Annotated in this window: 54 protein-coding genes (1 of these 54 only partly in view); 30 read left to right on the plus strand and 24 right to left on the minus strand. The window is 71.0% G+C overall.

The features are described 5' to 3' along the window. Nucleotides 1-296: 296 nt before the first annotated feature. The gene (locus tag ACTWPP_RS39750) at nucleotides 297-866 is read left to right on the plus strand and encodes a class I SAM-dependent methyltransferase (RefSeq protein WP_443109633.1); all 570 of its coding nucleotides are present in this window, start codon (nucleotides 297-299) and stop codon (nucleotides 864-866) included. 245 nt (nucleotides 867-1,111) lie between these two features. Here the strand turns inward: ACTWPP_RS39750 and ACTWPP_RS39755 are convergent, their stop codons facing one another. Further along, nucleotides 1,112-1,501 carry a RidA family protein gene (locus ACTWPP_RS39755; protein WP_443109634.1) on the minus strand — a complete coding sequence of 130 codons (390 nt, stop codon included), beginning with the start codon at nucleotides 1,499-1,501 and terminating at the stop codon, nucleotides 1,112-1,114. A gap of 726 nt (nucleotides 1,502-2,227) precedes the next feature. Between ACTWPP_RS39755 and ACTWPP_RS39760 the strand changes: the two genes are divergently transcribed. Genes ACTWPP_RS39760 through ACTWPP_RS39780 form a run of 5 tightly spaced genes read left to right on the plus strand, consistent with a single transcriptional unit; the run spans nucleotide 2,228 to nucleotide 5,802 of the window. Further along, nucleotides 2,228-3,802 carry an ATP-binding protein gene (locus ACTWPP_RS39760; protein WP_443109635.1) on the plus strand — a complete coding sequence of 525 codons (1,575 nt, stop codon included), beginning with the start codon at nucleotides 2,228-2,230 and terminating at the stop codon, nucleotides 3,800-3,802. A gap of 30 nt (nucleotides 3,803-3,832) precedes the next feature. Continuing rightward, nucleotides 3,833-4,267, plus strand: coding sequence for a roadblock/LC7 domain-containing protein (locus ACTWPP_RS39765; protein ID WP_443109636.1), 435 nt, complete (start codon nucleotides 3,833-3,835; stop codon nucleotides 4,265-4,267). Next, entirely contained in the window at nucleotides 4,264-4,629 is a 366-nt protein-coding gene (locus ACTWPP_RS39770) for a DUF742 domain-containing protein (RefSeq protein WP_443109637.1), read from the plus strand. Before ACTWPP_RS39765 ends, ACTWPP_RS39770 begins: the two co-directional genes overlap by 4 nt. Beyond that, nucleotides 4,610-5,191, plus strand: coding sequence for a GTP-binding protein (locus ACTWPP_RS39775; RefSeq protein WP_443109638.1), 582 nt, complete (start codon nucleotides 4,610-4,612; stop codon nucleotides 5,189-5,191). Before ACTWPP_RS39770 ends, ACTWPP_RS39775 begins: the two co-directional genes overlap by 20 nt. 29 nt (nucleotides 5,192-5,220) lie before the next feature. Beyond that, nucleotides 5,221-5,802 carry a GAF domain-containing protein gene (locus ACTWPP_RS39780; RefSeq protein WP_443109639.1) on the plus strand — a complete coding sequence of 194 codons (582 nt, stop codon included), beginning with the start codon at nucleotides 5,221-5,223 and terminating at the stop codon, nucleotides 5,800-5,802. Nucleotides 5,803-5,809: 7 nt separating this feature from the next. Here the strand turns inward: ACTWPP_RS39780 and ACTWPP_RS39785 are convergent, their stop codons facing one another. The 5 genes from ACTWPP_RS39785 to ACTWPP_RS39805 all read right to left on the minus strand — a co-directional run bounded on the left by ACTWPP_RS39785 (nucleotide 5,810) and on the right by ACTWPP_RS39805 (nucleotide 10,923). Then, the gene (locus tag ACTWPP_RS39785) at nucleotides 5,810-7,312 is read right to left on the minus strand and encodes an acyl-CoA dehydrogenase family protein (RefSeq protein WP_443109640.1); all 1,503 of its coding nucleotides are present in this window, start codon (nucleotides 7,310-7,312) and stop codon (nucleotides 5,810-5,812) included. 374 nt (nucleotides 7,313-7,686) lie between these two features. Next, nucleotides 7,687-8,220, minus strand: coding sequence for an isoprenylcysteine carboxyl methyltransferase family protein (locus tag ACTWPP_RS39790; RefSeq protein ID WP_443109641.1), 534 nt, complete (start codon nucleotides 8,218-8,220; stop codon nucleotides 7,687-7,689). 4 nt (nucleotides 8,221-8,224) lie between these two features. Then, nucleotides 8,225-9,286 (minus strand): type III polyketide synthase, encoded by a 1,062-nt coding sequence (locus tag ACTWPP_RS39795; RefSeq protein WP_443109642.1) that lies wholly within the window; start codon nucleotides 9,284-9,286, stop codon nucleotides 8,225-8,227. A 141-nt stretch (nucleotides 9,287-9,427) separates the two neighbouring features. Continuing rightward, nucleotides 9,428-10,012, minus strand: coding sequence for a sigma-70 family RNA polymerase sigma factor (locus ACTWPP_RS39800; protein ID WP_443109643.1), 585 nt, complete (start codon nucleotides 10,010-10,012; stop codon nucleotides 9,428-9,430). 350 nt (nucleotides 10,013-10,362) lie between these two features. Then, nucleotides 10,363-10,923, minus strand: a complete 561-nt coding sequence (locus tag ACTWPP_RS39805; protein ID WP_443109644.1) for a hemerythrin domain-containing protein — start codon at nucleotides 10,921-10,923, stop codon at nucleotides 10,363-10,365. Between the two features lie 792 nt (nucleotides 10,924-11,715). Between ACTWPP_RS39805 and ACTWPP_RS39810 the strand changes: the two genes are divergently transcribed. Next, nucleotides 11,716-12,156: a DUF6098 family protein gene (locus tag ACTWPP_RS39810; RefSeq protein WP_443109645.1), complete on the plus strand. Its 441-nt coding sequence runs from the start codon at nucleotides 11,716-11,718 to the stop codon at nucleotides 12,154-12,156. A gap of 102 nt (nucleotides 12,157-12,258) precedes the next feature. Here ACTWPP_RS39810 and ACTWPP_RS39815 read toward each other — a convergent pair whose 3' ends face one another. After that, complete coding sequence (locus tag ACTWPP_RS39815; RefSeq protein WP_443109646.1) at nucleotides 12,259-13,461, minus strand: M20 metallopeptidase family protein; 1,203 nt, start codon at nucleotides 13,459-13,461, stop codon at nucleotides 12,259-12,261. A gap of 70 nt (nucleotides 13,462-13,531) precedes the next feature. Between ACTWPP_RS39815 and ACTWPP_RS39820 the strand changes: the two genes are divergently transcribed. Continuing rightward, entirely contained in the window at nucleotides 13,532-14,653 is a 1,122-nt protein-coding gene (locus tag ACTWPP_RS39820; protein WP_443109647.1) for an Lrp/AsnC family transcriptional regulator, read from the plus strand. A 91-nt stretch (nucleotides 14,654-14,744) separates the two neighbouring features. On the opposite strand, the gene ACTWPP_RS39825 is transcribed toward ACTWPP_RS39820, so the two are convergent. Continuing rightward, entirely contained in the window at nucleotides 14,745-15,383 is a 639-nt protein-coding gene (locus tag ACTWPP_RS39825) for a DUF305 domain-containing protein (protein WP_443109648.1), read from the minus strand. 167 nt (nucleotides 15,384-15,550) lie between these two features. Here ACTWPP_RS39825 and ACTWPP_RS39830 point away from each other — a divergent pair, with 167 nt between their 5' ends. Then, complete coding sequence (locus ACTWPP_RS39830; RefSeq protein WP_443109649.1) at nucleotides 15,551-16,999, plus strand: LVIVD repeat-containing protein; 1,449 nt, start codon at nucleotides 15,551-15,553, stop codon at nucleotides 16,997-16,999. 204 nt (nucleotides 17,000-17,203) lie between these two features. Here ACTWPP_RS39830 and ACTWPP_RS39835 read toward each other — a convergent pair whose 3' ends face one another. Next, a complete protein-coding gene (locus ACTWPP_RS39835) occupies nucleotides 17,204-18,259 on the minus strand; it encodes a S1 family peptidase (protein WP_443109650.1) in 1,056 nt (351 codons plus the stop codon). Nucleotides 18,260-18,451: 192 nt separating this feature from the next. Here ACTWPP_RS39835 and ACTWPP_RS39840 point away from each other — a divergent pair, with 192 nt between their 5' ends. Beyond that, nucleotides 18,452-19,303 carry a DUF72 domain-containing protein gene (locus tag ACTWPP_RS39840; protein ID WP_443109651.1) on the plus strand — a complete coding sequence of 284 codons (852 nt, stop codon included), beginning with the start codon at nucleotides 18,452-18,454 and terminating at the stop codon, nucleotides 19,301-19,303. Between the two features lie 152 nt (nucleotides 19,304-19,455). Further along, a complete protein-coding gene (locus ACTWPP_RS39845; protein WP_443109652.1) occupies nucleotides 19,456-20,052 on the plus strand; it encodes a CBS domain-containing protein in 597 nt (198 codons plus the stop codon). Between the two features lie 101 nt (nucleotides 20,053-20,153). Here ACTWPP_RS39845 and ACTWPP_RS39850 read toward each other — a convergent pair whose 3' ends face one another. From ACTWPP_RS39850 to ACTWPP_RS39860, 3 genes are all read right to left on the minus strand, one after another. Beyond that, entirely contained in the window at nucleotides 20,154-20,717 is a 564-nt protein-coding gene (locus tag ACTWPP_RS39850; protein ID WP_443109653.1) for an HU family DNA-binding protein, read from the minus strand. Between the two features lie 82 nt (nucleotides 20,718-20,799). Beyond that, complete coding sequence (locus ACTWPP_RS39855; RefSeq protein ID WP_443109654.1) at nucleotides 20,800-21,600, minus strand: SAM-dependent methyltransferase; 801 nt, start codon at nucleotides 21,598-21,600, stop codon at nucleotides 20,800-20,802. Nucleotides 21,601-21,945: 345 nt separating this feature from the next. Next, nucleotides 21,946-22,986: a helix-turn-helix domain-containing protein gene (locus ACTWPP_RS39860; RefSeq protein WP_443109655.1), complete on the minus strand. Its 1,041-nt coding sequence runs from the start codon at nucleotides 22,984-22,986 to the stop codon at nucleotides 21,946-21,948. A 122-nt stretch (nucleotides 22,987-23,108) separates the two neighbouring features. On the opposite strand from ACTWPP_RS39860, the gene ACTWPP_RS39865 reads away from it, so the two are divergent. Next, nucleotides 23,109-24,053: an alpha/beta hydrolase gene (locus ACTWPP_RS39865; protein WP_443109656.1), complete on the plus strand. Its 945-nt coding sequence runs from the start codon at nucleotides 23,109-23,111 to the stop codon at nucleotides 24,051-24,053. Nucleotides 24,054-24,070: 17 nt separating this feature from the next. Here the strand turns inward: ACTWPP_RS39865 and ACTWPP_RS39870 are convergent, their stop codons facing one another. Further along, on the minus strand, nucleotides 24,071-25,006 hold the full coding sequence (locus tag ACTWPP_RS39870; RefSeq protein ID WP_443109657.1) for a PDR/VanB family oxidoreductase: 936 nt from the start codon (nucleotides 25,004-25,006) through the stop codon (nucleotides 24,071-24,073). A gap of 360 nt (nucleotides 25,007-25,366) precedes the next feature. Between ACTWPP_RS39870 and ACTWPP_RS39875 the strand changes: the two genes are divergently transcribed. Beyond that, on the plus strand, nucleotides 25,367-26,833 hold the full coding sequence (locus ACTWPP_RS39875) for a carboxylesterase/lipase family protein (RefSeq protein WP_443109658.1): 1,467 nt from the start codon (nucleotides 25,367-25,369) through the stop codon (nucleotides 26,831-26,833). A 234-nt stretch (nucleotides 26,834-27,067) separates the two neighbouring features. Continuing rightward, on the plus strand, nucleotides 27,068-27,424 hold the full coding sequence (locus tag ACTWPP_RS39880) for an MmcQ/YjbR family DNA-binding protein (protein WP_443109659.1): 357 nt from the start codon (nucleotides 27,068-27,070) through the stop codon (nucleotides 27,422-27,424). Nucleotides 27,425-27,793: 369 nt separating this feature from the next. Here ACTWPP_RS39880 and ACTWPP_RS39885 read toward each other — a convergent pair whose 3' ends face one another. The 4 genes from ACTWPP_RS39885 to ACTWPP_RS39900 all read right to left on the minus strand — a co-directional run bounded on the left by ACTWPP_RS39885 (nucleotide 27,794) and on the right by ACTWPP_RS39900 (nucleotide 30,833). Continuing rightward, nucleotides 27,794-28,762: a LysR family transcriptional regulator gene (locus ACTWPP_RS39885; RefSeq protein ID WP_443109660.1), complete on the minus strand. Its 969-nt coding sequence runs from the start codon at nucleotides 28,760-28,762 to the stop codon at nucleotides 27,794-27,796. A 119-nt stretch (nucleotides 28,763-28,881) separates the two neighbouring features. Then, a complete protein-coding gene (locus ACTWPP_RS39890) occupies nucleotides 28,882-29,841 on the minus strand; it encodes a hypothetical protein (RefSeq protein ID WP_443109661.1) in 960 nt (319 codons plus the stop codon). Between the two features lie 77 nt (nucleotides 29,842-29,918). Next, complete coding sequence (locus ACTWPP_RS39895; protein ID WP_443109662.1) at nucleotides 29,919-30,047, minus strand: hypothetical protein; 129 nt, start codon at nucleotides 30,045-30,047, stop codon at nucleotides 29,919-29,921. A 30-nt stretch (nucleotides 30,048-30,077) separates the two neighbouring features. Further along, nucleotides 30,078-30,833, minus strand: coding sequence for an alpha/beta hydrolase (locus ACTWPP_RS39900; protein ID WP_443109663.1), 756 nt, complete (start codon nucleotides 30,831-30,833; stop codon nucleotides 30,078-30,080). A 332-nt stretch (nucleotides 30,834-31,165) separates the two neighbouring features. Between ACTWPP_RS39900 and ACTWPP_RS39905 the strand changes: the two genes are divergently transcribed. The 5 genes from ACTWPP_RS39905 to ACTWPP_RS39925 all read left to right on the plus strand — a co-directional run bounded on the left by ACTWPP_RS39905 (nucleotide 31,166) and on the right by ACTWPP_RS39925 (nucleotide 34,410). After that, nucleotides 31,166-31,555 carry a VOC family protein gene (locus ACTWPP_RS39905; RefSeq protein ID WP_443109664.1) on the plus strand — a complete coding sequence of 130 codons (390 nt, stop codon included), beginning with the start codon at nucleotides 31,166-31,168 and terminating at the stop codon, nucleotides 31,553-31,555. Further along, the gene (locus ACTWPP_RS39910) at nucleotides 31,492-32,181 is read left to right on the plus strand and encodes a VOC family protein (RefSeq protein ID WP_443109665.1); all 690 of its coding nucleotides are present in this window, start codon (nucleotides 31,492-31,494) and stop codon (nucleotides 32,179-32,181) included. The genes ACTWPP_RS39905 and ACTWPP_RS39910 overlap by 64 nt, the downstream gene beginning before the upstream one ends. A 79-nt stretch (nucleotides 32,182-32,260) precedes the next feature. Then, on the plus strand, nucleotides 32,261-32,593 hold the full coding sequence (locus ACTWPP_RS39915; RefSeq protein ID WP_443109666.1) for a hypothetical protein: 333 nt from the start codon (nucleotides 32,261-32,263) through the stop codon (nucleotides 32,591-32,593). 55 nt (nucleotides 32,594-32,648) lie between these two features. Continuing rightward, nucleotides 32,649-33,302: a hypothetical protein gene (locus tag ACTWPP_RS39920; RefSeq protein ID WP_443109667.1), complete on the plus strand. Its 654-nt coding sequence runs from the start codon at nucleotides 32,649-32,651 to the stop codon at nucleotides 33,300-33,302. Between the two features lie 196 nt (nucleotides 33,303-33,498). Further along, nucleotides 33,499-34,410 (plus strand): LLM class F420-dependent oxidoreductase, encoded by a 912-nt coding sequence (locus ACTWPP_RS39925; protein WP_443109668.1) that lies wholly within the window; start codon nucleotides 33,499-33,501, stop codon nucleotides 34,408-34,410. Here the strand turns inward: ACTWPP_RS39925 and ACTWPP_RS39930 are convergent. After that, a complete protein-coding gene (locus ACTWPP_RS39930; protein WP_443109669.1) occupies nucleotides 34,397-34,774 on the minus strand; it encodes a VOC family protein in 378 nt (125 codons plus the stop codon). The genes ACTWPP_RS39925 and ACTWPP_RS39930 overlap by 14 nt on opposite strands. Further along, a complete protein-coding gene (locus ACTWPP_RS39935) occupies nucleotides 34,771-35,415 on the minus strand; it encodes a TetR/AcrR family transcriptional regulator (protein ID WP_443109670.1) in 645 nt (214 codons plus the stop codon). Before ACTWPP_RS39935 ends, ACTWPP_RS39930 begins: the two co-directional genes overlap by 4 nt. A gap of 270 nt (nucleotides 35,416-35,685) precedes the next feature. On the opposite strand from ACTWPP_RS39935, the gene ACTWPP_RS39940 reads away from it, so the two are divergent. The 4 genes from ACTWPP_RS39940 (at nucleotide 35,686) to ACTWPP_RS39955 (ending at nucleotide 39,629) form a co-directional block, all read left to right on the plus strand. After that, complete coding sequence (locus ACTWPP_RS39940; protein WP_443109671.1) at nucleotides 35,686-36,606, plus strand: ABC transporter substrate-binding protein; 921 nt, start codon at nucleotides 35,686-35,688, stop codon at nucleotides 36,604-36,606. Between the two features lie 484 nt (nucleotides 36,607-37,090). After that, the gene (locus tag ACTWPP_RS39945; RefSeq protein ID WP_443109672.1) at nucleotides 37,091-38,149 is read left to right on the plus strand and encodes a FecCD family ABC transporter permease; all 1,059 of its coding nucleotides are present in this window, start codon (nucleotides 37,091-37,093) and stop codon (nucleotides 38,147-38,149) included. Beyond that, nucleotides 38,146-38,916 carry an ABC transporter ATP-binding protein gene (locus ACTWPP_RS39950; protein ID WP_443109673.1) on the plus strand — a complete coding sequence of 257 codons (771 nt, stop codon included), beginning with the start codon at nucleotides 38,146-38,148 and terminating at the stop codon, nucleotides 38,914-38,916. The genes ACTWPP_RS39945 and ACTWPP_RS39950 overlap by 4 nt, the downstream gene beginning before the upstream one ends. After that, a complete protein-coding gene (locus ACTWPP_RS39955) occupies nucleotides 38,913-39,629 on the plus strand; it encodes an adenosylcobinamide amidohydrolase (RefSeq protein WP_443109674.1) in 717 nt (238 codons plus the stop codon). The genes ACTWPP_RS39950 and ACTWPP_RS39955 overlap by 4 nt, the downstream gene beginning before the upstream one ends. A 168-nt stretch (nucleotides 39,630-39,797) precedes the next feature. Here the strand turns inward: ACTWPP_RS39955 and ACTWPP_RS39960 are convergent, their stop codons facing one another. Together ACTWPP_RS39960 and ACTWPP_RS39965 are read right to left on the minus strand one after the other, a co-directional pair. Next, nucleotides 39,798-41,258 carry a chromosome segregation ATPase gene (locus ACTWPP_RS39960; RefSeq protein WP_443109675.1) on the minus strand — a complete coding sequence of 487 codons (1,461 nt, stop codon included), beginning with the start codon at nucleotides 41,256-41,258 and terminating at the stop codon, nucleotides 39,798-39,800. An 88-nt stretch (nucleotides 41,259-41,346) separates the two neighbouring features. After that, nucleotides 41,347-42,894 (minus strand): AMP-binding protein, encoded by a 1,548-nt coding sequence (locus tag ACTWPP_RS39965; protein WP_443109676.1) that lies wholly within the window; start codon nucleotides 42,892-42,894, stop codon nucleotides 41,347-41,349. Nucleotides 42,895-43,120: 226 nt separating this feature from the next. Between ACTWPP_RS39965 and ACTWPP_RS39970 the strand changes: the two genes are divergently transcribed. Next, on the plus strand, nucleotides 43,121-45,196 hold the full coding sequence (locus ACTWPP_RS39970; protein ID WP_443109677.1) for a hypothetical protein: 2,076 nt from the start codon (nucleotides 43,121-43,123) through the stop codon (nucleotides 45,194-45,196). An 11-nt stretch (nucleotides 45,197-45,207) separates the two neighbouring features. Continuing rightward, the gene (locus ACTWPP_RS39975; RefSeq protein ID WP_443109678.1) at nucleotides 45,208-46,593 is read left to right on the plus strand and encodes an extracellular solute-binding protein; all 1,386 of its coding nucleotides are present in this window, start codon (nucleotides 45,208-45,210) and stop codon (nucleotides 46,591-46,593) included. On the opposite strand, the gene ACTWPP_RS39980 is transcribed toward ACTWPP_RS39975, so the two are convergent. After that, nucleotides 46,590-47,216 (minus strand): TetR/AcrR family transcriptional regulator, encoded by a 627-nt coding sequence (locus ACTWPP_RS39980; RefSeq protein WP_443109679.1) that lies wholly within the window; start codon nucleotides 47,214-47,216, stop codon nucleotides 46,590-46,592. The two genes, ACTWPP_RS39975 and ACTWPP_RS39980, sit on opposite strands and share 4 nt — an antisense overlap. Before the next feature lie 78 nt (nucleotides 47,217-47,294). Here ACTWPP_RS39980 and ACTWPP_RS39985 point away from each other — a divergent pair, with 78 nt between their 5' ends. The 4 genes from ACTWPP_RS39985 to ACTWPP_RS40000 all read left to right on the plus strand — a co-directional run bounded on the left by ACTWPP_RS39985 (nucleotide 47,295) and on the right by ACTWPP_RS40000 (nucleotide 53,052). After that, a complete protein-coding gene (locus tag ACTWPP_RS39985) occupies nucleotides 47,295-48,908 on the plus strand; it encodes a carboxyl transferase domain-containing protein (RefSeq protein WP_443109680.1) in 1,614 nt (537 codons plus the stop codon). 8 nt (nucleotides 48,909-48,916) lie between these two features. Continuing rightward, complete coding sequence (locus tag ACTWPP_RS39990; RefSeq protein WP_443109681.1) at nucleotides 48,917-50,851, plus strand: acetyl/propionyl/methylcrotonyl-CoA carboxylase subunit alpha; 1,935 nt, start codon at nucleotides 48,917-48,919, stop codon at nucleotides 50,849-50,851. Nucleotides 50,852-50,853: 2 nt separating this feature from the next. Next, nucleotides 50,854-51,798 carry a hydroxymethylglutaryl-CoA lyase gene (locus ACTWPP_RS39995; protein ID WP_443109682.1) on the plus strand — a complete coding sequence of 315 codons (945 nt, stop codon included), beginning with the start codon at nucleotides 50,854-50,856 and terminating at the stop codon, nucleotides 51,796-51,798. Nucleotides 51,799-51,903: 105 nt separating this feature from the next. Next, nucleotides 51,904-53,052, plus strand: coding sequence for an acyl-CoA dehydrogenase family protein (locus tag ACTWPP_RS40000; protein WP_443109683.1), 1,149 nt, complete (start codon nucleotides 51,904-51,906; stop codon nucleotides 53,050-53,052). 63 nt (nucleotides 53,053-53,115) lie between these two features. Here ACTWPP_RS40000 and ACTWPP_RS40005 read toward each other — a convergent pair whose 3' ends face one another. Then, entirely contained in the window at nucleotides 53,116-54,351 is a 1,236-nt protein-coding gene (locus tag ACTWPP_RS40005) for a hypothetical protein (protein WP_443109684.1), read from the minus strand. Continuing rightward, nucleotides 54,341-54,859 (minus strand): SigE family RNA polymerase sigma factor, encoded by a 519-nt coding sequence (locus ACTWPP_RS40010; RefSeq protein WP_443109685.1) that lies wholly within the window; start codon nucleotides 54,857-54,859, stop codon nucleotides 54,341-54,343. The genes ACTWPP_RS40005 and ACTWPP_RS40010 overlap by 11 nt, the downstream gene beginning before the upstream one ends. A gap of 112 nt (nucleotides 54,860-54,971) precedes the next feature. Here ACTWPP_RS40010 and ACTWPP_RS40015 point away from each other — a divergent pair, with 112 nt between their 5' ends. After that, nucleotides 54,972-55,602, plus strand: partial view of an FkbM family methyltransferase gene (locus tag ACTWPP_RS40015; protein WP_443109686.1) — the 5' portion only. The gene runs 131 nt beyond the window's last position; 631 of the gene's 762 nt are visible here — the first part of the coding sequence; the start codon lies at nucleotides 54,972-54,974; the stop codon falls past the right edge of the window.

A 55,602-nucleotide genomic window follows, 5' to 3' on the forward strand; every position in this document is an offset into this window, starting at 1 on the left:
GTCACCGAAACCGTCCGGGAAGCCGTCGAACGCCGGCTACGCGCCGTGGGCCGCCGCGGACGCCTGGCCTACTGGCACGGCGAATACGGCGACCCCGACCCCGAGCGCACATCCGAACCCTGAAAGGCATGGTCCGGCCGAACTCAGGCTCGGCCACACGATCCGGTTGACGGGGCGCTACCGGGTGGAACAGTAGAAGCATGCGGCAGCCGGGCCCCTCAACGCCACGCGCCGGCCCCTCGCTCCCTGGGCCAAATCGATTCGATCGATGGGCCGACAGCTACAACAGCAGCCAGTTGCAGAACCTGCTGTACGAGCCGGTCCACCAGGCGGTCATTCGATACATACACCACCATGTGCGGCCGCCCTCCTACATTCTGGACGCAGGTTGCGGCACCGGACGTCTGCTATTCAGACTCGCCGACCAGTACCGACCAGCGCACCTGGTGGGGGTCGACCCCTCAATCCGGATGCTCGACCATGCCACCGGGACCCTGACCGCCCACCCCAACACCAGCCTGGTCGCTGCACCTGCCGAGCGGCTTCCATTCGCCGACGGCGCCTTCGACCTCGCGCTGATCACATTGTCCCTGCGCCACTGGCAGAACCGCCAGGCCGGCCTCACCGAGATCAGCCGAGTCATGGCGGCCGGAGCCAGCCTCATCATCGCCGACGCCTTCCCCGACCAGTCAGGCCACAAGCGCACGATGAAGCTCCGCCGGTCTGCCCCCTCCCTCCCAGACCAAATGCGGCGCTCACTGACCGCCGGCGGCGTGCGCATCGACCGCATCACGGCGCTCCGCCTCACCGTTCCCATCGCGGACATCACACTCGTCCAGGCCACCAAGCCATCGGAAGGCCAGTAGACAGCCGGCCTCTCCTCTTCCGGCGGCCGTATCGCGTCCCGAACCGAGCGGTCGCCTCATCGTCGGTGGGTGGCGTGGTGGCGGGTGGCGCCGACCACGGCGCGGGGAATCATGTTGGGCCTACCACGATCCTCCTCTGCGACCCAGTCGGTTGGTGGCGAACGCGAGGGTCGTCAAGCTCGGCGGCTATCGCGGCGTTTGTGGGCGGCGTGACGGCCGCTGATCTGGCCTGATCACGTGGGCTGTTACGGGGTGGCCCGCCGTGCGTCCACCTCGATCTCGATCTTCATGCGGGGGTCGGCGAGTCCGCACACCAGCATCGTGGCGGCCGGCCGTACCTCGCCGAAGGCGCGGCGCAGCACCGGCCAGCAGGGCTCGAAATCCGCGCGGTCGGGCAGCAGATACCGCACCCGCACGACGTCGACGAAGGTGCACTTCGCCTCGGCCAACGCGGCCTCGATGTTGCGCAGGCACTGCGCGGCCTGCTCCACCACATCGTCGGAGATGGTCATGGTGGCGTAATCGAACCCGGTCGTGCCGGAGACATGCACCCAGTCGCCGTCGACCACGGCGCGGGCATAGCCGATCTGCTCCTCATAGGTCGAGCCGCTGAGGATCGCGCGTCGTTCTGTCATGCGCCGAACACTAAATGACCAGCGTCGATCCCGCAGCCGCGCCCCTCGTCGTGCCCGACGGGGGTCCCTCCGGCCGCACGGCGGGCATCGCGCAGCTTCGCTGAGGCCGACCGATCCGTCGCCTGGTGGACAAGGCCGCGAGCCGGCCCGTGTCACTCTCGTCCCGGCAGGACGGGGGTTGCCGCGCAGGGCGGCGAGTCCTCACGGACGGCCTGGCCGCGGATCGGCCTATCGGCGGGCAGGCCGGCCGCCTGCGGATCGGCCTCGGTCGCCTTGACCGGGCTGCTGCCGTCCCCGGATCGTCCAATGCTTTATCGGCTGCCCGTTTTACCCCTTTGCAGTTGTCCGCCGTGCCGAGACCGCACCTCCGCACCAGTGGACGGATGACGCCAACCAAATTCTACAAATATCGGAATAATTAGACATTCTAGGACGGATAGCCCGATAGCGTCCCCGGGTCGCCGGAATCTCGGCTTTCCGTGCTTCCCCGACGAGGCGTTGTGACAGGCTGGGGACGGGCTGTACCCATACGAGTACGTATTACTCAGTATCGTGATCTCTGCTGTCGACGCACTGAGGACGCCGATGCCTGACTTTTTCGAACCCTCTGCCGGCGCTGAGCACCAGGATGCCCGACGAACCGGCAGGTCACTGATCGGTGGTATACGTCGGCAGGACGGTATACGTGCCTTTCACCTGTCCATTTCCGTGCTGCCCGCTGCCATTGTGGGAATCCTCGGATTCGCCGCCGTGGCGGTCCTGTACAGCGGCGACGCCGTGACCCAGGAGGCGCGCCTGGTGCTGACCGCGGCGGCCATGGGCGTCGCGATCACCCTGGGAGCCGCCGCGGTGGGGGCGGACGCGGCGACCCGCCGGGTGCACCGGCAGCGCGCCCAGTCGGCCGTCCGCGACCACGAGAACATGCAGCGGCGGCTCGGCGAGCTCGGGTTCTTGGCCGCCCGCAGCCGGCGGGACCTGCAGAGGCTGGCCGAGAGGCTGAGCGTCGGCGAGACGGCCGCACCGTGCAGCGAGGACTACCCCGCCCCCGACACCGGCGACCCCGTCATGCAACTCGCGCATGAGCTTCGGACGTCGCACAGCACGGCCTGGAACGCCGTGCTCGGTGCCGCGAGCCGCGAACCCGCCAACCAGCGGGTGGGCGTCTTCGTCAACCTCGCCCGGCGGATGCAGTCCCTGTCCCATCGGGCCATCCAGGGACTCGACGAGCTGGAGAACCAGGTCGAGGACCCGGACCTCCTCAAAGGGCTGTTCAAGGTAGACCACCTCACCACCCGCACGCGCCGCCAGGCCGAGAGCCTGGCCGTGATCGGCGGTGCCACCTCGCGCCGCCGGTGGAGCAGGCCGGTGACCATGTACGAGGTGCTGCGCTCGGCCATCGCCGAGGTGGAGCACTACAACCGGGTCAAGGTCGTGCCGCCCGTCGACGGGAGCCTGCACGGCGGCGCGGTCGCGGACGTCGTCCACCTGCTGGCCGAGCTCATCGAGAACGCCACCAAGTTCTCCCCGCCGCGCACGCAGGTGCTCATTCGCGTCGAGAGCGTCAGCGCGGGCCTGGCCATCGAGGTCGAAGACCGGGGCCTCGGCATCCCGCGGCGAGACCAGCGGCGGCTGAACGAGCTGCTCGCCGACCACGAGCGGACCGACACCGAGGAACTGCTGAAGGACGGACGCATCGGGCTCCTCGTGGTCTCCGCGCTCGCGCGCCGTCACAAGATCCAGGTCCAGCTCCAGGCCAATGTCTACGGCGGCACGCAGGCCATCGTCGTCGTGCCCGAGGAACTGGACGGCAGGGAAGCGGAGGCCGCCGAGGTACAGCCCAAGGAGAAGCCGGCGCACTCCCAGGCCGCCCGGCTTCCGGCCGCGAGCGCGGCGGCGGTCTCGGCTCCGCCGTCGGCGCCTTTCCCCGGCTCCGAGCCGGGCATCGAGGCCCTACCGAATCCGGCGCCGAACGACCGTGGTGCCCCCGGCACCCACCTGACCGCGGAGCCGCCCTCTGCGGCCGAGGGCGGCTCCCATCGCCGGTCCGCGCGGCCGTCCGGTCCGCCGACGGACATGCCGGACCTCGGACCGGCCGTTGCGGAGGACGCCGGTGAGCGGCCGCCGTTGCCGCAACGCCAGGCCCAATCCCACCTGGCGCCCGAACTGGTCAATGACCCCGCTCCCCAGCAGGACGATCAGGATGTCGAGCACAATCCCGGATTGATGGCGGCATTCAAGAAGGGCATACGCAGCGGCCAGGAGAACGACGGACCGGTGGATGGTCCCGAAAACGTGAACTGACGAGGCCTTACGAATGATAAGGAGCGTGCGTTGAGTAGTGTCTCCCCGAACCAGGCTGAAGATCTTGCTTGGCTGTTGCGGGGGCTGAGTGAGGAGGTTCCGGTCATACGCGGCAGCGTGCTGCTGTCCTCCGACGGCATGCTGAAAGCCGCCCATAGCTTCGACCGCGCCAGTGCGGAACAGCTCGCCGCACTCGCGTCGGGACTCTTCTCCATAGCGCGGAGTGCCGGAACGAAGTTCGACAACAGCAACGAGGTGCGGCAGGTGGTGGCGGAGCTCAAATCCAGCCAGCTGTTCATCTCCTGGGCCGGCTACAATTCCGTGCTCGCGGTACTGGCGAACGCGGAGGCCGACCCCGCCGTCGTCGGTTTCGAGATGGCGCGGTTGATCAAGGCCGTCCGGCCCTTCCTCCACACCGCGGCACGATCGACGGCCACGACGAGCGACCGGCATCAATCGCCATGACAGCCGGTGACGATGATGTCTGGCTCGACGAGGACGCCGGCCTGCTGGTACGCCCGTACGCGGTGACCGCCGGCCGCACCCGTCCGACCGTCGACCTGGACCTGCTGTCCTTGGTGATGGCGGCCGACCGGCCTTCCCCGGCCATGGACCCCGAGCATGCCAAGGCGCTCGAACTGTGCCGCACGCCGACCTCGGTCGCCGAGGTCGCGGCGCATCTGCGGCTTCCCGTGGTGGTCACCAAGGTCGTCCTCTCCGATCTGGTGGACCGCCGGGCGATGACCAAACAAGCGGCGCGAACCGCGGCCGACCCCACAGACCGAGCCCTTTTGGAGAAGCTGCTCGATGGCCTACAACAAGCCTGAGGTGCTCCCGACCCAAGTCAAGATCCTCATAGCGGGCGGTTTCGGCGTCGGGAAGACGACCCTCGTCGGCGCGGTGAGCGAGATAGAACCGCTCAGCACCGAGGAACTCATCACCTGGGCGAGCGTCGGCATCGACGACCTCGGCGGGGTGGAGGAGAAGTCCACCACCACCGTGGCGTTCGACTTCGGCAGGATCACGATCGAGCAGCACGGGATCGTGCTCTACCTTTTCGGAACGCCCGGGCAGCGGCGTTTCTGGTTTCTGTGGAACGAGCTGTCCGCCGGGGCGCTGGGCGCCATCGTGCTCGCCGACACCCGCCGCCTGGAGGATTGCTTCGAGGCCGTCGACTTCTTCGAGAACCGGGGAACCCGGTTCCTCGTCGCGGTGAACGAGTTCGACGGCGCGTTCCGCTACGAACCCGACGAGGTTCGAGCCGCCCTCGGACTCGACGCGCGCGTGCCGATCCTGCCGTGCGACGCACGGGACCGCTCCTCCGCCCTCTCGGTGCTGAAGGCCCTGATCCGGCATCTTCTCGTCGCCGCCCCCTCTGCCTCTGCCTGACCGCAGAACCGCCACACATGGAGAACTCCGTGATTCACGATCCGCTCTATGAACCTCCCGGCCACCTCCTGACGCCCGTCGACCCCGAAGTGCCCCAGCGAATGGCGCGGCTGCGAGAGCTCGGTCTCGGGCAGCAACCTGACGGCGAGCTGGACGCGCTCGCCCGCAACCTCGCCGAAACCGCCCGGCATCTCGTCGGCGCCGACCAGCCCCCGTTCGCGATGGTGAACTTCGTCACGGACCAGCAGTACCTCGGCGGCCTGTACGCTCCGCAGGCTCCCGGGGCCGATCCGGCCGACGCCGTGGAGCTCGGCCGGGAAGTTCCGCTCGACCACGGGTACTGCCCGCACGTCGTCGTACGGCGCAGGGCGCTCGTCCTGGACGACGTGTGCGACTACCCGCGCTTCGCCGGCAACCCGGTCGTCGACAAGCTCGGTATCCGCACCTACGCCGGGGCGCCCCTCATCGACCACACGGGCACGGTCCTCGGCACGATCTGCATCATCGACCGTGAGCCGCGGCCCTGGGGCCACCCCGGGCTCAACCTCATCAAGGAGCGGGCGGCGGACCTGATACAGCTGATCCGCCGCCGGGAGGGACTACCGGGCTAGCTCCAGATCACACCTCTGCGGCGACGGGGATGGAGCGGGACGGCAGCACGCCCGTCTTGGACGGGGCAGGCTCGTCCCCGACGCCGAGCACACCCGTGGAGAGCAGGCCGAACTCCGTGGCGACGCCGGCGATGTCGGCCTTGAGGAACTCGATCGCCGTCCAGGCCGTGCCGGCATCGGTGCCGGTCTCGGCGGCCCACCGCATGACCTGGCCGATCGCGAACACGTAGGCGATCGCGCGTCCGGCCAGGACCAGGTGCTCCTGCCGGAGGTCCTGGTCGAGGAACCCGAGGTCCAGACGGTGCGTGATGACCGCTGACGCCGTGAGCGGCCACTCCGCCAGGAACCGGCTGAGGGCCCGGCCGTCCGTCCTGGCCAGGCAGTATTCGGTGAGCTGCTGGCTGAGCAGATCGTTGGTGCCGTCGAAGATGGTGTAGACGCGGGCGTCGAGGAACGCCTGGGCGGAGATGTTGGTGGGGGATCCGCAGCGGTACCCCTCGCCGCCGGTGAGTTGCTGGTAGTGGTGCGCCGCACTGAGCATCCGCTCCGTGGCGACCGTCTTGATGGCCTGCACGGCGGGGAACGCGCCGATCATGTCGTCCCGCATGTCCAGCACGGTCCGCAGGTAGTGGTTGAGCGCCGCGCAGACGGTGTGGGAGGCGTCGATGGCCGCCAGCCGGTAGCGGACGAAGCGGATCCCCGACATCGGCCCCGGACCGATCTTGCGACGGTCGGCGTACGCATGCGCCTCACGCCTGATGCGGCGCAGGAATCCGCAGCCCATCGCGGCCATCATCGCCCGCGACGCCATGAGCATCTCCGCCATCGGCCGCAGGGTCCTTCCCTCGGCCGCGATCCGCCTGTGCCGGGGGACGACCGCGTCGATCTCGTTGAGGCCGTAGTCGATGACCTTCAGGCCGAGCGGCTCGTAGGGCTGCAGGGTGCGGAACCCCTCGCTGCGCTTGACGATGAAGTAGCCGTACTCGCGGCGGCCGTGCTCGTCATTCTTCGCGCTGACCAGCCACCAGTGGGCGCTGAGGCTGAACGCCTGCCAGTGCTTGCGGCCACGGATCCGGTAGCCGCCCTCGACGTCCTCGAAGGTGGTGCTCATGCCGGACATGGCCGAGCCACAGCCGGGCTCGGTCGAGGCGAACCCGCAGATCATGGGATCGTCGCCGGCGTACAGCGGCAGCACCTCCCGCTTGGCCTCCTCGCCGGCCCACAGCACGATGGGCCGCAACGCCACCGCACTGATGACCGTGACGTACATGCCGAGCGGCAGGTTCCATTCGGACAGCGTCTCGACGACCTGGCACATCTCGCTGTGACTGTCGCGGCCGCCGTACTCCTTGGGCAGCGTCGGCAGCAGCACACCGGCCCTCGTCAGCGACGTCCAGTCGTCGGCGGGGAGGTTCTGCTGCGGGTAGATCGCGGAATCGAATCGACGGGCGACCGCCTCGAGGCCGACGATGAACTCGTTCGTTGACAGAGACAGTAGATCATTTGCCACGGTGTCCGCTCCTACGGGTCGGTCCCTGTCGGTGCGAGGGGAAGCCGTCAGTTCCGGCGATCAAGAGCACGCTGATGTCCGATTCAGTATCAACACCAGGCCATGAACCACCTCCCGAATCTTCCGGATCTGTGGGCTTACGCAATGGTCAATCGGCCGATCACCATGCGCAAGGGACATCTGGCTTACCGTAGCGGGCGCAGAGCCCGCTCCACCTCAGGTGACCTGCACACCCTCACGGATCAGTAAGGCTTTCCTCCGCACCCGCAAGCTGCCTGTTCAGAGCATGATCGCGGCGAAGGCCAGGATGCACTGCACACCATGTTCCCAGAGCCCGGCTCAGGAATCTGAGGCTCGCTCAAGTCGCCGGCCCATCAATGCTTGGCAGCGGCGATCGTGGTGAGGGCGTGTCGGAGCGCGGCGTTCTCGGTCTTGATGCGGGTTCTCAGCAGACCCAGGTTCACGATGGTGAAGAGCGATGCGGTGAGCCAGCAGGTGTGCACCAGCGGCAGCGCGATTCCCTCGGCCATGACCGCGAGGTAGTTGGGATGGCGCAGCCGGCGGTAGGGGCCCCTGTCCACCAGCGGCAGGGCCGGAACGATGATCACCCGTGTGTTCCACTGCTTGCCGAGCGCGCCGATGCACCACCAGCGCAGCCCCTGGGCCAGGACGGCGAGACCCAGCATCGACCAGCCGAGGACCGGTACGAAGGGCCGGTCGAGCAGCCACGCCTCCAGCAGGGCACCGCCCAGCAGGCCGACCTGGGCGGCGACCATCCACGGGTAGTGGCCGCGCCCGTACTCGATGCCGCCCCTTCGCCCCGCCCAGGCCAGATGGCGGCGGGACACGACCAGTTCGGCGATCCGTTCGGCTCCGACGAGGGCGATGAGCAGCGTGTACGCGATCACTTGTTCACCAGCGCAGCAGCACGAGTTCGGCGGAGAACCCGGGTCCCAGCGCCATCAGCAACCCGGGTTCGCCCTCCGGCGGGCGGCGCTTCTCGATCGTCTCCTGCAGCACGTTGAGCACCGAGACCGAGGACAGATTGCCGACGTTCTGCAGGGAGTCCCACGTCAGATCAAGTTCACCCTGCCTCAAGGCGAACGCCTCGGCGACCTTCTCGATCACCTTCGGTCCCCCGGGATGGCAGACCCACGAGGACACTTCACCGGGAGACAGTCCGTGCTCGCTCAGGAAGGCGGCGATGTCATCGGCCAGCGTCGCCTCAACGTGATCGACAAGGTCGGCGGCCAGGACGATACGGAAGCCGTGCTCACCGACGTCCCACCCCATCAGCCTCTCGGTACCGGGATAGAGCCTGCTGCGGGTCGCCACGATCCGAGGTCCCCGGCGGCTCGTCCCCCGTACGTCGGTCTCCCGCTCGCCGCCGACCGCCACGGCGGCGGCGGCACCGTCCCCGAACAGTCCGCTGGCCACCAGGTTGGCCATCGAGCGGTCTTCGCGCTGCGCCGTGAGCGAGCACAGTTCGACGCAGATCAGCACCGCCACCTGGTCGGGCCAGGCACGCAGGTAGTCGTACAAGCGCGACAGTCCCGCGGCACCGGCCGCACATCCCAGACCGAAGATCGGTACCCGCTTGATGTTCTCCCGCAGCCCCAGGCGCTGGGCCAGGGCAGCGTCCAACGAGGGGGTGGCGACGCCGGTCGAGGAGCAGAAGACCAGCTGATCGACCTGCGACGCGTCGATTCCGGACGCGTCCAGTGCGCCCTGGGCGGCCTGTTCCCCGAGGGTGAGGGCGGCGTCGACGTAGGCGTCGTTCGCGGAGGTGAAATCACCCAGGTCCTTGTACTTCTCGATCGGGAAGGCCAGGTGCCGACCTTTCACCCGGGTGGCGGCGTGGAAGCGCTCCAGCAGCCGCCGGTCGGCCCCGGTCCCCTCAGCGACGGCCTCGGTGATCTGGTGCTGGTCGTAATGATGTTCCGGCAGGACGGTCTGCACGGCGGCTACACGCACGGCTCCCCCTCACGGCGCCTCCGCCTCCCCTGCCCGCCAGGACGGATCCGATGCGGCTCCGGGGCGGCGCCCTGCCGAAGTGCGGTGTTCTTGAGAGCAGCCGCCGGACGTGGCGATCGGGGACTGTGGCTCGTCCCCGATCTAAGCGGAGGTGGCGAATCCGTGCTGGCGGGCGTAGTCCACCAGTTGCGCGCGCAGCCGGCGGCGGCCGCGGTGGAGCCGGGACATGACCGTCCCGATCGGGACCTCGATGATGTCCGCGATCTCCTTGTAGGAGAACCCCTCCACGTCCGCGAAGTAGATGGGCAGCCGGAACTCCTCCGGGAGGTCGCCCAGGGCCCGTTTCACCTCCGAGTCGGGGAGGTGTTCGAGCGCGGTGGTCTCGGCGGACTTGAGGCCGCCGGGCGTGTGCGAGGCCGCCTCCGCCAGCTGCCAGTCCTCGATCGTCTCTCCCGTCGCCTGGACGGGCCGGCGCTGCTTCTTGCGGTACTCGTTGATGAAGTTGTTGGTCAGGATGCGGTAGAGCCAGGCCCTCAAGTTGGTGCCCTCCTTGAACTGGTGGAACGAGGAGAAGGCCCTGGCGTAGGTGTCCTGGACGAGGTCCTCGGCATCGGCGGGGTTGCGGGTCATGCGCAGCGCGGCGGCGTACAGCTGGTCGAGATAGGGCACCGCGTCCCGTTCGAACCGCCTTCTCTCCTGGTCCGCGCCCGCATCGGTCATGAGCATCCGGGGCTCCGTTCCCGCTCTCCGCCGCCGGCTTGCCGAACGGCGCGTCGGACATCTGACCGGGGACTGTGAGCTGCCGTGTTCATATCGCCCCTCACTTGGAGTCCGAAATGAACCGTATGCCCGACATTTGGCGCCCCTAACGATCACACCTGGGCTCGTCCCGTCCGTTCGAGAGACCGGTTATCGAACTCGACGGCGCGGCGGCATGAGACTCTGCGAATTCAACGCGCAACGTGCCCGGTCGACTCCTGTCGGTCATCCATTCCCCCGCCCGGGACGGCAGGAGCACACTCGGGATCTCATGCCGGGCGATCTCTGCCCCACCACCCGCCGCCACAAGGCGCAGTTCAGTCGCTACCGCGGCCGGTCAGGCGGTCACGGACCCGGTCCACCAGGCCGGCGCCGGGAGCCAGCAGCTTGTTCAACGGCGGCGTGCTCGGCGCCGACGGGTGCGGCCGGGTGGGAGCGATTCGCTTGGCGGACTGGACCTTGTCGCCCAGCTCCAGCAACTGGTCGGCGTTGGCGTGCTCGGCGAGCCGAGGGAACAGGTCGCCTTCTTCTTCCCGGACGTGAGCGGAGACGTCGTCGATGAGCCGGTTCACCAGTGTCATGAAGCCTTCGTGGTCGGCGTCGGCCTGTTCGAGTTCTTTGAGGATGCGTTCCACCTCGGCATGGTCGGCGATCTCCTTGTCCGCTAGTTCGTCGCCGCCCGGCACGAGATCGCGGACGGCGGGATACAGGTGGATCTCCTCGGCGATCGAGTGCCGAACCAGTTCGATGGTGACGTCGTCGGTGATCCGGCGCCGCTCCTCCGGGTCGGTCGCAGCCGTCAGCTCATCGAACATCTCCTCGACTTCACGGTGATCGTGAGAAAGGACCTGGATCACATCGCGCTTTTCGTCTCCCATGGGAACTCCTCCGGTCGTCTGCGGCCCAGCACGGATGACGCCGGGTCAGGCACCGCCCAAGACAAATGGCACTGACATGCGCTGATCACCCGACACGGCCGCGTATACCCTCACGGGCGGACAGCACACGTTGACTGTCCGTGCCTCTGCGGCAGAAGCTCGGTTCATTACCGAAGACGTCACGAACTTCTCCTTCTGAAATCTGGACGGACCGCATTCTTCGTTCGGTTTCGCGATGCCCTGCGATATCGATATTCGTTATAGAACTTTCGAGCTCGTGCAAGGAATGGAGCACGTGGCACTTAGGCCGGCCCAGGTGCGGTCGAACAGATGACCGGGAGCGCGCGATCATCGTTCAGGCTTACGAGTCAGACGGCGGCGCCCGAAGATCAGGATGATGTCCTGCCGTGACGATGCGGGTCGTCGCCACGGGCGGGCCCGCCGGGGCGGTGCGACGCCCGCTGGAAGCTCTCGGCATCGACACCACCCGGGCCCGGTTGACCACGGACGGGTTCGCTCTCTATGGGAGCGGTGGCTTGATCGCTGTCGGTCTGCCCATTGAATGAGGTGTACGGCATGGTTCCCCTCCATGTCCGGCGCACGTCACGCTCCACCAGAGCCCTCACGCCGCAGTCGGCGGTTCGTTGGCCACTGCCCGGCAGTCCGCGGACCAATCACGATCTGATCGCACGTGTCGAGACGGATCAGCGGGCAGGCACACCACCCAGCGACGGGCAGCGTCCGCGGCGGTCGTCCGTGAATCGACCGGACGCGACGGGGAACAGGCTGCTCATGGCGCTAGAGGTGATCACGGAACTGGGACGGCTCGCGGAGCTGCTGGACGCCCGCTCGCCGCTGTTCGTCCGCTGGTCGGCGGACCCCGAGGCCGACATGGCGAGCCCGCACAGCACGGACGGGCTGACCGGCGCCGAACTGCCGGGCCTGTCCGCCAACCCACTCGCCGTCGAGCCGTGGTGGGGAGATCGTTCGACCGTCCTGTGGGTGGCGCGGCGCCTGCACGACTACTCGCACCTGGAAAGGGCCCGGGCGCACGGCGCACGTCCCTGGGTGCTGGAGGGGGATGAGGTCAACCGCGGCCCCGACAACGAGCCCATCGTGGCCAGCCCCAAGCCCGTCGCACTCATCGACAGGCAAGTCCTTGAACAGGCCGAGGACGTTCTGAAACACGACACGAACGGTGACTGGGGACCGCTCGACCGCGAAGGAGGGTGACTCCTTCGCAGCGGCGGCCGTACGGAGCCACCACGTGGCCCAGAGTCAGGCTCGCCGGGGCAGAGCGATCGTAGATAGAAATGGCGCCACGGCGGACTATGGTCAGGCGTCCTTCACCACGTGGCCGGGACGTCGCGCGGCCAGCGTGGCCAGCAGGAGGGCGGCGTCCGGCAGGACGGAGTCGTCGAAGACGGCCTGCGCGGAGTGGTTGGCCGGGGCGGCTGCGGGGTCTGGGACGGGCGGGCAGGCGCTGAGGAAGAGCATCGCGCCGGGAACCTGCTGCAGGACGTAGGAGAAGTCCTCCGAGCCGGGAAGCGGCTGAGGCGACTCGAACACGCGCCCCTCGAACAGCTCCTCGGCGGTCTCCAGGGCGAACCTCGCCTCGTCGGGGGCGTTCACCGTGACCGGGTACTGGTCCTGGTAGTCCACTTCGGCCTTGACGCGGTACGCCGCGGCGATGCCCTCGACGGTCTCCAGCACGACGTCACGGACGTTCTTCCGGGCCTGTTCGGAGAAGGTGCGGACGGTCGCCTCCAGGTTCCCGTCCTCGGGGATCACGTTGCGGATCGTGCCCGCCCACAGCTTCCCGACGGTGACCACGGCCGGGTCCAGGGGGTCGATGGACCGGGCGATGCGCGTCTGCAGCGTCGTCACGATGTCGCACAGCGGCGGGATCGGGTCGCGGGCGAGGTGCGGAGCCGAGCCGTGCCCGCCCTTGCCGACGACCCGGACGTCGAAGGTGTCGCTGGAGGGCATGAACGCGCCGGGCCTGGTCATGACGAATCCGGCCGGGAGCCCGGTGGAGAAGACGTGCAGGGCGTAGGCGGCGGCGGGCTCGCGTCCGGCGGCGTCCAGCAGCCCCTCGTCGATCATGACCTTGGCACCGGCGTAGCCCTCCTCGCCGGGCTGGAACATGAACACCACGTCCCCGGCGAGTTCCCCGCGGTGCGCGGCCAGCAGCCGTGCCGCCCCGACCAGTCCCGCGATGTGCAGGTCGTGGCCGCAGGCGTGCATCGCCCCGGGGACCTGCGAGGCGTAGTCGACGCCGGTCTCCTCTCGGAGGGGCAGCGCGTCCATGTCGGCGCGCAGCAGGACGGCCGGGCCGGGGCGGCCGCCGCGCAGCACCGCCGTCACCGAGCTGAGGTCCTTCCCGGTGGAGATCTCCAGAGGCAGCCCGTCGAGGGCGCGCAGGACGCGCTCCTGGGTGCGCGGCAGGTCCAGTCCGATCTCCGGTTCGCGGTGCAGGTCCCTGCGCAGCGCGGTCAGCTCTTCACCGAGAGTGGCGGCGTCGTCATATGAGAACATTGCGGCAGTGTGCAGCAGTAACCACTCAAGCCCTTTGGAATGCCGGGAACGGATACTTTTGGCCGATCGTTTGCATGGATCCACCGATCTGGACGAACTCGACTACCTCATCGTCAGCGCGCTGCAACACGAGCCGAGGGCGGAGTGGCGGGCGATCGGCGCCCGTCTCGGCATATCCCCGTCCACCGCGGCCCGCCGCTGGAACCGGCTCAGCGAGGCGGGCCTCGCGTGGCTGATGTGCTACCCGACGGCGATGCCCGCCGGCCACCTGCTGGCCCTCATCGAGCTCGACTGCGCGCCCGGACGCATCCACGAGACGGCCATGGCGGTGGCCGACGACCCGCACCTGTTCGATCTCGGACATGTCACCGGCGGACGCGACCTGCTGCTCATCGCCGTGTTCACGGGCCAGGCGCAGCTTGCGAGCTACATCGGCTTCCGGCTCGGCGCCCTGCCGGGTGTCACCGCCATCCGGGCGCATCCGACGACCGCTCTGCACACCGACGGCAGCCGCTGGCGGCTGGACCGGCTCCTCGGCCCCGTCCCGGACCCGGCGCCCGCCCATAACCCCGGTGGGAGCCCCCTGCGCGAGGGCGACGAGGCGTTCATTCGCCTCCTCGGCGCAGACGTCCGGCAGAGCGTGACGGCCCTGGCCGGGCGCACCGGCCTCAGCCCCACCACGGTTCGCCGCCGGCTGGCCCGGCTGGAACGCGACGGCACGATCGCCTACCGCTGTGAGGTCGCCCGGTCCCGTTCCGGCTGGCCCGTCGGCGTCACCTTCTGGGGCTCGGCACCGGCGCGTACCGTCGGCCGCGTCGCCGGCCGGCTCGCGGGCCTGCGCGAGACCCGCCTGTGCGCCTCCTTGTCGGGTGCGCACAACGTCCTGCTCTGCGTCTGGCTCCGTTCGCTCGACGACATCCCGGCGTTCGAGAGCTCCCTGGCCGCGCACGCCCCCGAGCTGACGGTCGCCGACCGCTCCCTGACCTTGTGGAGCCTGAAGTTCGCCGGCCAGATCCTCGACCCCGGGGGCCGCCGGCTGCGGTCGGTACCGCTCGGCGCCTGGACGCCGGGCCTCGCCGGCGAGGCGGAGGACTCCTTCATCGCCGCACTCGCGCTCCCCCGCGACCCCGCATCCGGAGAGGCTCCACGGCCGGTCGGGCCGCCACCGCAGGACGACACCGCGAGGAAGTGACCGTCCGAGCAGTCCCCACGGCGCGCGGATCTCGGTGAGTTCGGCGCCCGGATGGCGGTCCCACCGGAGGTCGTTGCGACCGCGGACGCGGTCAGCTCGCCAGCAGGCCCCGCATGCGGCCGATCTCGGCCATCTGGCTGGACTGGACGTCGCGTGCCAACTCCTGGACGGTGACGTTGGTGCCCTTGTACAAGACGTCCTTGACCATGGTGAGCGCGCCCTGGTGATGGGTGATCATCAGCGTCAGGTACAGCTTGTCGAACGCGGCGCCACGTGCCTCCCTCAGCTGCTGGAGCTGCTCCGGCGTGGCCATCCCCGCCATGCGGGCGTGGTTCGCGCCGTGGTCGCTGCCGTGCGCCTTCAAGACGGCCTTGGGGTTCCGCTTCAGCCACGACCGCATGGCCGCGATCTCGACCTTCTGGGCCGCGTCGATGCGGGAGGCCAGCGACCGGACCCGCTCGTCGGACGCCCGGTCCGGGGCCAGGGCGGACATCTCCAGCGCCTGCACGTGGTGCGGGATCATCATCTGCACGAACCCGACCTCGGCCGCGTTGGGGGGCGCCGCCTCGCGCGGGCCTGCGATCCCGGTCTTGTTGGGTTCACCCGGGCGGCCCGGGACCAGCACGGACCTCGACGGGGCCGCCTCCGGTTCGTCATCGCCGCCGCAGCCCGTCAGGACGGCGGCGGCCATCACGACCCCCGCGCCCGCCACCGCGATCCGATGCCGCATCCAACCTCCCAGTTCCGGCCGGTCACCCACCCGGGACCGTATCCCCAGAGCGAAGCGTCAGAAAAGGGCCTTTTGGTATCAAGATGCGCACAGACATGTTCAGACCTATGCATCAACCCCGAAACGCTTCATACTCCGTGGTGATCAGAACCCGTTTACCGGGGGCCATGGAGACAAAGGAGTCAGGAGTGGCGCCAGCGCCCAAACGAAGAACCAGACGCAGAACCCTCTTGGGTGTCCTCTCGGGCATCCTGCTGGTGGTCTCGGCCGTAGCCGTTCCGGCGTCGGCCGACCGCGTCCCGGACAACGATGAGATCACCAAGTCCCCGAACCTGCACCATGTGGCGAACATCCCCAAGCAGGGGCCGCTCGCCGGGCCCGACGCGTTCGGCTCGGACTGGGCCTTCAAGGGCCGGTACGCCTTCGGCGGCAACTATGAGGGCTTCACGGTCTACGACATCAGCCGGCCCACGCGGCCGAAGGTCGTCACGGTGGTGCACTGCCCGGGCTCCCAGAACGATGTGTCGATCGCCGGGAACCTGCTGTTCCTGTCGACCGACAGCTCGCGGAGCGACGACTCGTGCCAGTCCGTACCCAAGCCCGCGACCGACAAGTCGGCGTGGGAGGGCATCAAGATCTTCGACATCCGCGACGTGCGCAACCCGCGCTACGTCAAGGCCGTCGAGACCAAGTGCGGCTCCCACACCAACACCCTCGTCCCGGGTAAGCGCGGGACGGCCTACATCTACGTGTCCTCGTACAACCCGAGCGACACCTACCCCGACTGCCGGACCCCGCACGACCTCATCTCGATCGTGAAGGTTCCGCTGTGGAACCCGAGCGCGGCGCACGTGGCGGCCGAGCCGGTGCTGTTCCCGGACGGCGGCAACCCCGGCGATCCGCCGGACACGCCGTGGCCCGGCCAGACCAGGGCGACCTCGGGCTGCCATGACCTGACCGCCTACCCCGACAAGGACCTGATGGCCGGAGCCTGCATGGGCGACGGTGTGCTGTTCGACATCTCCGACCCGCTGAAGCCGCGCACCATCACCAGCGTGCGCGACGACGAGAACTTCGCGTTCTGGCATTCGGCGACGTTCAACAACCGCGCCAACAAGATCGTCTTCACCGACGAGCTGGGCGGCGGCGGTGCGGCCACCTGCAACGCGGAGGTCGGGCCGGAGAAGGGCGCCAACGCCATCTACGACATCGTCGGCAAGGGCAAGCACCGCAAGCTGAAGTTCCGCAGCTACTACAAGATCCCGCGGCACAACACCGACGCCGAGAACTGCGTGGCGCACAACGGCTCGCTGATCCCGGTGAAGGGCAAGGACATCATGGTGCAGTCCTGGTACCAGGGCGGCATCTCGGTCATGGACTTCACCAACTCCCGGAAGCCGAAGGAGATCGCCTGGTTCGACCGCGGCCCGTGGTCGGACGAACTGCAGATCGCCGGCACGTGGTCCACGTACTACTACAACGGCTACATCTACTCCAACGACATCCAGATGGGCCTGGACGTCATCGACATCCGGGACCGTCGAACCGACAGGGCCAAGCGCGTCAGGCTCGACATGCTCAACGCCCAGTCCCAGCCGAACTACTACGACGACTGACAGTGACGATGTAGGCGAGCGCCTCCTGGCGGGGTCCGACCCAGCGGCTGACCGACCGATGGTCGTCAACCGGGTTGATCGGCCCTGGCCGGGAGGCGCTCGCGTGCATCCACGCGGGGCCGGACCCTGGCGCCCGAGAGAGAATGGGCAGGGCGAAGGGGCCGCGGAGAGCACTCCGGGCCCCTTGCGGGTGCGCGGCGTGGCCTAGGAGACCTCGGCGCCGAAGGCCTGCAGGGGTTCGGTGACCGGCTGGAAGAAGGTGACGCCGCCGATCTGGCAGTCGCCCGAGCCGCCCGAGGTGAGGCCGAGGGCGGTGTTCCCGCTGAAGAGCGGGCCTCCGCTGTCGCCCGGCTCCGCGCAGACGGTGGTCTGGATCATGCCGGTGACCGTGCCCTCGGGGAAGTTCACCGTGGCGTTGGTGGCGATGACGCGGCCGGTGGCCAGGCCGGTGGTGCTGCCGCTGCGCGCGACCCGCTGCCCGACGACGGCCTCGCCGGCCTGCGTGATGTCCTGGGCCTGGCCGTTGTAGAGGTTGACCGCGCCCTCCCCCGGCTGCGCGGACCGCACGAGCGCGAAGTCGTCGCCGGGGAAGCTGCTCCGCACCGTGGTCCCGAGGAGCTCGCCGCCCTGCTGGTCGGCGGTCCAGTTCCGGACGGCGTTGCCGCAGTGCCCCGCGGTGAGGAAGAAGTCCTGCTGCCCCACCGTGACATTGAAGCCGAGGGAGCAGCGCGAGCCCTGCCCGAAGATCGCGTCGCCGCCGAGCGCGAAGGTGCGCAGGCGCCCGTCGATGTGGACCATCCGCACCGCCGGCCCCATCCGCCGGGCCATCCGGCGGACGGTCGCCATCTGTGCCCCGCCGACCGAGTCGTCGGTCCAGACCGTGACCCGGGAGGTGGCGGGATCGACGGCCCAGCCGGTGCCGGGCACGCTCGTGAACGACTGGCGGAGGGTCGCGGTGATCCGGTTCAGCGCCGCCGGGCTCCGCTGCGTCATCTTGGGCACGGCGCCGGCCTCGCGGACCATGGCGGCGTCGTCGGCGTTGGTGACGGTGACGACGGGCCGGCCGGCGGAGTCGAGGTAGGCGCCGGTCGTCCGGGCGCCGAGACGGTCGGTCAGCCGCGCGGCCAGGGTCCCGGCCGAACCGCGCGGGGTGTTCGATGCCTGTTCGCCGGTCAGCGTGGCCTGCTGGCCGCCGGACCGGTCCGGCATCCGCACCACGTACAGCGAGCCGGCCACGAGACCGGCGGATCCGGCGGCCACCGCGGTCCACGTGACCGCTGTGCGCAGACGACTCTTTCTCGCCCTCATGGGGGTCCTCCAAGGTCCGACATCCCGATCTACGGGTGGAGATACGGGCCCAGAGCGGGCGGAGTTCAAGTCCCCGAGGAGCGGCAGGTGGAGGGGGTCTCGACACGGGGCGCCGGAGGGCCGGGGTTCGGTAGCGTCGGGTTCATGCGGCTTCATGTGGGGTGCGCGATGTGGACGCATCCGTCGTGGCAGGGGCGTTACGTCCCTCATCCCCTTCCGCCCGGTGCGCGGCTGAGGGCCTATGCGGGCTGGTGCAACGCCGTGGAGGGCAACACGACCTTCTACGCGACGCCGTCGAGGAGCACGGTGGAGTCGTGGGCGGAGCAGACCGCGTCCGACTTCCGGTTCGTCCTCAAACTGCCGAAGTCGATCACGCATGAGCGGCGGCTCGCCGGGTTCGACGAGGAACTCGGGGCGTTCCTGGCGGCGATCGAGCCGCTCGAGTCGCGGACCCATGCGCTGTGGGTGCAGCTGCCGGGGTCGTTCGGTCCCGCGGATCTCGGGACGCTGGCGGGCTTTCTGCGCCGCCTGCCGAAGGCGCACAGGTATGCCGTCGAGGTGCGTCACCGCGCGTTCTTCGAGGAGCCGGGGTGCGAACGCGACCTCGAACGGGTTCTCGCCGGGGTGGGGGCCGAATGGGTCCCCTTCGACACCACCGTGTTCTTCCGGAGCCGCCCGGCCAGCGACGCCGAACGGGACGCCTGGACGAAGAAGCCGCGCGTACCGCGCAGGTCGGCGGCGCTGACGGACCGCCCGATCATCCGCTACCTCGGACGGGACGACACGGCGACGACGATCGAGGGATGGCGGCACTGGGCCGGGAAGGCCGCCGAATGGCTGCGCGAGGGGCGATCGCCGACCGTCTTCGTCCACACGCCGGACAATGCGGAGGCGCTGACGCTCGCCCGCCGGTTCCACGACGAGGTGAGGGGCCGGGTGCCCGAGCTCGATCCGCTGCCCGAGCCGGAGCCGGCGGAACCGCCGACCCTCTTCTGACGGCTCATCCGCCGGGGCGGCCGATCTCAGCCGCCGAGGTGGTGGACGAACGGCCCTGGGCTTGCGGCGGCCCCCGGGCGATCCTGGACGAATGGGTCAGGGACGTCCTGCCCGGGTAGGTGAACGGCGTCCTCGCCGGAAGGAGAACACGCATGCTGGTCCGGGAGGCGATGACCTCGCCCGTCGTGACGATTCCGCCGTCGGCCACGGTCCGCCAGGCCATCCGCATCCTGCACGAGCACTGCGTCACCGCGCTGCCGGTCGTGGACGAACCGGGGCGGCTGGCCGGCATCGTCAGCGAGATGGACCTGCTGCAAGGCGTGTTCGAGCACGACCCGAGGGCCTTCGTCCGGCCCGTCGCCACCACCGCGAGCCCGTCGCCGCGTCTCGTGGAGGAGGTCATGACCCGCGAGGTGGAGACCGTCCGTCCCAACACCGACGTCGCCGTGCTCGCCGAGACGATGATGAAGACGAGGATCAAGAGCGTCCCCGTGCTGGACGGTTCCACCATCGTCGGGATCGTCAGCCGCCGCGACCTCATCGCGATCCTGGCCCGCGGCGACGCCCGCATCCGCGACGACGTGCTGGCCGCGATCGCGGAGTACGGGGCGGTCGGCGCGCGCTGGGACGTGTCGGTCCGGGACGGCGCCGTCGAACTGCGCGGACGCGCGGACGAGTCGGCGCAGCGGATCGCCGACGTCCTGGCCCGGACGGTTCCCGGCGTCACCCGCGTCTCGATCCACGGCTGAAGCCCCGCAAGTCCAGCGCGTCCAGCCAGCTCCGCACCGACCGGCGCTCAGGCGGGCCGGGGGCGAACCGCCCGGCGGGAGCGGGCTGAGCGCGCGTGCGGCTACTTGCCGGCCTTGGCGCGGGCCTTCGCCTTGCCCTGCTTCTTCTTCGCGGACGAGGAAGCGTCCGCCTTGCCCGCCTTGGCCTTCTTGGCGTCCGCGCCCTTCTTCGCCTTCTTGGCGCCCTTCCCCGCGTTCTTTCCGCCCTTGACGTCCTTGGCGGTCTTGGGGGTCTTGACGTTCTTGGAGGTCTTGGGCTTCTTCGGGCCGGGCTCCTCGACCACGACGCTGACCGTCGCGTCCGGCGGGGCGGCCGCCGCCACGCCCTGCTCCTCGGGGGCCGCGGAACCGCTCCCTGCGACACGGTTCCGGAACGTCTGCCCGGACCGGAAACGCGGAACCTCGGCGGCGGGCACCTCGACCGGGACGCCGGTGCGCGGATTGCGGGCGCTGCGCGCCGGGCGGGACAGGCGGTCGAACGTCCCGAACCCGGTGACGATGACGCGCTCCCCGGCGGACACCCGTTCCATCACGGTCTCGACCACGGCGTCGACGTGCAGGCGGGCCACGGCCTCGTCGCTCCCCGCGCGTTCCGCCACGGCCCTGACCAGTTCGCTGCGGTTCATGCGCCATGCCCTTCACTCTGGCGATATGTGCCGACAGCCTAGCCCGGCGCGACGGTGCCGACCCGCGGATCGGCCCCGGTGGTCAGCGTGTCTTGCGCCCGACACCTCCGAGCGTGCCGACGTCGGCGGACGTGGGCGCGTCGAACGGAACGGGGTCCGGACGCCACCGCGTGATCGGCACGAGGCCGGGTTCCACCGTTTCGAGGCCGTCGAAGAACCCGCGGATCTCCTCCTGCGAACGCAGCAGATACGGGACGGCCCCGGTCTCCTTGTAGCGGTCGTGGGCTTCGAGGTGCGACTCCCCGGCGTTGACGCTGTCGGCGAGGGCGAGGAAGCTGCCGGGCGGCAGGGCGTCCATCAGGCGGCTCACGATCGAGCGGGCCTCCTCGTATTCCTGGACGTGCCCCAGAACGCCGATCAGCGTCAGCGCGGTGGGCCGGGAGAGATCCAGCGTCCGGGACGCGGCGCGGACGATCTCGCCGGGGTCGCGCATGTCGGCGTCGACATAGTCGGTCGCGCCCTCCGGGGCGCTGGTGAGCAGGACGCGGGCGTGCGCCAGCACCAGGGGGTCATTGTCGACGTAGACGATCCGGCTTTCGGGCGCCACCCGCTGGGCGATCTCATGGGTGTTGTCCACGGTCGGCAGGCCCGTCCCGACGTCGAGGAACTGCCTGATCCCCGCCTCGCCCGCCAGGTACCGCACGGACCGCGCGAGGAAGTACCGGGCCGCGCGGGCGACGTCGACGATGCCGGGGAAGATCTGCTTGTACTGCTCCCCCGCCTCACGGTCGACGGGATAGTTGTCCTTCCCTCCCAGCCAGTAGTTCCAGACACGCGCGGAATGGGGCACGTTCGTGGCGAACTCCTCCGGTAGGTCGTTCATGGGCCGCTCCGGTTCGCTCACCTGTGGACTCCAGCCATGTCTCTGCGACCTCCGCGGGCTGCCCGCCCTCGGTGTCGATCTCGCCGTCGGGTTCCCGCGAAACCGGGCGGGCCGGTCACCGCGGCCGGGTGCGCCATCTCCGTGATGGCCGGGCTGTCCCTTGTATACCGATCCGCGGACCGTCAGCGCGGGGTTATCGAGAGGGAAGAGGTCTTCGTCGTCCGGGACGCGAGTCGTCAAGCCCGGGCATGAGGCCCGCGGCGGCCGGCGGCGGGGCCACACCGGCGGATCGGCAGGGCGGCGACGGCCCGGGACGACCTCGGGAGCACTCCGTTGCCCGGGTGGTCATTCGGAGGTGTCGCGCAGGTGCCGCAGCAGGACGGCGAGGCCGAGCCGCAGCCGCCCGCCCGGCCCGGAGAAGGAGAAGCCGAGCCGGGACTCCGCATACGCGAGCCGCGCGGCGGCCGTGCTGTGATGCCGATGCACCCGGGCCGCGGCCTTGCGGGCCGAGCCGGTCGCGCAGAACGCGGTGAGGACGGCCAAGATGTCGGCGCCGTTCGGCTCGGCGGCGAGCCGATCCAGCGCGACCACGTCCGCGATCTCCGCGATGTCCTCGTCCCGCAGCAGGTCGGCCAGGGCCGCGAGCGCACCGAGGCGGTCATGGTGGACGACGGCCGGGCCGGGCGAGGCCACGGTCGTGAAACGCAGCGCGGTGCGGGCCCGCCTCCAGGACACCGGGGCCTCGATCGCGGGCAGCGCCGGGCCGACGCCCACCCGGACACCTCCGGGCAGACGCTCCGGAAAGGCCGGTGGAAGCGATCGCGCCAGGACGGCGTGAACGCGTCCGAGCGCGGCCACGCGCGGACGCGGCCCGGGGAAGGCCGCGAGGACGTCCGCGATCGGAACGTCCCCGGCGGCCACTGCCAGCACGTGCAGCCCGGCGGCCGGCTCGACGCGCATCAGGTGAAGGGCCCGCGAGCGTTCCGGCTCCCCCGCGCCGGCCGACAGGGCCAGTTCGACGAGCCCCTCGTCGCCGGGCCGCGGCGCGGAGGCGTGCTCCAGGAGCAGAGCGGCGGCGATCGCGAACCGTTCGAGGACGATGTCGTCCAGCGGGAACGGCGCGCCCTCCCTCGCCAGCCACACGCGGCCCGTCCCGGAGATCTCCCGCACGAGCGGACCGGACGCGCGGCCGGGCTCCGAACTCAGGGACACGCCCGTCGCGTCGTCGTCGAGGCCGGCCGGGCACTCGGCGAGCCTCGCGGTCTCCCGGACGAGGATGTGCGGGCTCACCTTCCCGGCGATCAGCCCGTCGAAGAAACCGATCACCCGGACGGCGTTCTCCGCGTCGGCGTCCAGCGCCGACAGCCGCAGGAGCAGGCCCTTCATGGACGAAGAGTACGACACCCGACGACCGGCGGATTCCGGGCCGGTTTCTCCGGCACGCGACGGCTGGGCAGCGGACGCGAGGAGGCCGAGACTGGGAGCCGGCCGCCGAGAGGAGCCCCCAGGTGACGTACGCCTTCGACCCGGAACTCGTCCCGTGGATCTCGATGATGCCGCGGATCACGCTCACCGACGTCGATCGGATCCGCCGGGACGAGGCGGAGATGTTCGGCGAGCCGCGCTACGAGCCGCCGGTGCCGCTGGAGATCCGCGACATCTCGGTGCCGGGTCCGCGCGACGCGCCCGACGTCCCGGTGAGGATCTACTCCCCCGTGGCCCGGGACGGCGACCTCCCCGGAATGCTGTTCATCCACGCGGGCGGGTTCGTCCTCGGAAGCGTCGACATCTCCCACGACGACGCGGCGTGCATCGCGGCCGAGGTCGGCGCCATTGTGCTGTCCGTCGAGTACCGGCTCGCCCCGGAGTCCCCCTTCCCGGCCGGGCTGGAGGACTGCTACGCCGCGCTGACCTGGACGGCCGCCCACGCCGCGGAACTCGGCATCGATCCCGGCCGGCTCGCGGTCGGCGGTGAGAGCGCGGGCGGCGGCCTGTCCGCGGCGGTCGCGCTGATGGCCCGCGACCGCGGCGGCCCCGCGCTGTGCTTCCACCTGCTCGGCATCCCGGAACTCGACGACCGCCTCGACACCCCGTCGATGCGCGCCTACACCGACACGCCGATCTGGAACCGGCCCAACGCCGAACTGAGCTGGGACTACTACCTCGGCGAAGGCGTCCGCGGCACCGGCGGCGTGTCCCCGTACGCGGCGCCCGCCCGCGCCGCAGACCTGTCCGGACTGCCGCCCGCCTACGTCACCACGTGCGAGTTCGACCCGCTGCGCGACGAGGGCCTGATCTACGCGCAGCGCCTGATCCAGGCGGGCGTCCCCACCGAGGTGCACCACTACCCCGGCACCTTCCACGGCTCCACCATGATCAGGGAAGCGGCCGTCACCAGACGCATGCACGCCGACCGCCTCGACGCCCTCCGCCGCGCCCTGGCCCCCTCCTGAATCCGGCGCGGAACACCCTAGAGTTCGAGAACGAGACGTTGCCCGCGGGCACGGGAGACACAGATCATCATGAAGCCGCCGTCCACGCGCTCCTCCTCGGTCAGGACCGAGTCACGATGGTCGGGCTCGCCCTCCAGGACGGGCGTCTCACACGTCCCGCACGTCCCCTCACGGCAGGACGACAGGACGTTCACGCCCGCCTTCTCCACGGTCTCCAAGATCGAGCTCCCCGGTTCGACCTTCAGGGTGCGGCCGCTCATCGCGAGCTCGACCTCGAACGCCTCATCCGGACCGGTGACGGGTTTCGGGGCGAAACGCTCCGTGCGCAGCGCCCCGGGGACCAGGGCGGCGCATCGTTCCTCAGCCGCCGCGAGCATCGGCTCCGGTCCGCAGCAGTAGACCAGCGTGCCGGGCTCGGCCGCCGTCAGAGCACCGTCGAGGTCGAGCAGTCCGTACTCGTCCTGGGGACGGACGTCGACCCGATCCCCGTAGCCGGACACCTCGTCCACGAAGGCCATCGCGGCGCGCCGCCGTCCCCCGTACAGGAGCCGCCAGTCGGCCCCCGCCGCGTCGGCGGCGGCCACCATAGGCAGGATCGGCGTGATACCGATCCCGCCGGCGAGGAACAGGTAGCGGGACGCGTCCTCCAACGCGAAGTTGTTGCGCGGCCCACGCGTCACGAGCCTGTCCCCCGGACGGACCCGTTCGTGCACGACCGTCGAACCGGGCCCCTCCTTCAGCACGCCCACCCGCCACGTCCGCGAGTCGGCGGGGTCACCGCACAGCGAATACTGCCGGACGAGATCGTCGCCGAGCACGACGTCGATGTGCGCGCCGGGGCGCCAGGGCGGCAGGTCTCCCCCGCCTGCGGCACGCAGGGTCAAACCCACGACGCCGTCGGCGAGGTCCGTCCTGCCGTCGACGACGACCTCCGTCTCGGTTCCCGTGGTCACAGGCCCCCCACACTCGAACTCACGAACACCACCAACGACAAAGCCACGTCACCGTGGCGGCCACGCCACCGTGCCGAGCGCGGCCAAGCCGGCCCACCGCCCCAGAGCGGTACCCGCGTCCCATCTGCTCGGCCGCCCCACTGCCTTGGCCGTGTCTCAATGTCCAGCCGCTCCACGGCGGTTGCCCTGTCGCGATGCCGGGTGTCCGCAACAGCGGTCACTGCTGCGTTGTCACGACCATCGCCGGTGGTCTGGACGTCCGTCAGCACGGCTTCCATCGAGCGGAAGAACCGGTGTTCCGCGGTCACTCCCGCCGGGGAGGATCGCGGGCATGTGTTGTCGCCCCACGGCAGGTGGCCCATGACCGTCGAAGCCGTCACCGCGTCCGGCACGGTGAGCGGCGTCCGGGAGGACGGCCTCGCCGTCTTCCGCGGAATCCCGTTCGCCCGCCCACCCGTGGGCGCGCTGCGCTTCGCCGCGCCCGAGCCGCCGGAGCGGTGGGACGGCGTCCGCCCCGCCACCGCGTTCGGACCTCCCCCGCCACAATCGTCCGCACTCGCGCCGGGCATGCCGCACACGACCGGCGATGACTGGCTGACCTGCAACATCTGGACCCCGGACCCGGGCGCAGGCGGGCTGCCGGTGATGGTGTGGATCTACGGCGGCGCCTACATCATCGGGCACTCCTCCGACCCCGGCTACGACGGCGCCCTGCTGTCGCGCGAGGGCGGCGTCGTCGTGGTGACGTTCAACTACCGCGTGGCCATGGAAGGATTCGGACAGATCGAGGGCGCGCCCGCCAACCGCGGCCTCCTCGACCAGGTCGCCGCACTGACGTGGGTCCGCGACAACATCGCGGCGTTCGGCGGCGACCCGGGCGACGTCACGGTCTTCGGCGAGTCCGCCGGCGCGGGCTCGATCGCCGCCCTCCTGGCGATGCCGCGCGCGTCAGGGCTGTTCCACCGCGCGATCGCGCAGAGCGTTCCCGGCACGTTCTTCTCCACGGCCCTGGCGGACGACATCAGCGCCGCGATCTCCGCCGAAGCCGGTGTCCGTCCCGCTCGGCAGGCGCTCGCCGCGGTCACGCCCGACCGCCTGATGAAGGCCGTGGACGCCGTCGCCGCCACCATGGCGCGGCATTCGCGATGGGGACCGGTGGCGCACACCCCGACTCCGTTCTCCCCGGTCGTGGACGGCGACGTGCTGCCGCGAACCCCCTGGGAGGCGCTCGCCGCCGGAGCCGCCCGCGACATCCCGCTGATCACCGGGCACAACCGCGACGAATACCGGCTGTTCATCGCGATGGACGGCCTCCTCGGCCAGATCACCGACGACCGGGCGGCGACCGCCCTGCGCACCTTCGCCCCCGACCCGCAGGCCTACCGAGACGCCTTCCCCGGCGCCTCGGCGGAGACCCTCTACGAACTCGTCCACTCCGACTGGCTCTTCCGCATGCCGACAATTCACCTCGCCGAAGCGCAGGCCGCCGCGGGGGGCCGCGTGCACCTCTACAAACTGGCCTGGTCCACCCCCGCCCTCGGCGCCTGCCACGCCTTGGACGTCCCGCTGGTATGGGGCAACCTCGTGGGCGGCATAGCCGACCTGCTCATCGGCGACCGGACCGCCGCCGAGGAACTGTCGGGGAAGATTCGTCCCGCCTGGACGGGCTTCGCGACGTCCGGCGACCCGGGGTGGCCCGCCTACGAGCCGTCCCGGCGCCTCACCCACATCCTCGACACCCCTTCCGCCATCACCCCCTATCCGGAGGAGACGTCGCGCGTGCTCTGGGCGGACCACACGTTCGCCGCGCTCGCCCTCACCTCCTGACCAGTCCTGGGACGGACGCGGCCCCACGCTTCCCAGGGCCGCGTCCGTCCCGTCTGGCCGGTAACGCCATCGCGCCGGTCAATCACCGTCTCGGCAAGCCCGCCCTGGGTCACCTCCTACCAGAACACCAGTTCGCGCCTATGATTGCCGAACGCATGGAGGGCCACCGGGCCCGCCGGGGGTGACGTGGCGTCGCTGGGAGCACGCGGGGCCACGGCTTCGGGAGGACAGCGCATGAGCGACATGGACGCGCACTCACAAATACGGGACATCTGTCTGTCATTGCCGGAGGTGACGGAGAAGCCATTCGGCGGGCACACCGCTCCCTCCTACCGGATCCGCGACAAGCTGTTCGTGATGACCAGCGAGGACGGCCTCTCAATGACGTTCAAGGCCGGCCCGGGAGTGCAGGAAGCTCTCGTCGCGGAAACCCCTGAGCGCTTCTTCGTCCCAAAGTACGTGGGCAGCCGAGGATGGGTGGGCGCTCGCCTCGACGTAGACCATGACTGGGACGAAATGGCCGAGCTCATCGAGGACAGTTATCGCCTCATCGCACCAAAACGCCTGGTCAACCTCCTCGATCGCCAGTAGTGCACAACGCCCGTCTTCCCCGTCCGCGCACGGGCGGACCCTCCTCGCCGCAATGCGGGAAGGCCAAGGGGTCGGCATCCTCTCCGCCCCTCACCAAGCTTCCCGGCACAGGGATCACCCGAACGGGACACAGTCGCCCCGGAGACCCCCCGTCCACATCACCACCCCGTCGACCTCGTTGGATCGGTGTGGCGGTGATCGCGGTCTGCAGCCGAGATCAACAATGCTGTGGCCGGGCCGCTCGTGTCACACCTGCCGTTGACTTCCAACCGTTTGCCTGCCATGAGGTGGTCGGCATCGGCCAGTCGAGTCACCCTGGCTACGGGGGGTCGGCAAGTCGTGTCGGCAGCGTGCTGCCGGTAACGACCGTCAGCGTCGGGTGTGTTCGATGTCTCCGTCGCTGCGGCGTGGTTTCGTTGCCCAGGATGGGAGCCAGGCTGTCTCGGGGAGCGGTGGCAGGCTTCCGAAATGGTTGATGATTCCCTGGAGTCCTGGGTGTGGATTCGTTCTCGGGAGGATGAGCGAGAGCGGGTACGCGAGCGTCGGATTCACGATCGGGATGCGGCGTAGGTCGTAGTTCGTCGGCCAGATGTACCGGTCGCGCGCGCCTACGAGGGTGGCCACGTCTGCGGAGTCCGCGAGGATGTCCTGAAGTACCTCGGTGCCGGAGTTCGGGCCTGCGGCGTCGATGCGGAGGTCGAAGTCGGTGGCGAGCTGATCGTAGAACTCCGCCCATTCGCTTCGCGGCGCGATACCCGGCACCCAGATCCGATGCCGGCGCAGCTGGGGTGGTGTCAGTGTTCGTGCGGAGGCGAGCGGATGTCTCGGGCCGACGAGGAGTTCCAGCCGAGAGTCGAACGCGTGGATCATTCGCGTGTCGCGCGGCAGCGTGGCCGGGTCGGTGACCGTGCGGAACGAGGCGTCGATATCGCCTGCTTGGACGGCGGCGACCGCCAGGCGCGGATCGTTGACCCTTAGGGTCACCACGTCGAGGTCGGTTTCGGGATGCGACCGCCAATATTCGTGCAGGATGACGGCCTGCGCGGATCGCAGGCCGAGAACGTCGATCCGGAGGGCCCGCGAGCCCGGTCTGATCGCGGTGATGGCGCGATCGACACCTGTGATGATGTTCCGGGCGTGCGGGAGGAAGGCCTGGCCGTCGAGTGTCAGCTCGACCCCTCGGGTGGTGCGGGTGAACAACCGGACGTCGAGTTTGCGCTCGAGGGCTGCGATCCGCTTCGACACGGCCTGTTGCGTCACGCCGAGCTCGTCGGCCGCGTGTTGCAGCTGTCCGAGCTCGGCCGCGCGGACGAACGATCGCACCGCCTCGGTATCCATCGATCCAGCTTATGCATGCTCAACTGAACGTTGTGGCTTGCCGAGAGCCGGTTGTTCGATCCCGGTGCGGCTGGTGCGATTCAGATCTACGCCCGGTCCGAGCGGGCGGTGGGGTGCGGTCAGCGTTGACGGCGCCGGAGGGTGGCCAGGCGGGCGGCTATGTGGTCCATGGTGACGTCATCGGGTCTCCAGCCTCGTTCTTGGAGAGCTGTCAGGAGGACCTCCAGGTAGGGCGCGGGACGATATAAGAAGTGCTTGGTGACAGGGATGATCTCCCACCCCCTCTCCTTGGCGAGCCAGTCCCGGCGGCGCGCATCGTGGGCGCGGTCCTCTGAATCGGTGTGATGACGTTCGCCGTCATACTCGAGGCCGACGCGAAATTCCGGGTAGCCGAGATCGACATAGAGCCGCCGCCCGCGGGGACCCATCACCGGCACCTGGGTGTGCGGGCGCAAGAACCCGGTTCTCATGACGGCGACACGCGTCCAGCTCTCACCCGGGGAGGCCGCGCCCCGATCGCCGAGACGAATGATCTCGCGCAGCCGCTTGTTGCCGCGATATCCCCGCAGAGTGCGCGCCATCGTGGTCAGTTCATCAGCGCTCACTCCTCGCCGGAGGAACTGGTCCAGTGCGGCGACCGCCTCATAGCGAGGGAGCCAGCGGGCGCAATCCAGAGCCGTCCGGGTCAGGGACGTGATGCGTGCACCGGCCTCCTCCACCACGTGGGTGCCCGGAAGTTCCACGGCGTCGGACCTGATGCGTTGGGTCGCTGACGGGTCGGGTGGGGGCAGTGGCGAGTTGAGCGGTGGCGCTGACGGGTTGAGTGCGGTGATGGTTGCGGGAGTTATGAGTTCGACGCCCCAGTCGGCCTCGTCCACTCCCGGAGGCAAGACGTCGAGGCCCCAGATCCATGCGGCGGTGCGGCGCGCGACGACTACGTCCTCCGGCAGGAGCCTGCTGAGCGCGGCGGCTCGTGCTGCGAGCGAGGAGCCTTTGACGGGGACGAAGTAGACGCCGGGCCCGACGGGAATGATCGAGTCGGCGGTCGTTCGCTTCCAGGTGAGGCTGAATCCGTCCATGCGCACCGATGATGCTCGTCCTGCCGGCTGCTCGGAGCGCGGCCGCCACAATGTGGATAACTTAGAATCACCGCAGCTCAGAGGGGCAGGGCCTTCTGCCGGAACGCCGCGGCGGCTCCGACGACGCAGCCGACGTACCAGGAGGAGACCGCGGAGCCGCGCATGCGGCGGAAACCACGACGAATCCAGTGGACGGTGGTCGCCAAGTCGGCGAGGCGGCGAACTCGGTCAGACCATCACTTGCCGACGGCGACCGCCGCCCAATCACCAATGCGCTTGATCAAGCCAGGTGTGGCGGCCACTTCCGCATGCCCGAACGCAGGCTCAACCCACAATTCCCGTGGATCGCGCGCCGCCTCGTACAACTGCCGGCCATGTTCGAGCGGGAAGAACGGATCGGCGTCCCCATGGACGACCAGCAGTGGTACCGGGGCGATCCGTCCGATGACCTCGTGCGGTGCCTCTGGCACGGGATCCCACCCGCCGGGGGCGATTCGGGTGCCACGGGCCAGTCGCACGGCAAGCCGTCCGACGCGCCGTTCGATCGCCCAGTGCACGCGCCGCATCGGCACCGTGTCGCGGTAGTACCAGCGGGCCGGCGCGCTGACCGAGACCACTGCGTCCACCCCACCGTGCAGCGCCGCATGCCGGACAACGACCGCACCGCCCATGGAGAAGCCTGTGACGGCTATCCGCTTGTATCCCCTGCGGCGCGCCGCCATGACCGCCGCATCGACGTCGAGCACCTCCCGGTCACCGACGGTGGAACGTCCGCCGGACCTGCCGTGGCCGCGGAAGTCCAGCCCCATGACCCCGCCGTGCCTGTGGAGGGCACCGGCGATCCGGCGCAGCGTGGGCTGACGCCACGAGCACGTGAAGCCGTGTGCCAGGACGAAGCAGAGATCGCCGCCGCCCCGCAGATGACCTGCGTCGATCCGGACGTCGTCGGCGGTGTAGAGCGTGAGAGCTTCGGGAGTCACCACGGTCTCCATGATCGGGCATGGCCCTCGGCGATCAGCCGGTGGCTCCCGTCGATGTGTCCGGCCGTACCGCAGTCGTGGCCAGGGAAACGCCCTCGGACATCAAGATCACCAATGATCTCTCGAAATTTCTCGGCCCCGACCCGTCGGAGAAGCCGCCCGTCGAACGATGGAGGGGTATGAACCACCCGGGACGACTTCAGCCCGACCCGGGGCAGCGCTGCTCGATCTGTACGACGAGGCGTTGCTGGTGAGGGCAAGGGCCGCGTTCCGGCACGCCTACACCGATCACTGTTCCCCAGGGAAACGGATCCCCGGACACCGCAGCAGAAAGGAGGGCCACGATGACTGATCCACTGGAGGCTCTCCGCGCACCGGTCGTCCCGGTCGAGCCGGACCCGACCTTCGAGGCGCGGCTGCGTGAACGCTTGCGGCGCGCGCTGCTGCAACCGACAGGAGAAACGATGGCCACGACCACCGCCCAGGAAACGCCCGCCCAGGTGGGCACGCTCACCCCGTACCTCTGCGTCGACGACGGACGGCACGCCCTGCGCTGGTACGCCGAAGCGTTCGGCGCGGAAGTCCGCGGCGAGCCGGTCATGATGGACGACGGACGCGTCGGCCACGCGGAACTGGCGCTGGGCGACTCCATCCTGATGCTCGCCGACGAATGGCCCGAACTGGGACTCCTCGGCCCCAGGCGCGCGGCGGCCCCAGCCAGTCGCTCTACCTGAAGGTCCCCGACGTCGACGTGGCCTTCTCCCGCGCCGTCGAACTCGGCGCCGCCCCCGAACGCCCCGTGGCCGACCACCCGTACGGCCGCAACGGCGTCGTCACGGACCCGTTCGGACACCGCTGGATGATCACGACACCGCCCGCGCCCGCACCTTCACGGCTGCGCGAGGGCGACGTCGGGTACGCCTCGATCTGGGTCCCCGACGTCGAACGCGCCGCGACGTTCTACGGAACCGTTCTCGGCTGGCACTCCGTTCCCGGAAGCGGCTCGTCCGCCCGCCAGGTCGAGGGCCTGCCCGAGCAGCACATCGGCATGTTCGGCGGTCAGGAGCACCGCACCGCCTACCTGGCCTTCGCCGTCGAGGACGTCCACGAGACCCTCGACCGGATCCGCGACACGGGCGGTCAGGCCGAAGCACCGACAGAAGAACCGTACGGCCTGTCCGCCATGTGCACGGACGACCAGGGCATGAGCTTCTCGATCTACCAGCCCCCGGAAAGCACCAGCCCCGCCGAACGCAGACTCGCGGAAACCACCGGCGTCACCCCCCACCACGGCGAGGGCGGGTCTTCTCCCATAACCGCTCCCACGGGCCCCGGACAACTTCGCCGCTCGATGGGCTGAACGGAGGGGCACGGGGTAGGTAGTCGGATGTGGCTGCAGGGCTGGTTGATCGACGGGCTCGGGCGTCAGGTTGGCTGGTATGGACAGCGAAAACCGTGCGCTTCGGGTGAAGCCGCGCGGCAGCAGTCTCAAAGCGGACGACCGCGCCGCCGCGTTGCCCGACGGTCCCGCGCACGGTGAACCACGCGCTGAGCGCAAGCGTGGGCCCGAGGAGTACGCGCGTCAGGCGATGGTCTCCTCGGCGCAAGCCCATGACCGGGCTGCGATGATGCTGGAACGGATGGCCATCGCTCACCCGGACGAGGCCGAATCGCATTTGCAGTCGGCCACCCGCCACCGCGTGTGGGCCGAGAACGACCGGAAACTCGCGGAAGAGTACGGCGCCCGTGGCGGCCGCCCGGACGGCTTGTGATTGGGCCCGTCTGCGTCGCAGGGTGAGGTGAGCGCAGCTCAGCGGAGGATGGAAGATGACCGTCGATCGGGAAACTTTGGAAACGGCTCGGCGTTCGTTGCACGGGGTTGCCGAACACGTGCTCGCCGGGCCCCAGTACCGGCAGAACGGGACGATTCGGCTGAGGGTGACCGACGGCGGATTCGGGACCGTTCAGGAGCCGGCACTGCGGGTGAACAGGACGGAGTTGGTGGCAGGTGACCGAAAGATCCCGATGAACGGTGCCACCTGCAGGGAACTCGCCGCGGCGGCGGGCATCGAGGCAGGAGGCGCGGAGGACCTCTACAAGGACGGCAGCGGTGTCGGCCTGGACGACACCCTTGGCATTGACGCGGAGGCCGCGCAGCACATCGGGGAGTTCTTCGGCCGGGGCCTTGAAGCGCTGACAAGGTTCGCACCGGAAATCACGCCGGTGCTGTGGCCGGAACACTTCGATCTGGGCATAAGCCTCGACGAGGTCAACTACGGGGTGTCCGTGGGGGACGCCTTCCTGGACGAGCCGTATGCGTATGTCGGGCCGTGGGAGCCACGTCATGGGGCATTCTGGAACACCCCCTTCGGGGCGGCACGCCCAGGACGTCTGCTGCCCGGCGCCACGGAAATGCTCGACTTCTTCGTGGAGGCAAGAGACCGAGCCGCCCGCGACCAGGTTCGCCGTGAACACCCCTGACCCCACAGCCACCCGCGACCAAGCATGCCGCCCCTGACCCATAAGGCGTTCGTGACGGGCTTGCCCCGCTGCTTGGGGCTCGCTGTCACCGGTCATGGCGCACACGTTCGGGGGACGGGTTCTTGTGCTGCGCGCTGGCGGGCGGCGCATTGGGGGTGTGTAAGGATCGGGTGAAATCGGTGACTAGGAGGTCGTTGTGCGTCTTGGTGTTCTACTGACTGAACGCGGCGGGCCCGATGCGCTCGGCAAGCTGGCGGAGGATGTGCGGCGCGCCGCGGACGACGGCTTCTCCTCGGCGTGGATGTCGCAGATCTTCGGGGTGGACGCGCTGTCCGCGCTGGCCGTGGCCGGGGGCGGGGTGCCGGGCATCGAGCTGGGGACCGCGGTGGTGCCGACGTATCCGCGGCATCCGGCCGTGATGGCGCAGCAGGCGAGGACGACGGCGCTGGCGCTTCAGGGGCGGCTCACGCTCGGCATCGGGCTGTCGCACAAGATCGTCATCGAGGACATGTACGGGTACGACTTCGGGCGGCCGCTGCGCCACATGGACGAGTACCTGTCGGTTCTGCTGCCGTTGCTGGCCGGGGAGAACGCGTCGTTCAAAGGCGAGACCGTGCAGGGCAACGTCGGGCTGAGCGTCCCGAACGAGGGACGGGTGCCCGTGCTGCTCGCGGCGCTGGGGCCGAAGATGCTGAAGCTGGCGGCGGAGCGGGCGGAGGGGACGGTGCTGTGGATGACCGGCGCCGCCACCATCCGCGAGCACATCGCGCCGACCATCACGGCGGCGGCCAAGGCGGCGGGGCGGCCGGAACCACGGATCGTTTGCGCACTCCCCGTGTGCGTCACGGACGATGCCGAGCGCGTGCGGGAGCAGGCGGGCGAGACGTTCGAGATGTACGGGATGCTGCCGTCCTACCGGGCGATGATGGACCGCGAAGGGGTGGACGGTCCGGCGGACCTGGCCGTCGTCGGGAACGAGGACACGGTCGCGGCGAAGCTGGAGGAGTTGTCTGAGGCGGGCGCCACCGATTTCGTCGCCGCGGAGTTCATACCGGGCGAGGGCCGCGGCCGGACCAGGGAGTTCCTCAAGTCCTTCAAGGCGAGATGAGTTCGTAGAGGTTGCCGCCGGCGTCGGAGAAGTAGACCCCGCGGCCACCGTGCGGATGGGATTGGTCGATTCGTCCGTTGTCGGCGTGGGCGGGTCCGTCACCGTAGGGGATTTCGCGGGCGTCGAGGCGTTCGACGGCCGTGTCGAAGGTGACGGCGTCCACGTCGAAGGCGAGGTGGTGGCCTTGCGGGTGTGCGACGGTCAGGAAGTCGAGGGTGAGTGCCTCGTTCACCCGGATCGGCACGAAATGCGGTGCCTCCGGGTGCGGGCCGGTGTACTCCAGGCCCATGACGGCGGCGAAGAAGCGGGCGGCCTCGTCGTTGTCGGCGGCCGTCACGATGGTGTGGTTGAGCGTGATCGTCATTCGGTGCTTCCTTCCTTGAGGGCGCCGTGCAGGAAGACGTCCAGGTACTCCTCCACGGACGCCGGCGTGCCGGGTCCGGCGGGGGGACGGGACCGCGCGAACACCAGGCCCATGAACAGGTCCGCCACCCGCTCGACGGGCAGGCGCAGCCGGTCACGTTCCGGCTCGAACAGCGCGGCCAGCGCGTCGCGAGTCCGGTTCATGGCGGTGTTTCGGTCGACGCCGGGGTCGGCGGGTCCGCCGTGGGGGGCGCCTCCGTCGCGGACGGGTGGGCGCCGTCCGGGACGGCCGGTGGCGTGGAGGGCGCCGATGACCGTGCCCATGCGGGCGAGGTAGGCCTCGATCGCGGCGCTCGCCTCGGCCAGGCGGGCGGGCAGCGGCTGGTCCAGCGGGATCGCCGCGATCCCGGCCAGGACGTGGTCCGCGCGCAGCGCCTCGGCGACGCAGGCGTCCAGCAGTTCGTCCTTGTCGGTGAACACGCGGAAGATCGTCGCTTCGCCGATGCCCGCGGCACGGGCTATCTGGCCGGTGGTCACGGCCGCCCCGTGCTCGGCGACCAGCGGCAACGCGATGTGGACGATCATTTCGCGGCGTTCCCCGGGGCTCATTCCCGGGGCTCGCCGGCGACTCTTCGCGGGCATGTCCGGCATCGTACGGAGTGAGTACTCACTCCGTCAATGAGTGAGTACTCACTCCGATAGCGGGACGGGTCCGGATTCGGTGCCTGATACCGTTGCGATGCTGCGCGCCTGGAGCGAAGTCCGGTGTGAACCCGGCGCTGTCCCGCAACTGTGGTGCCCTCTCGAAGTGGCCGAGCCAGGTCGCCTCCTCGCGCGCCGACGATTCTCGACCTCGTGGAAGGGCGATCCGTCATGAGCGGGCCGCGGCTTCCCTGCAGCCAGGAGGCTCTTGTGAGACCCGTACGTACCCTCGGCGCGATGATGGCGATCGCCGCCGTCACGTTCGCGGCCGGATGCGGTGGCGGCGACGGCAAGACCGGCGACGCGGCGTCCGGCGGGAAGTCCGTCACCGTCCAGGCCGCCAACGGCGCGGTGACCGTCCCGGCCAAGCCCAAGCGGATCGTGTCGCTCTCCCCCACCCACACCGAGACGCTGTTCGCGATCGGCGCCGGGCCGCAGGTGGTGGCCGTGGACGACTACTCCAACCATCCGCCCGACGCGCCGCGGACGAAGCTGTCGGGGTTCAAGCCGAACGCCGAGGCGGTCATCGCGTACAAGCCCGACCTCGTCGTCGTGTCCGACGACCTGAACGGCATCGTCAAGTCGCTCGAGAAGGTCAAGATCCCCGTCCTGCTGGAGCCCGCGGTGACCAAGCTGGACGAGGCCTACGACGAGATCAACGACCTCGGGCAGGCCACCGGGCACGCCGCCGAGGCCAAGAAGCTCACCGACGACATGCGGGCGAGCATCCGGCGGACGGTCGCCGCATCGTCCAAGGCCAAGGGCCTCAGCTACTACCACGAGCTCGACAACCAACTGCACTCCGTGACGTCCGGGACGTTCGTCGGCCAGGTGTACGGGCTGTTCGGCCTCCGCAACATCGCCGACGAGGCGGACGAGGCGAGCGGCGAGTACCCGCAGCTGTCCCGCGAGTACCTCCTCAAGGAGGACCCCGACCTGATCTTCCTGGCCGACACCAAGTGCTGCGGCCAGAGCGCAGCCACCCTCGCCGAGCGCCCCGGCTGGTCGGATCTGGACGCGGTCAAGAACAAGGGCGTGGTCGAGCTCGACGACGACATCGCGTCCCGCTGGGGTCCCCGCCTGCCGGAGTTCGTCAGGGTGATCGGTGACGCGGTGCAGAAGGTCCAGTGATCACTGCCCTGATGGACGCCCGCCCGTGAGTCCCCGTCCCCGCCGGGGCCACCGTTCCCCGGACGTCCCGGCCGACGCGCAAGACCGGGCCGGGACGTCCCCGGGCGTCGATGAGGAGGCACCGGACGTCGCTGGGACGTCCGGAGAGGTCCGACCCGCATCCGAGGGCGGGCCGGCCGCGCCCGCGGGCCTTTCGACGGCGGGCACCGACGAGCACGAACGCCCCACCGGACCCGGCGGGCGCCAAACGGAAACGAGTGCGGGTGAGCACGAACGTCCCGCCGGGCAACGTGGGCGCCTAGCGGAATCGGGTGTGGAGGAGCGGGGTCGCCCGGCGGCGGGGAAGCTCGGCCGGGTTCCGGGATCGGCGGCGAACGGGCGTCTTGCGGGTGGTGAGCACGGGGCCCGTCTCCGGGAGGTGGTGGCCGGACGTCCCGCGGGTGGGGCGCGCGGGGGCTCGGGGCTCTGGCGGGGGTGGGGCGTGATGGCGCGGAAGGGGTTGCCGCAGCCGGCGGGGCAGGCCAGGTTGCGGCCGGTGTCGCTTGTGCTGGCGGTCGTGCTGCTGGCCGCGACGCTGCTGGCCGGGGTGCTGGTGGGGGCGGCGGGGCTGCCCGTCGGCGGGGTGCTGAAGGCGCTGGCCGACCGGATCCCGTTCGTGCACATCGACTCGGGGCTCAGCGTCATCGACGAGAACGTGCTGTTCGAGTTGCGGTTGCCGAGGGCGCTGATGGCGGCGCTGGTCGGCGGGATGCTCGCCATGGCGGGCGCCGGATATCAGGGCGTGTTCCGCAATCCGCTCGCCGATCCGTATCTGCTGGGCGCCGCGGCGGGCGCCGGGGTCGGCGCGACGATGGTGATCGTGCTGCTGCCGGGCGACCCGGGGTACGCGGTGCCGCTCGCCGCGTTCGTGGGCGCGATCGGCGGCGTGTTCCTGGCGTACGCGCTGGGCAGCACGGCGGGACGCGGGAACGGGGCGGCGACGCTGGTGCTGGCCGGGGTCGCGGTGTCGTCGTTCCTGGCGGCGGTGCAGACGTTCCTGCAGCAGCTGAAGGCGGAGGAGCTGCAGCGGATCTTCTCGTGGCTGCTCGGCGGGGTCGGGTCGGCCGACTGGCGTCAGCTCGCGCTGATCGCCCCGTACTCGCTGGTGTCGACGGTGGTCCTGCTCGCGCACGGCCGGCTGCTGGACGTGCTCAGCGTCGGGGACGAGGAGGCGGCGTCGCTGGGCCTGTCGGCGGCGCGGGTGCGGCTGACGGTGCTGGTCGCGGCGTCGCTGGCGACGGCGTGCGCGGTCGCGGTGAGCGGGCTGATCGGGTTCGTGGGGATCGTGGTGCCGCATGTGGTGCGGCGGCTGGCGGGCGGCTCGTACCGGGTCGTGCTGCCGCTGTCGCTGCTGGGCGGCGCGGCGTTCCTGGAGGTCGCGGACCTGGTGGCGCGGACGGTGATCGAGCCGGCAGAGCTTCCGCTGGGTGTCGTGACGGCGTTCGTCGGCGGGCCGTTCTTCGTCGCGGTGCTGCGCGCGAGCCGCAGGCAGGTGGAGACGTGACGGTGCGGGTGCGGGGCCTGGACGTGGCGCTGGGCGGGCGGCCCGTGCTGAAGGGGGTGTCGCTCAACGTCCCGGCCGGGTCGTGGACGGCGATCATCGGGCCGAACGGGGCGGGGAAGTCGACGCTGCTGCGCGCGGTCCTCGGACTGGTGCCGTCGCACGGTGAGATCACCGTGGCGGGCGCGGACCTGGGGACGCTGAAGCCGAGGCAGCGGGCCCGGCTGATCGCCTACGCGCCGCAGAGCCCGAACCTCCCGGTGGGGATGACGGTGTTCGACTACACGCTGCTCGGAAGGTCCCCGTACATCCCGCATCTGGGCCGGGAGAGCGCGCGGGACCGGGCCATCACCGCGGAGGTCCTCGACCGGCTGGACCTGACCGGCTTCGCGACCCGTCCCCTGGACCATCTCTCCGGCGGTGAGCGGCAGCGGGTGGTGCTGGCGCGGGCGCTGGCGCAGCAGACGTCGGTGCTGCTGCTGGACGAGCCGACCACGGCGCTCGACATCGGCCACCAGCAGCAGGTGATGGAGCTGGTCGACCAGCTGCGGCTGTCCGACGAGCTGACCGTGGTGACGACGATCCACGATCTGACGCTGGCGGCGCAGTACGCCGACGACCTGGTCCTCATCTCCGGCGGACGGGTCGCCGCCGCGGGTGAACCCACGCGGGTCCTCACGCGTTCCGCCGTCGAGGCGCACTTCGACGCGCGCGTGCATGTCACCAGCGGCCCCGGCGGCCGGCCGATCCTGTCGTTGGAGCGTCCTTGAGAGTCGAGACGGTGTGGCGTGAGGAGGACGGGGCGCGGCTCGCCTCGACCGTGTGGCGGGCGGGACCCGGGCACCGGATGATCGCGTCGGCGATGCTGGGCGGCGGGATCGGCCCGGCCCGGTGGGTACTGAACGCGCAGGTCGCGGGCGGCTACTCGCGCACCGACCCGGTCGTCCATCTGAAGGAGCTCGCCGGGTCGTACGGGCTGGACGGGCCGGGCGTCGGGATGCTCACGGCGGCGTCGGTGTCCCGCACCATGCGGCGGGACGACGAGGGCGTGAGCGTCTCGGCGACGGTGGGGCTGCGGGTGCCGACGTGGGCGGCCTCCCCCGCCGGGACGCCCGATCCCGAACTGGCGCCGGTCCGCCTGGACGGGGCTTCTCCGCCCGCGTGGACCCCGGGGACCGTGAACATCGTCGTCGCCGTGCCCGTCCCGTTGAGCGACGCGGCGCTGGTGAACGCGGTCGTCACCGTCACCGAGGCCAAAACGCAGGCGCTCCTCGAAGCGGGATACCCGTGCACGGGCACCGCGTCCGACGCCGTCTGCGTCGCGGCGGCGGCGGGCGGCGGAGCGTCGGAACCGTTCGCGGGTCCCCGTTCCATGTGGGGTTCCCGGATCGCCCGCACCGTGCACGCCGCCGTCCATGCCGGCGCCCTCGACTACACCTCCCATCTGCAGACCCGGACCCCGAATCTGAAGCGGCCGGGCTAGCGCCGGCCCCGACGCCGGCCGACCGGTAAGCACCCGTCCCACCGGCACGGGCTGGACGAGCACCGGCCGCCGTACCACCCCGGTGCGATACGGCGGCCGGTTCAGGGCCAGTGCAGTGTGGGGAAGGGCCTCACCTCCTCGCGGTGCGTCGATCGGCCGGCATGACGGTCAGCCGGCGTGGGGAAGGCGATGTCCGTTGTGCTGCCCCGCGCGCTTCCTGGGGTCGGTGGCGAGCGGGTCGCCGCCGTCCAGGGACGATCCGTTGACCTGCGGCACGGGATGCAGTCCGGTCGGCGGCTCCCGGTCGACGATCGGGCGGGGGCCGCCGTCCCGGGGCCCTTCGGCGAGGCCGGTGAGGGCGTCGACCCGGCGGCGGGCGCGTTCGGCTTCGGCGCGGGCCGCGTCGCGTTCGGCGGTCAGCGCCTTCACCGCGGCGCGCAGTTCCTCGGCGGCGCGCGACAGCTGCCAGTTGTGCTGTTCGAACTCGCGTGCCCGCGCCTGGATCTGGTCGCGGTCGGCGACTGCCTGGCCGCGTTTGGCCTCGGCGTCGCGGACGGCGGAGCGCAGGTCGTCGGCGGTGCGTTTGGCCGCGTCGGCCTCGACGCGCTGCCCTTCGACGAGGGTCTCGGCCTCCGACAGCCGCCCGTGCAGGGAGACGAGCTCCGCGCGGGCGCTCTCCAGCGAGGCGAGCAGCTCGCCCTCGCGGGAGGCGACGCGGTCGCGTTCGCGTTCGGCGGCGAGGCGGGCGGCGACCGCGCCTTCGGCCTCGACCTTGGCCTCCTGGCATTCGCGCCTGGCGTCGTCGCGTTCGGCGGTGAGTCGATCGGCCCGGGTGCGGGCGGACGCGGCCTCCTGCTCGGCGGCGTCGGCGCGGGCGCGTGCGGTGGCGGTCTCCCGCCAGGCGACCTCGGCCTGCTGCTGGGACGCGTCGCGTTCCCGCTGCGCGATCGCGATGTGCCCGGCGGCGTCGGCGTGGGCGTCGGCGACCCGCCGTTCGACGCCGGCGACGCTCAGCTCGGACATCAGGGAGCCGGCGAGCCGGTCGGCGGCGCCCTCCAGCCGCTCGACCATCTCCCACGCCCAGGCGACCTGACCGGTGAGCCCCGGGGACTGCCGGCCGCGCTCACGGTTCTCCCGTGCGGACCGCTCGCATTCCCCGTCGTTGTCATGGCAGTAGCGGACGGTGCGGGCGCCGCGCACCGGCTGCGGCACGGGCCGTCCGCAGCCGGCGCACGGCCAGACCGCGACCGGGTCACCGAGGCGTGCGATCCCGGCGCGGTGGTCATCGTCGTCCGGCGTCGGCCCGTGAGCACCGAAACCGGGGGCGGTCTGCGCGGCCGCCGACGCGGCCTGGAACGCCGCCGCGGTGTCGGCGAACGACTGCGCGGCGTCCGGGGCCTGCGCCGGGGCGGGTTCACCGGCCTGTCCGGTACGGGACGCGGGGTCCGCGCCTGCCGCGCGGTCCGCACCGGGCGCGGGGTCCACGCGGGCGTCGCCGCGGGACGCGGAGTCCGCGGAGGCGGCCGCCTCGGCGTAGGCGGCGGGGTCGGTGATGACGGGAAGGTCGGTCTTCGTCGGGGCAGGGGTCGGGGCGACGTCGTCGAGGGGGGCGACCTTCTGGTCTTTCATGTGCCGTTGTACGCAGGAACCGCCGGGGGCGTTCGACGTTCACGGCAACGAGTTCGGAGAAGCGCTCCCGACGGCCCTCCGGGCGCGTTCAGCCGGTGTGTTCCCCCAGGTAGTCCTCCCGCACGCGGCGCCGGCTGAGTTTGCCGGAGGGGGTGCGCGGCAGCGATTCGCGGAACTCGACGCGGCGCGGATGCTTCAGTTTCGCCAGCCGGGGCTCGCAGTGCGCGAGCAGTTCCGCGGCGAGGCCGTCGCCGGCGACGGCGTCCTCGGCGGGTTCCACGAGGGCGATGGCGGTCTGCCCCCAGTCGTCGTCCGGGACGCCGATGACGGCGACGTCGCCGACCGCCGGGTGCTGCAGCAGGGCGTTCTCGATCTCGGCCGGGTAGATGTTCACGCCGCCGGAGATGATGAGGTCGGTGCGGCGGTCGCTCATGTAGAGCCAGCCGTCCTCGTCGAGGTGGCCGAGGTCGCCGGGGGTGTAGAAGTCGCCGCGCATGGCGGACGCGGTCTTCTCCGGGTCGTCGTGGTATTCGAATCCGGGCTGGCCGCTCGCGTAGATGAGGCCGGTCTCCCCCGGCGGCAGTTCGGCGCCCTCCGGGTCGAGGATCTTGATCTGGACGCCGTCGACCGCGCACCCGACCGTGCCGGGGTGGGCGAGCCACTGTTCCGGGGTGGCGACGACGACGGGGCCGCTCTCGGTGGAGCCGTAGTACTCGTAGAGGACGGGCCCCCACCAGTCCATCATCCGCTGCTTGGTCGCGGCGGGGATGGGCGCGGCACTGTGGTACACCTGCCGCAGCGTCGACAGGTCGTAGCGCGCCCGGACCTCGTCCGGCAGCGCGAGCATGCGGTGGAACATCGTCGGCACCATGAACGAGTTCGTCACGCCGTGCCGCTGGATCAGCTCAAGGGTCTGCTCGGGCCGGAAGTGCGACGCGACCACGACGGCGTGGCCGAGGTTGAGCGACATCAACGCGTGGACGCACGGCGCGGAGTGGTAGAGCGGCCCGACGGCGAGGTGGACCTCGTCGCCGGGTTCGAGGCCGAGGTACCGCATCAGCGTCTGCCGCATGAGGTCGAGCACCATCTCCGGCGGGATGTCGAACAGCGGCCGCTGGACGCCCTTCGGCCGGCCCGTCGTCCCGGACGTGTAGAGCATGATCGAGCCCATCTGCCGCTTGCCGGGCGGATCGGCGCTGCCCGTGGCGGACAGCCCGGCCATCGGGCGGTAGCCCTCGGCGGGGTCGACGCTCACGCGTCCTTCGGCGGGGATGCCCGCCTCGTCGGCCGCACCCGCCACGACGTCGGCGAACGCGCCTTCGGTCACGACGGCCTTGGCGCCGCTGTCGGACAGGATGTATCCCACCTCGGGCGCGGTCAGGTGACGGCTCACGGGGACGAGGTACAGGCCCGACTGCATCGTGGCGAGCAGGACGGTGAGGAACTCGGGCCGGTTGCCGAGCACGGTCGCCAGCGAATCGCCGGGGCGCAGCCCGAGGCCGCCCAGCGCGTTCGACAGGCGATTCACCTCGGCGTGCAGTTCGCCGTAGGACATCGGTTCGCCGGGGGCCAGCACGGCTGGGCGGTCCGGATGGTTCTGTGCGATCTCGTAGAAGCCGACGCCCTCGACGCCCATGCGGCACTCCTCTGTCCGGGGTCAGATGGCCGGGTGACCTTTGGTACATCTGACCTAGGCCGCGATGGCCACGTCAAGGACGTGGCCGGTCCACGTGCGGAGGCGGCGGCCGGATCGGCCGATCCAGGTCAGCGGTTTTCCTGACCTTGCTCATCCGCGCAAATATCATGGAGAGTCAGATTCCGGGGAGCCGGCTGGTCGAGACCGACACGGCGATGGGACCTGCATGACTGATTCCGGCGGCGGGGGAAAGGGGTCCGCGCCGTGGCCGCTGGCGCTCATCCCCGGCGTGTCGTCCGGCGTCATCGTCACCGTGGCGATGAAGTACGTCTACGCGTTCGCGTGGTTGAGGACGCTGGTCACGGCCGCCGTGACGCTGCTGGCGATCGTGCTGCTGGGCTGGCTCGTCACCCGGCCGCCGGTGATCGGCGCGGCGAGGCGGTTCTCGCGGAGGCTGCCGAGGAAGGGTGTGACGGTCGTCGCGGGCGGCGCCGCCGGAGCCTCGCTGATGGCGCTGGTCCTGCTCGCGGGCGTCGGCGTCCAGCGGCTGGTGGAGCGCACCGGTTCGTGTGAGCAGCCGCTGGAGCTGCGGGTCCTGACCACGCCGGAGACGCTCACGCCGCTGCGCGCCGCCGCGGCCGAGTTCGAGAACGACAGCGAGGACCGCGGCTGCCGCCAGTACAGCGTCACCGTCGTCCCGCAGGCGGGACCCGTCACGCTGTACGACGGGTTCAGGCTGCTGTGGCGGCGCAGCGAGCCCGCCGACGCGCGGCACGCGGACGGCGAGCAGCTGTTCGGCCCGCAGCCCGACATCTGGATCCCGGCGTCGACGGCGGAGTACGACTTCATCCCGAAGGGCCCGGGCCAGGTCGCCTCCGCCGCGCGGGCGAGCGGCGCGGCGGCGGGAGCGGACGGCACGGGCGACCCGAAGTTCCGGCACCGTGGTTCGCTCGGGTCGTCGCCGCTGGTTCTAGCGCTGTTCACCGGCGCCCACGGGTCCGTCGCCGACCCGATCGCGGCGCCGATCGCGCCGAGCACGGCCGAATTGCTGAACCGCGTCAGGGACGCGGGCGTGCGGCTGCGCGCGATCGCCCGTCCCGTCCCCGAGACGTCGTCGGCGGCGCTGGCCGTCACGCCCGCGCTGTACGACGCGAGGGCGGGCGGCGACGCGGAGGACGAGCGGTTCGCCGAGCCCGCCGACCTGGTCGCGCCGGACGCGGTGTCGCTGCTGTGCCGGTTCCGTGAACGCGCCGCCGCGCAGGACTCCGACCCCCCGGACGACATCGCCGTCGCCGTCCCCGAGCAGGTGCTGCACGACTACGACATGGGGCGGCCGCTCGGCGACCGCTGCGGTGCCGTCGACCCCGACTCCGCCCCGTACGCGAAATGGCGCCTGCATCCCTACTACGCCACGGACCTGCCGACGCTCGACTACCCGTTCGTCCAGGTGCGGTGGCGCGGGCAGGACACCATGGAGCGCGACGCGGCGGTCACCGCCTTCCGCCGCTGGCTGGACGGCCATCCCCTCACCCTGCAGGGCTTCCGGGACGACCGGGGAGTCGTCCCGCCCGCACTTGAGGGCGACACCCGGCACTTCTATCTGTCGCGGCTCCAGGGCGTCGTGGGCAACCGCGTGATGCCGGCGGTCGTCGGTTTGACGCCGCCGAAGGGCGTGCAGGAGACGCTGGACCGCATCGGTGCGGCCCGCCCGAGGATCTCGGTGTCGCTGATGCTGGACGTGTCCGGGTCGATGGGCGGTGCCGCCCGGGCGCGCGGCGGCGCACGCCTCGCCCGCGGCGCGTCGTTCCTGCGGAACCTGGTGGCGCAGCTGCAGAGCAACGACCGCGCCAGCCTCCAGGTGTCGTCGTCGACGGCTTCGCCGAGCGACCCCGAGACGTTCGGGAACGTTCCCCAGGACGCGGCGTCCCCCGACCACAAGAACGCGATCACCAGCCGTCTGCAGGCGGTCGCGTCCGCGGGGGCCGACCGTCCGCTCATCGACGCGATCGCCGCGGCCGACCTCGGGCCGGGCCGCCCGAACCTCGTCCTCGTCACCGACGGGCAGAGCCCCGCGACCAATCCCCGCCTCGCCTCGCGGGCCGAGTGGCTGTCCGGTGAGTTCCGCGAGCGGCATCCGGATCTGCGGCTGACCGTGGTGTTGACGGGCCCGGCGACCTGCGGGTCCTCACCCGTCAAGGAGATCGTGGACGCGCTCGCCCCGCAGGGCGGCGCGGGATGCGTGACGCTGACCGGCGCCCCCGAGGTGGAACAGGCCGCCGAGCTGCTGTCGGAGCTGAGATGACGGAGCCTTCCATGACGGGGTCTTCGATGAGCACCGGGGGGCGGCGGCGATCCCTGCCGGGCGGACGGGCGGCGTGGATCAGCGCCCTCTGCGGCGCGGTGCTGATACTGCTCGCCTGGCTGGGCATCGTGGTCCTGTGGCCGGACCCTTCGTATCCGTCGATGGCGGCCGACTGCGACCGCGGGGAGCTGTTCGTCGTCGGCGGCACGGACGTCAGCCTGAAGAACCAGCGGCGGGCGCTGATCCGGCAGTGGAACGAGGGACGTTACGCGGACGGCCGCCCGCACCCGCACGCCACGCTCGTGGAGGTGTCGGAGTCCACCGATCTGCAGCACAGCCAGATCAAGGCCGTCGTGGAATCGGGAGGCTGCGCCTACGACGTCCTCATCATGGACAACACGTGGACGGCGCAGTTCGCCGACGCCGGCTACCTGCGTCCCCTCGAAGGCATCGACGGCCTGGACGACTTCTTCCCCGCCGCGCTGCGCACGGGCGAATGGGACGGCGAGCAGTACGCCGTCCCGTTCAACGTGGACGTCGGTCTCCTCTACCACCACGAGGGCGTGACGCCGCCGGCGGCGTGGCCCGGGCTGCTGGGCTCCGGTATCGCGATGCAGCTGTCCGACTACGAGGGCCTGACCGTCAACGCGCTGGAGGCGGTGTGGAACGACGGCGGCGGAGGCCTGCTCAGCGGCGAGGACCGTCCGGACGTGGAGGAACTGCGGGACGAGGTGTATCCGGCGCTCGCGCGGCTGGCCCCGCACGCGCGGGGCTCGCTGGCCGCGTCGCGGCGGTACGGGGAGCGGGAGAGCATCGAGGCGTTCGCGTCCGGGACCGGGCTGATGCGCAACTGGCCGTACGTGTTCTCGGCGCTGGCGACCGAGCCGCGGATGCGCGACGGCGACCGGCTGCGGTTCGGGGTGGCGGCGCTGCCCGGCCGTACCGTGCTCGGCGGGCAGAACCTCGCGGTGTCCGCGCACTCCCCCAATCCCGGGGACGCCGCCGATCTCGTGGAGTTCCTGAGCGGGACGCGGAGCCAGCGCCTGCTGTTCTCGTGCGGCGGCTTCGCGCCCGGACGGTACTCGGCGCTCGGGCTGACGCCGGAGCGCGACTCCCCCGCCGATGTGCGGGTGCGGGCGTGCTCGTCCCTCACCGGGGAGCCGCCCGGCCCCGGTGAGACCGAGCTGCCCGACCGGGAGCAGCTCACCCAGCTGGGACGTGCCGTGGTGACCGCGCTCGGCCGCGCCGAGCCCCGTCCGGTGACGCCGCACTACAGCACGTTCTCCAGCACGTTCCGCGGCTGCGTCCAGAAGATCTTCGACCGGGCCGGGGCGGACGCCGAGTCGTTCGCCGGGGCCGTCGACGACTCCCTGGACGGCCGCGCCGCCTCCTGCTAGGCGGCGCCGTCGGGCCGGGCGGCGCCGTCGAGGGCGGAGCGGGCCATGGTGTGCAGGAGGTCGCCCATCGCGTCGCGGCCGAGCCCGGCGGCGCTGCGCGGGGTGGAGTTGAGCAGGCCGAAGCACGCGTGGACGGCCGCGCGCGTCCGGTCGTCGGGCAGGCCGGGGCTCAGGCGGCGCAGGACGGCGACCCATTCCTCCACGTAGGCGCGCTGCAGCCGGCGGATCCGGTGGCGCCCCGGCTCGGGGACGTTGTCGAGTTCCCGTTCGTGGACGGTGATCAGCGCGGGGTTGTCGAGGGCGAACGCGATGTGCCAGCGCAGCAGCGCGTCCAGGGCGCGGGCCGGGTCGGGGCCGGCGGCGCGGCGGACGCCCTCGGCGAGCAGCCGTTCGCTGATGTCGAGGAGCATCTCGGCGAGGACGGCCTCTTTGCCGCTGAAGTGCCGGTACAGGGCGGGGCCGGTGAGCCCGACGGCCCGCCCGAGGTCGCCGATGGACGCCCCGTGGTAGCCGCGGCGCGCGAACAGCTCGGCGGCGGCGCCGAGGATCTCGGCCCGGCGCGGGTTGGGCGGGCCTGCCGGGGCATCGGGCCCGGGGGCCGCCTCGGCGGGGTGGGACGTCATGGCGGACAGTCTAGACTAGAGTTGTTAATGGCTATTAACATCGGCTTTGTTAACGATCGTTAACCGGGAAGGGGGGTCATGAGCGGACCCGAGATCGGCTCCCGCGCCGACGTGACGGGCGAGGCGTTCAAGGCGAGCGCCGCGCACAACGAGGCCCTCGTCGCGGAGCTGCGCGACCGCGTCGACCGGGCCGGGCGCGGTGGTCCCGAGCGGGCCCGCGAGCGCCATGCCGCGCGCGGCAAGCTGCTCCCCCGCGACCGGGTCGACACGCTCCTCGACCCCGGCTCGCCCTTCCTGGAACTGTCGCCGCTGGCCGCGAACGGCATGTACGGGGACGAGGCGCCCGGCGCCGGGATCATCACCGGGGTCGGGCGGATCTCCGGCCGCGAGTGCGTCGTCGTCGCCAACGACGCCACCGTCAAGGGCGGCACCTACTACCCCGTCACGGTGAAGAAGCACCTGCGCGCCCAGGAGGTGGCGCTGCACAACCGCCTCCCCTGCGTCTACCTGGTCGACTCCGGCGGCGCGTTCCTGCCCCGCCAGGACGAGGTGTTCCCCGACCGCGAGCACTTCGGCCGCATCTTCTACAACCAGGCCACGATGTCGGGGCTGGGCATCCCGCAGATCGCGGCGGTGATGGGCTCGTGCACGGCGGGCGGCGCGTACGTCCCGGCGATGAGCGACGAGGCCGTCATCGTCCGGAACCAGGGGACGATCTTCCTGGGCGGGCCGCCGCTGGTGAAGGCCGCCACCGGCGAGGTCGTCACGGCCGAGGAGCTGGGCGGCGGCGAACTGCACTCCCGCACGTCCGGCGTCACCGACCATCTCGCCGAGGACGACCCGCACGCGCTGCGGACCGTCCGCGACATCGTCGCCACGCTCGGGCCGCGCGAGCCGCGCCCGTGGGACGTCGCGCCGTCCGAGGAACCGGCCGTGGACCCGGCGGAACTGTACGGGGTCGTCCCGCCCGACCCGCGCACCCCCTACGACGTGCGCGAGGTCATCGCCCGCATCGTGGACGGCAGCCGCTTCCAGGAGTTCAAGAAGGAGTACGGGCCCACGCTCGTCACCGGCTTCGCCCGCGTTCACGGGCACCCGGTGGGGATCGTCGCCAACAACGGCATCCTGTTCGGCGAGTCGGCGCAGAAGGGCGCGCACTTCATCGAGCTGTGCGACCGGCGCAGCGTCCCGCTGGTGTTCCTGCAGAACATCACCGGGTTCATGGTCGGGCGCGAATACGAGGCGGGCGGCATCGCCAAGCACGGCGCCAAGATGGTCACCGCCGTCGCCTGCGCCCGCGTCCCGAAGTTCACCGTCGTCATCGGCGGCTCTTTCGGCGCGGGGAACTACGCGATGTGCGGCCGGGCGTACTCGCCGCGCTTCCTGTGGATGTGGCCGAACGCCCGCATCTCCGTGATGGGGGGCGAGCAGGCGGCGAGCGTCCTCGCCACGGTCCGCCGCGACCAGATGGAGGCGCGCGGCGAGGAGTGGCCGGCGCGGGACGAGGAAGACTTCAAGGCACCGATCCGCGAGCAGTACGAGGCTCAGGGGAACCCGTACTACTCGACGGCGCGGCTGTGGGACGACGGTGTGATCGACCCGCTCGACACCCGGCGCGTGCTGGGGCTCGGGCTGTCGGTCGCGGCCAACGCACCGCTGGAGCCGGTCGGCTACGGCGTCTTCCGGATGTGAGGGTGTTGATGTTCGACAGCGTCCTGGTCGCCAACCGCGGGGAGATCGCCGTCCGCGTCTTCCGCACGCTGCGGCGGCTCGGCGTCCGCTCGGTGGCCGTCCACACCGACGCCGACGCCCTGTCGCGCCATGTGCGGGAGGCGGACGAGGCCCTGCGGATCCCGTCGTATCTGGACATCGAGGCCGTCATCTCGGCGGCGCGCGACTCCGGTGCGTCGGCCGTCCACCCCGGGTACGGCTTCCTCGCGGAGAACACGGCGTTCGCGCGGGCGTGCGGCGAGGCGGGGCTGGCGTTCATCGGCCCGCCCGCCGAGGCGATCGAGGCGATGGGCGACAAGATCCGCGCGAAGCGGACCGTCGCGGCGGCCGGCGTCCCCGTCGTGCCGGGCCGGGACGAACCCGGTCTTTCGGACGCGGAGCTGGAGGCCGCCGCACTGGAGGTCGGGCTGCCGGTGCTGCTGAAGCCGTCCGCGGGCGGCGGCGGCAAGGGGATGCGGCTCGTCCGGGACGCGGCGGACCTGCCGGAGGCGATCGCGTCCGCCCGCCGCGAGGCGCGCGGCTCGTTCGGCGACGACACGCTGCTCGCCGAGCGGTTCGTCGACAACCCCCGGCACATCGAGATCCAGGTCTTCGCCGACGGCCACGGGAACACCGTCCACCTGGGCGAACGCGAGTGCAGCCTGCAGCGCCGGCACCAGAAGATCATCGAGGAGGCGCCGTCCCCGCTGCTGGACGCCGCCGCGCGGGAGCGGATGGGCGCCGCCGCCGTCGCCGCCGCCCGCGCCGTCGGCTACGTGGGCGCCGGGACGGTCGAGTACATCGTCCCGGCGGACCGCCCGGACGAGTTCTTCTTCATGGAGATGAACACCCGGCTCCAGGTGGAGCATCCGGTCACCGAAATGGTCACGGGCCTCGACCTGGTCGAACTGCAGCTCCGGGTGGCGGCGGGCGAGGCGCTGCCTCTCGCCCAGGGCGACGTCCGCCTGGACGGGCACTCGATCGAGGCCCGCGTCTACGCCGAGGACCCCGCGCGCGGTTTCCTCCCCACCGGCGGCCGCGTCCTCGCCCTGACCGAGCCCGGCGCCCGCGTCGATTCCGGGCTCGACGTCGGCACCGAGGTCGGCGGCGCCTACGACCCGATGCTCGCCAAGGTCATCGTCCACGGCTCCGACCGCGCCGAGGCCCTGCACCGCCTCGACCGCGCTCTCGCCTCGTACACGCTGCTGGGCGTCCCGACGAACGTCGCGTTCCTGCGTTCGCTGCTGCACCACCCGTCCGTCGTCTCGGGCGATCTCGACACGGGCCTGGTCGAACGCAGCCTTGACGGCCTGCTCCCCGGAGCGTCCGTCCCGCGCGAGGTGTTCGCCGCCGCCGCGCTCGAACGGATGCGGGCGCTCGAATCCGGCGGCGACCCGTGGGACGTCCCCGACGGCTGGCGTCCCGGCGCCCACGCCTGGACGCCCTGGATCATCACCCCGTCCGGCGGCGGCCCGGTGGAGGTCCGCGTCCAGGGCCGCGCCGAGTCCGCCCGCGTCGCCATCGGCGATGACCCTCCGGTCACAGCATCGCTCGGCAGGCCGTTCACGCTGACCTACGCTGGAAGGACGACCTCGTTCGAGGCCGCCCGTGACGGGCACACGCTGTGGCTCGGCCGCGACGGGCACGCATGGGCGCTGAGCGAGCACGTCCGCGCCGAGGCGGGCACGGCGGCCGCCGCCGGCGGCGACGGCGTGCTGCGCAGCCCGATGCCGGGCACGGTCCTGGCCGTCAAGGCGGCCGAGGGCGACCGGGTGTCGGAGGGGCAGCCGCTCGTGGTCGTCGAGGCGATGAAGATGGAGCACACCGTCACCGCGCCGCTCACCGGCGTCGTGGCGAAACTGCCGGTCCGCGCGGGCGCGCAGGTCGCCCTCGACGCGGTCCTGGCCGTGATCGAGGAGGCATGACGATGCGGGTACCCCTTTCCGGCCTGCCCGGGCGGGTCACGATCTACGAGGTCGGGCCGCGGGACGGGCTGCAGAACGAGAAGGCGGTCGTCCCCGTGGACGTCAAGGCCGAGTTCGTGACCCGGCTGGCCGGCGCGGGCCTGCGCACGATCGAGACGACCAGCTTCGTCCATCCCGAGTGGGTACCGCAGCTCGCCGACGCCGAAGACCTCCTCGACGTCCTGCCGCGCTCCCCCGACCTGCGCTACCCCGTCCTCGTCCCGAACGAGCGGGGCCTCGACCGGGCGCTCGCCAACGGCGTCACCGAGATCGCGGTGTTCGGCAGCGCCACCGAGTCGTTCGCCCGCCGCAACCTCAACCGCACCGTGGACGAGTCGCTCGCGATGTTCGCGCCCGTCATCGAACGCGCCCACGCCGAGGGGCTATGGGTCCGTGCCTACATCTCGATGGTGTGCGGCGACCCGTGGGAGGGGGACGTCCCCATCGAGCAGGTCGTGTCCGTCGCGTCCCGCATGATGGACCTCGGCTGCTCCCAGCTCAGCCTCGGCGACACCATCGGCGTCGGCACGCCCGGCCACGTCACCGCCCTCATCGAGGCGCTCGGCGCCGCCGGCATCGGCACCGAGCGGCTCGCCGTCCACTTCCACGACACCTACGGGCAGGCCCTCGCCAACACCCTCGCCGCCCTCCGCGCCGGCGTCACCGTCGTCGACGCCTCCGCGGGCGGCCTCGGCGGCTGCCCGTACGCCGAGAGCGCCACAGGCAACCTTCCCACCGAGGACCTCGTCTGGATGCTGCGCGGCCTCGGCATCGAGACCGGCGTCGACCTCGACGAGCTCGTCGCCACCAGCCTCTGGATGGCCCGCCGCCTGGGCCGCCCCAGCCCGTCCCGCGTAGTCCAGGCCCTCGCACCGGAAGTGAGCGGCGGCGCGCGCGGCCTGGACTGAGGAGCGGGCGCAGCGGCGAAGGAGCGAGCACGTGACGAAGGAAGGCCGCGCGAAAGGCGCCGCGAACCGGAGCGCCGGAGGCGCGACCATGAACAGGGAGTAGCAATGATCGACTTCACGCTCAGCGACGAGCAGGAGGAGCTGCGGCGCACGGTGGAGCGGTTCGCCCGCGAGACGGTCGCCCCGGTGATCGGCGACCTGTACGAGCGCGGCGAGTTCCCGTACGACATCGTCGCCGCGATGGGCAAGATGGGCCTGTTCGGGCTGCCGTTCCCCGAGGAGCACGGCGGCATGGGCGGCGACTACTTCGCCCTGTGCCTAGCCCTGGAGGAACTCGCCCGCGTCGACTCGTCCGTGGCGATCACCCTGGAGGCGGGGGTCTCGCTGGGCGCCATGCCGATCTACCGGTTCGGCTCGGACGAGCAGAAGGCGCGGTGGCTTCCGCGGCTCACGTCCGGGGAGAACCTGGCGGGCTTCGGCCTGACCGAACCCGGCGGCGGCTCCGACGTTCCCGGCGGCATGCGCACGACCGCCCGCCTGGACGGCGACACCTGGGTCATCAACGGGTCGAAGGCGTTCATCACCAACTCCGGCACCGACATCACCGCGTTCGTGACCGTCACCGCCTTCACCGGCGACGGCGAGATCTCCACGATCATCGTCCCGAACGGCACCCCGGGCTTCACGGTCGGCCGCAAGTACTCCAAGGTCGGCTGGTCGGCGTCCGACACCCGCGAACTGTCCTTCGACGACGTGCGCGTCCCCACCGAGAACCTCGTCGGCGAGCGCGGTCGCGGCTACGCCCAGTTCCTCCGCATCCTGGACGAGGGCCGCATCGCGATCGCCGCGCTCTCCGTGGGCCTCGCCCAGGGCTGCGTGGACGAGTCCCTCCGCTACGCCCGGGAGCGGGTGGCGTTCGGCAAGGAGATCGGCCGCTACCAGGCCATGCAGTTCAAGATCGCCGACATGGAGACGCGCGCCCACACCGCCCGTCTCGCCTACTACGCGGCGGCCGCGAAACTGCTCGCCGGCGAGCAGTTCAAGAAGGAGGCCGCGATCGCCAAGCTCGTCGCGTCCAACGCCGCGATGGACAACGCCCGCGACGCCACCCAGATCTTCGGCGGCTACGGCTTCATGAACGAGTACGCCGTCGGCCGCTTCTACCGCGACGCCAAGATCCTCGAAGTGGGCGAGGGCACCTCGGAGGTCCAGCGCATGCTGATCGCCCGCGCCCTCGGCCTCCCCCCGTCCTGACGGGCCGGGCCGCCGGCCGGCCCGCGGACCGGCCGGCGGTATCGGCGTTCTCGTGCCGTGCCGTCAGCGGATCTTCGAGAGGTCGAGCAGCGTCGTCCCGTCCTTGTTCATGAAGAAATGCTGCGGGTCGCGGTCGTTCCGTCCCCGCCCCATCACCTCGTTGTACCGCCGTATCCCGGTGTCGAGCAGCGTGCCGGTCTTGACGTCGTACAGGATGTGGTGCTTCGTCCCGGGCCCTTCCGGAAAGAGGGGAAGGAACCGTCCGTAGACGAGGCCCCGCACCGGCCCCATGAAGTTGTCGAAGGGCAGCAGCCTGCCCGCCTTCCCGTCCCTGCGCTGCACGGCGGTCGCCATGTCCCGGTGGTAGGTGACACCCCGCGCGGGGCTGCCGACGCACCAGGTCACCCCGCACGACCATGCTCCCTTGAACGGCGCGAGACCGGCCCCGCGGCGCTCCCCGGTCCGCACGTTCCGCAGCGACCGGTACATGATGTCCCCGACCGTGTCCCCGCGGGACGCGGGTGAGCCGATCCAGGGCCAGGAGACGATCCCGAAGCCTCCGGTGCCGGGGATCTCCTCCGGCGCCCCGCCCGACAGCGGCGCCTTGTACACGCCGTCGCCCATGCCCCAGACGATGGAGTCGCCGTCGATCAGCAGCGTGGACAGCGACGACCCCGGCATCGCGATGAGCTTGCGCGCGGCGCCGCCGGCGAGCGGCGCCCCCCAGATCTCGACCGTGTCGCGGCCGTCCACCCGGTACGACAGCCACCAGATGACCTGCCCTCGCCCGACGGTGAAGTCGGACGCGAAGATCTTCGAGCCGCGCGGCACCACCACGTCGGTGATCGCGGTGGCCTTGCGGGTCCCGAGGTCGTAGGACCACAGCTGGTCCGGGACCTGGAGGGACGCTTCGGTCGCCCCCACCAGCGTGTCGCCGTCCAGCACCGTGACGGGGTGCAGCGCGCGCCCGTCCGGCAGCTCGCGCGGGACGCTCCGGACGGCCGCCGGCCACCGTTCGCGCACCTTGACGGGCGTTCCCAGTTCCTTGGGCGATATCGGCTTCAGCTTGCCGGGCACCGCGACATCGGGCGCGTCCTCGCCGGACCGCACCGCCACACCGGCCGCGCCCGTCCCGCCGAGGACCACCGCGACGGCGAGCGCGGCGGCCGACGTCCGGCGGCGCCGCCTCCTGCGGTGCCCCCTCTCCACCCGCTCCAGCAGGTCCGGCTCAACGCCCGGCGCCTCCCGCGCCGCCGTCGTGAGCGTGCCGCGCAGCGCCCGGTCCAGATCATCGTTCATGGTGCCCTCCCACCGTGGACGCGGCGGCCGGACGCCAGTCCGCGCGGAGTTTGCCCAGCGCGCGGGCCGCCTGGCTGCGGACCGTGCCGCGCGAGATGCCGAGCGTCCCGGCGATCTCCTCGTCCGAAAGGTCCTCGTAGTAGCGCAGGACCAGCACCGCCCGCTGCCGCGGCGGAAGCACCGTCAGCGCCTCCCACAGCCGCGGATCCTCCTCGGCCCGCTCCAGGCCGCGGTCGTCGTACCGCCCTTCGGGGACGCTGCCGACCAGATGCTCGCGTCGCCGCCGCCGCCATACGCTGATGTGCTGACGCGCCATGATCTTGCGGACGTACCCCTCGGGGTCGTCCTTGTTCATCACCCGCCCCCAGGCGCCGCGCAACCTGACCAGCCCCTCCTGCAGGAGGTCCGCCGCGTCGTCGGCGTTGCCGGTGAGCACAAAGCCGTAACGCAGCAGTGCCTGGGCGCGGGTCGTCACGAACTCCTCGTACGTCACGCCGTCGTCGTCCAATGGCCCGTCCCTTCCCGTCCCCCCAAGGACGCCCGGCCCCGCGAAACTGTTGCACGCCGCCGCCCCGGCTCTTCGACCGCTGGGACACCGCGGCGCGCGGTAGTGTCGGCGGATGCTGCTGCGCGCGTACGGGATCGCCCGCTCCTTGATCATGTACTACGGCGTTCCGGGCAAGCACCGGCGCGCATCGCGCCTCTACGGCGAGTTCCTGCAGCCCGGCGACCTCGCCTTCGACATCGGCGCCCACGTGGGCGGCCGCGTGCGCGTCTGGCGGCACCTGGGGGCCCGGGTGATCGCGGTCGAGCCGCAGCCCGACTGCCTGCGCGTCCTGGGCCTCTTCTACGGCCGCGACCCGGGCGTCACCATAGTCCCCGGAGCCGCCGGGGCGAAGCCGGGGCGGGCGCAGCTGGCGCTGTCCACGGCGACGCCCACCGTCTCCTCGATGTCACCGGACTGGATCAGGTCGGTGACGACGGACAGCGGCTTCGCCCGCGTCCGCTGGGACCGCTCGGTCGAGATCGAGGTGACCACACTGGACGACCTCATCGCCGCCCACGGCGTGCCGGCCTTCTGCAAGATCGACGTCGAGGGTTTCGAAGCCGACGTGCTGGCCGGGCTCACGCGGCCCCTCCCCGCACTGTCATTCGAGTACGTGCCATCGGCCCACGACGCCACCATGGAAGCACTGCGCATCGTCGAGCAGCTCGGCGCGCAGGCGGGCGGCTACGTCTACAACTACTCCC

The sequence above is a fragment of the Actinomadura sp. 3N407 genome (assembly GCF_052245875.1).
In the GTDB taxonomy this organism is placed as follows: domain Bacteria; phylum Actinomycetota; class Actinomycetes; order Streptosporangiales; family Streptosporangiaceae; genus Spirillospora.

Coding starts and splice junctions, on each gene's coding strand:
- ACTWPP_RS39900 (WP_443109663.1), bottom strand. CDS start 30,833: ATGGAGACCGTGGTGACTCCCGAAGCTCTCACGCTCTACACCGCCGAC.
- ACTWPP_RS39915 (WP_443109666.1), top strand. CDS start 32,261: ATGGACAGCGAAAACCGTGCGCTTCGGGTGAAGCCGCGCGGCAGCAGT.
- ACTWPP_RS39810 (WP_443109645.1), top strand. CDS start 11,716: ATGGCGCTAGAGGTGATCACGGAACTGGGACGGCTCGCGGAGCTGCTG.
- ACTWPP_RS39830 (WP_443109649.1), top strand. CDS start 15,551: ATGGAGACAAAGGAGTCAGGAGTGGCGCCAGCGCCCAAACGAAGAACC.
- ACTWPP_RS39885 (WP_443109660.1), bottom strand. CDS start 28,762: ATGGATACCGAGGCGGTGCGATCGTTCGTCCGCGCGGCCGAGCTCGGA.
- ACTWPP_RS39875 (WP_443109658.1), top strand. CDS start 25,367: ATGACCGTCGAAGCCGTCACCGCGTCCGGCACGGTGAGCGGCGTCCGG.
- ACTWPP_RS39985 (WP_443109680.1), top strand. CDS start 47,295: ATGAGCGGACCCGAGATCGGCTCCCGCGCCGACGTGACGGGCGAGGCG.
- ACTWPP_RS39890 (WP_443109661.1), bottom strand. CDS start 29,841: ATGGACGGATTCAGCCTCACCTGGAAGCGAACGACCGCCGACTCGATC.
- ACTWPP_RS39775 (WP_443109638.1), top strand. CDS start 4,610: ATGGCCTACAACAAGCCTGAGGTGCTCCCGACCCAAGTCAAGATCCTC.
- ACTWPP_RS39975 (WP_443109678.1), top strand. CDS start 45,208: ATGACGGGGTCTTCGATGAGCACCGGGGGGCGGCGGCGATCCCTGCCG.
- ACTWPP_RS39920 (WP_443109667.1), top strand. CDS start 32,649: ATGACCGTCGATCGGGAAACTTTGGAAACGGCTCGGCGTTCGTTGCAC.
- ACTWPP_RS39935 (WP_443109670.1), bottom strand. CDS start 35,415: ATGCCCGCGAAGAGTCGCCGGCGAGCCCCGGGAATGAGCCCCGGGGAA.
- ACTWPP_RS39855 (WP_443109654.1), bottom strand. CDS start 21,600: ATGAACGACCTACCGGAGGAGTTCGCCACGAACGTGCCCCATTCCGCG.
- ACTWPP_RS39960 (WP_443109675.1), bottom strand. CDS start 41,258: ATGAAAGACCAGAAGGTCGCCCCCCTCGACGACGTCGCCCCGACCCCT.
- ACTWPP_RS40000 (WP_443109683.1), top strand. CDS start 51,904: ATGATCGACTTCACGCTCAGCGACGAGCAGGAGGAGCTGCGGCGCACG.
- ACTWPP_RS39805 (WP_443109644.1), bottom strand. CDS start 10,923: ATGGGAGACGAAAAGCGCGATGTGATCCAGGTCCTTTCTCACGATCAC.
- ACTWPP_RS39770 (WP_443109637.1), top strand. CDS start 4,264: ATGACAGCCGGTGACGATGATGTCTGGCTCGACGAGGACGCCGGCCTG.
- ACTWPP_RS39850 (WP_443109653.1), bottom strand. CDS start 20,717: ATGAACCGCAGCGAACTGGTCAGGGCCGTGGCGGAACGCGCGGGGAGC.
- ACTWPP_RS39860 (WP_443109655.1), bottom strand. CDS start 22,986: ATGAAGGGCCTGCTCCTGCGGCTGTCGGCGCTGGACGCCGACGCGGAG.
- ACTWPP_RS39980 (WP_443109679.1), bottom strand. CDS start 47,216: ATGACGTCCCACCCCGCCGAGGCGGCCCCCGGGCCCGATGCCCCGGCA.
- ACTWPP_RS39990 (WP_443109681.1), top strand. CDS start 48,917: ATGTTCGACAGCGTCCTGGTCGCCAACCGCGGGGAGATCGCCGTCCGC.
- ACTWPP_RS39910 (WP_443109665.1), top strand. CDS start 31,492: ATGGCCCGAACTGGGACTCCTCGGCCCCAGGCGCGCGGCGGCCCCAGC.
- ACTWPP_RS39825 (WP_443109648.1), bottom strand. CDS start 15,383: ATGCGGCATCGGATCGCGGTGGCGGGCGCGGGGGTCGTGATGGCCGCC.
- ACTWPP_RS39815 (WP_443109646.1), bottom strand. CDS start 13,461: ATGTTCTCATATGACGACGCCGCCACTCTCGGTGAAGAGCTGACCGCG.
- ACTWPP_RS39995 (WP_443109682.1), top strand. CDS start 50,854: ATGCGGGTACCCCTTTCCGGCCTGCCCGGGCGGGTCACGATCTACGAG.
- ACTWPP_RS39755 (WP_443109634.1), bottom strand. CDS start 1,501: ATGACAGAACGACGCGCGATCCTCAGCGGCTCGACCTATGAGGAGCAG.
- ACTWPP_RS39965 (WP_443109676.1), bottom strand. CDS start 42,894: ATGGGCGTCGAGGGCGTCGGCTTCTACGAGATCGCACAGAACCATCCG.
- ACTWPP_RS39880 (WP_443109659.1), top strand. CDS start 27,068: ATGAGCGACATGGACGCGCACTCACAAATACGGGACATCTGTCTGTCA.
- ACTWPP_RS39970 (WP_443109677.1), top strand. CDS start 43,121: ATGACTGATTCCGGCGGCGGGGGAAAGGGGTCCGCGCCGTGGCCGCTG.
- ACTWPP_RS39930 (WP_443109669.1), bottom strand. CDS start 34,774: ATGACGATCACGCTCAACCACACCATCGTGACGGCCGCCGACAACGAC.
- ACTWPP_RS39840 (WP_443109651.1), top strand. CDS start 18,452: ATGCGGCTTCATGTGGGGTGCGCGATGTGGACGCATCCGTCGTGGCAG.
- ACTWPP_RS40005 (WP_443109684.1), bottom strand. CDS start 54,351: ATGAACGATGATCTGGACCGGGCGCTGCGCGGCACGCTCACGACGGCG.
- ACTWPP_RS39945 (WP_443109672.1), top strand. CDS start 37,091: ATGGCGCGGAAGGGGTTGCCGCAGCCGGCGGGGCAGGCCAGGTTGCGG.
- ACTWPP_RS39905 (WP_443109664.1), top strand. CDS start 31,166: ATGACTGATCCACTGGAGGCTCTCCGCGCACCGGTCGTCCCGGTCGAG.
- ACTWPP_RS39800 (WP_443109643.1), bottom strand. CDS start 10,012: ATGCTCATGACCGATGCGGGCGCGGACCAGGAGAGAAGGCGGTTCGAA.
- ACTWPP_RS39845 (WP_443109652.1), top strand. CDS start 19,456: ATGCTGGTCCGGGAGGCGATGACCTCGCCCGTCGTGACGATTCCGCCG.